Source organism: Mucilaginibacter sp. P2_D11, assembly GCF_056404435.1.
This window is the reverse complement of record NZ_JBFUEA010000011.1, coordinates 173,015-230,685: the sequence shown is the minus strand read 5'-3', so window position 1 is coordinate 230,685 and position 57,671 is coordinate 173,015. Positions and strand designations below refer to the sequence as shown.

Below are 57,671 nucleotides of genomic sequence, written 5' to 3'. Positions count from 1 at the left end.
ATGGAGCGGCCACCCGAAATTCCCAGAAGAAACAATAATTAATACTAAGTTTACCGCGTTTTATCAATGAGATACTTCGGCATATTAGTTTTAGTAATAAGTTGCAATGCGTTTAACGCAGCAGTGGCAAAGCCTACGCCTTTTGCAGACCTGCAAACCCGTTTGGTAGCCGATACAGATACCGTTGCCAAAGCCGTTGCCGATACCAATGTTATCGTACGCAAAAACTCGCTTTCGGCGGGGATAAATTATGGTAGCGATGCGCTATTCTTCGGCCGCACAGGCCCCAAAAAATATCCCTTTTTGGCCGCCGATCTGGTAGTTAACTACAAATCGGGCTTTTTTATATATGGATCGGCACTGAAGGTATTAGGTTACGAAGTGCCTTTGGTTGATGAGATTGACGTTGGCGGCGGGTACTTCTACCGCCTGTCTAAAAACTTTACGGGCACGCTAAGCTATACGCGGTTTATTTTCAATAACAAATCGGCTATCATCAAGTCGGCCTCATCCAACGATATCAACTTCAAAAACTCGTACGATTGGGGCTTCGCGAAAACCAGCCTGGTGGCCGATTACCTTTTCGGTAAATCGTACGATGTGTTTGCCACTGTCAGCAACTCCAAATACTGGGAGAGCAGCTGGAGTATTTTCGACGACCAGGATTACCTCTCCATCAACCCATCGTTCAACTTTATATTGGGTACGCAAAACTTTGTACAGCGATACTCTATCGACCATAAGTACCAGCTTGAGGCCGACAATATCTATATCCGCAACCAGAACGCGACGGGGGCACGCGCCAACGCCAAATTCACCATGCTCAATTACAGCTTCAAGATACCCGTATCGTACAACAGGCCGCATTACACGCTGGAGTTTTCGTACAAATATTCTATCCCGGTAAATGTGGAGGGAGCCCTGCTCAACCGCCGCGAATCTTTTTACAACCTTACATTTTATTACGTTTTTTATTGATGCCCGATGAATGTTTTAATAATAGAGGATGAAAAAGCTCTGGCTTACGAGATGGAGCTGTTCTTATCCAAGAACAACTATATCTGCGAACTATGCTTCAACGGCGCATCGGCATCTGAAAAAATTGCCGTAAACCTCTACGATTTTATACTGATAGACCTTGGCCTGCCTGATTATGAAGGTTTAGACTTGCTTAAAGAGGCCAAAAGGAGTCGCCCGGAAGCAGCCTGCATCATCCTTACCGCCCGCGCCGAAGTTTACGACCGTATTAAAGGCCTTGACCTGGGTGCCGATGATTACCTGGCCAAGCCCTTCTCGCTGTTAGAGCTCCAAAGCCGCATGCAAGCCATAACCCGCCGCAAATTCGGGCTGGTAAACCAGGTAGTAGATCTTGATGGTTTTTTAGTAAACCTTACCGACCGCACCATCACTTACATGAGCAATGCGGTTAGCGCTATTACTAAAAAAGAGTTCGACCTGATTGCTTACCTGATATTGCATAAGAACCGCACCTTAACCCGTGCACAGCTGAGCGAGCACATTTGGGGTAGCGTAGTGAACGACGATTACGACAGCAACTTTATTGATGCCCACATCAAAAATATACGTAAAAAACTGGGTGCCTTTGCCGCTGCCGACTGGCTGGAAACCGTACGCGGGCTGGGCTATCGCATAAAAACAAACGTTTAAGCATTTGAAGCTAAAAACCAAACTAACGCTGTTTAATGCCTTATCAAAACTGGTAATCGTAACCCTTTTTGTGCTTTTGCTGCCCTCCATTATCGAAAGCATCAATCGCAACTATACCGACGACCGCCTCATTAAACAAAAGGATAAGCTGCTGCAGATAGTAAAGGAGAAGGGCATCCAAACCTATATAGAAGATGGGCAAAGCTACGGCAGCTACCTGCCGCTAAAGGAAGAGTATATTAGTTTGGATGAAGCGGAACCCGATTACTACGCCGATACCATACAAAACGAACGCCGCTCGGTTGAGCGCGACACTATCGATTATCGCATCCTGAGCCATACCTTTATAGTTGGCAAAAAGAACTACCTGCTGGAAATTGGCAAAAGCACCGAAACCATAGACGATACCACCGGCCCCCTGCAAAACATCGCTTTCCTGATATTGCTGGGCATGATATTGCTCACCATCCTGGCCGATCAGGTGTATTCTAACTATATCCTCGCGCCCTTAAGCCGCATTATACGTACCAAGCTGGTTGGCGCCAAGTTCCCCAGTTTTACCTCGTATGCGCAGGTGAAAACCACTACCTCCGATTTTCAGCACCTCGACCTCAGCATCCATAAGATGATCGAAACAATTGAGCATGCTTTCCAAAAAGAGCGGGAGTTTATCTCCAACGCCTCGCACGAACTGATGACCCCAATCTCTATCCTGCAATCCAAAATCGAGAATATGTTTCAGCAGGAGGATATAAACGATGAGATGAAGGTGCGCATGCTGGAGATGCAGAAAATACTGAACAGGCTCAAGAGCATTACCAAAACGCTCTTGTTGATATCGCAGATAGAGAACGAGCAGTTTTTGAAGGAAGACGAGATATCGCTAACGGATATGCTACAGGATTTGTATGAAGAGATATCCATACGCCTGCAGGAGAAAAACATAGGCTACGCGCTGGCACTGAGCCAGGATGCCGCACTGGTTAACGTAAACAAATTTTTGCTGTTCAACTTGCTGTTCAACCTGATAAATAACGCCATTAAGTACAATAAGCCCGATGGTTCCATTATTGTAAACGGCGAAAAGGTAAAGAATTATTACGTTATCAGCATAAACGATACCGGCATAGGCATCGCCGAAGATGAATTGCCCTACATTTTCGACAGGTTCAAAAAAATAAAACAATCGCCTAAGCAGGATAGCTTTGGATTGGGGCTGCCAATCGTAAAATCGATAGCGGCTTTCCACGGAATAGAGCTGCAGGTGCGTTCGGAGAAAGGCGTAGGCAGTACCTTTACGCTCATCATCCCGGCAAAGCTTATCAGGCAATAGGCGTTTTTAGCTAATTTTGTCCTAAATTACGGTCAGTCGCTGTAGAGATTATTTGTGGCAACTGCCATTTTTACCTTCTGGCTTTCCCTTGAATTAAAAAACTATAGTTGTGGTATGGTTTTTTAAGCCTGGTGGATAATGCTTGTGATTTGCTGCCAAACGCGGGGTTTGGCATCGGCTTTGCAAGTGTTTAACCAAATACACAACTATATACAACATGAAGACTTTAAAATTAAAGATAGCTACTTTCAGTATTGCAATAGCTTCGTTAGGCGTTATCGGCAGCGGCTGTAACTCATTAACCAAAACACAAAAAGGCGCTGCCATTGGCGCCGGTGCCGGTGGTACCATAGGTGCATTTATTGGTAAAGCAGCTGGTAACACTGCCCTGGGCGCTATAATCGGCGGTGCCGTTGGCGGTACAGCCGGTGCATTTATTGGCCGTAACATGGATAGGCAAGCTGCCGAAATAAAACAAACCGTGCCGGGCGCAACCGTTATCCGCGAAGGCGAAGGTATCCTGGTGAAATTCGATTCGGGTATTTTATTCGATATCAATAAGTCGGACCTTAAGGCCGCTGCCCGTACCAACCTGCAAAACCTTGCAGCATCGTTGGTGAATAATCCGCAAACAAACATCCTGATTGTGGGCCACACCGACAATACCGGTGGCGATGCGCTTAACATGGCTCTTTCAATCCGCAGGGCCGAAGCCGTGAAAGCTTTTATAGCCGCAAGTAACGTTGCAAGCTCAAGGTTAACTACATCTGGTAAAGGCGAATCTGAACCGATTGCCGATAACAGCACCGTTGATGGCCAGGCACAAAATCGCCGTGTAGAAATCGTAATCGTAGCCAACGAGCAAATGAAAAGCCAGGCGCGTACCCAATAAGCTTTTAATAAGACAGATAAATAATAGTTTTAACATAGGCCCTCCCGAGCATTCGGGAGGGCTTTGTTTTTTTAACTGAGTCTGGCTCAAAAAAAATAAAACGTCATGCCGAACTTGTTTCGGTACCCCATCATAAAAGTGGCCAGTATGCAAATCCGCCATGTATGCCGCATACCTGCCGTGTGGGGTGCCGAAACAAGTTCGGCATGACGGCGGGATTTAAAGCCGTTCCCCGGAATCAGTTTAGCTTAACCTTGTTTTTTGTACATTTGCGCCATGGCATCCATCAAACCATCTGTACCCAAGGGCACCCGCGATTTTTCTCCGGCCGAAATGGCCAAACGTAATTTCATCTTCGATACCATTAAAGGCGTGTTCCGCAAGTATGGCTATCAGCAGATTGAAACGCCTACTATGGAGAACCTAAGCACCCTAACCGGCAAATATGGCGATGAGGGGGATAAGCTGATATTTAAGGTATTGAACAGCGGGGACTATTTTTCTAAGTCTCCCGCATTTAAGCAGCTTACCGCGTTAGAGGGTGACTATCTTCAAGCCAAGGTACGTGAAGGAAAAGGACAGCCTGCATATGACGAGGGGATTGTTGACCCGGTTGCTGAGCGTAAACCAGAGTTCGAAGAATTGGCATTAAAATTTGTTGATGAATGTATTGACTATAATAAATTTGCAATAGTTATCTCCGAAAAAGCCCTCCGCTACGACCTCACCGTTCCTTTCGCCCGATACGTAGTGCAGCACCAAAACGAAATCACTTTCCCGTTCAAGCGGTTCCAGGTGCAGCCTGTTTGGCGTGCCGATAGGCCGCAGAAAGGCCGCTACCGCGAGTTTTACCAGTGCGATGTGGATGTGGTCGGCTCTGCCTCGCTGCTGAATGAAGCCGAATTCGTGATGATATACGATGAAGCTTTAAGCCTGCTAGGGCTGAAGGATTTCACCATTAAAATAAACAATAGAAAAATTCTATCAGGGATCGCTCAAGTAATAGATAAATACGATAGTATAATTGACCTCACCGTAGCCATTGATAAGTTGGATAAAATAGGCCTGGATGGCGTGATAAAAGAACTGCTGGAACGCGGCTTTACCGAGGCTGATATTGATAAACTGAAGCCCGTTATTTTGCTGGAAGGTAGTAACGCGGAGAAACTGCAAAAGCTGCGCGAGGCATTGGCCTCGTCTGAGATTGGCCTGCAAGGCTGCGACGAACTGGAAACGGTTTTTAACTACCTGCAATACACACCGCTAAAGCGCGCTACACTGGAACTGGACATTACCCTCGCACGCGGCCTGAACTATTATACCGGCGCTATCTTCGAAGTGAAGACCAACGAAGTGGCCATGGGCAGCATTGGCGGCGGCGGCAGGTACGACGACCTTACCGGCATGTTCGGACTGAAGGGCTTAACCGGTGCAGGTATCTCTTTCGGGGCCGACCGCATTTATGATGTGATGGAGGAACTGAACTTATTCCCGGCATCGGCAGAGCAAAGCACACAGGTGCTCATCATCGGGTTCGATGCTGCGGCTGAAGCTTATGCTTTGCCATTGTTGCAGCAACTGCGTAACAATAGCGTGAGTGCCGAACTTTACCCGGCAGGTGCCAAGCTGAAAAAGCAAATGGAATACGCCAACAACAAGCAGATACCCTACACTGTCCTTATCGGCAGCGACGAGATGCAGAGCGGCTTGCTCAGCTTTAAAAACATGCAAAGCGGCGAACAGGAAAAGTTAAGTGCAGAAGCCATTTTGGCGAGGTTTGGGGCTTAGGTTGAGCTCATTTGTCTGAACTCGAATTAAACGAATTTTATGAATTTCCAGAAAGCCTTAGTGTTGGTGCAGCAATTCTGTAAAATTCGTTAATTCCCCCAAATTCGAGTTCAGAAAAATAAGGTTACCCCAAATAAATTTTAAAAGTAGTCCCTTTACCCAACTCGCTTTCTACCTCTATTTTACCACCAAAGGCTTCCACCTGGTTTTTGGTAATAAACAACCCTATGCCCCTGGCATCGCGGTTGCCGTGGAAGGTTTTATACATGCCGAATAAATCCGCACCATTTTTTTTCAGGTTGATGCCTACGCCATTGTCGGCAATTGTAAAGCCGTATGCGCCATTGGGCTCGGTAAAATAATCAATGACGATTTTTGGAGGCTGAGTTGCCGAGCGGTATTTGATGCCATTGCTTACCAGGTTAAGGATGATACTCTCCAGGTAGGCCGGGCTATAGGTTAAAATGAAGTCTGCCGGAATCCGGTTGTCAATATCTACCTTCCACATCGCAATGTCATTGCTCAGCAATTCGGTGACCTTTTCGAAATAAGTACGCAGGTTAAGCTTACTGGTTTGGATGTCGATATTAGTTTGTATCGATACCACCTCGTTTAAATTGGCGATGGTTTCATTCAACTGTTCCGATACTTTCAGCAGATGCCCTGATAGCTCCTCTTTTTCCTCGGATTCGGTCATCGGGTCGCCCAATACATCCATTATCATTTTAAAATTGCTGGCATGCGTGCGCAAATTGTGCGATACGATGTAGGCAAAATTCAGCAACCTGTTGTTTTGCCCACTCACCAGGTTTAAGGTGTCGCGTAATTGCTGTTCCTTGTTTTTTTGGTCGCTGATGTCGGTATGGGTTCCAATTATACGAAGGGGCTTATTCTCGCCGTCGTATTCCATTACCTTGCCGCGGTCCAGCACCCATTTGTAAGTATTGTCCTTACATAAAACCCGGTGCTGGTTTGTGTAGATATCGGTTTCTCCGCGCAGGTGGGCTTTTAAATCAGCTATGTATTTTGCTTTATCGGCCGGGTGTACACGACTGGTCCACTCACCAAGTTTGGTTCCAAAACCCTCTTTTTCCATGCCTATCATCCGCAAACATTGTTCTGAGTGATAGATAGTACCATTTTTTATGTCCCAATCCCATAGGCCGCCACCGGTACCTTCCGATGCGAATATCCACCTCCGTTCGCTTTCGTGCAGGGCTTCTTCGGCTTCCTTTCGGGCGGTGATATCCTTTATCTGCGATACGAAGTACAAGGGCTCGCCATCCTGCCCTAACACTAAAGATACGTTGAGCACTATCCAAATAACATTTCCGGATTTAGTGTAATAGCGTTTCTCCAGCTGGTAGTTCTTGATTTCTTTGTTCAGCGTTTTTTGCAGCAGGGTAAGGTCGGCTTCCAAATCCTCAGGATGGGTTATCTCCTGGAAGGTTTTGGCCAGCAGCTCTTCGCGCGTATAGCCAAGCAAATCGCAAATACTCTTATTTACCTTCATGAATTTCCCCTCGGTAGAAACCAGCACCATGCCGATGGAAGAATGCTCGAAAGCATTCCGAAAAGTTTCTTCGCTTATCTCCAGGTTTTGCTCTGCTTTTTTGCGTTGGGTAATATCAAAGTGGCAACCCACCATACGAAGGGGCGTATCGCCATCCCACTCAATTACCCGGCCGGTGCTATTTACCCAAACTATGCTGCCGTTTTTGTGCCGGTAGCGCACGTCAACGTTGTAGGGGTTTACGCCATGGCTTTTATAATGCCCGCTAACGCAGTTATCCATCAGTACCTTGTCTTCGGGTAATATAAGGTTGGCCCAGGTGGTGGTGGTGTTGGGCAGTTCATCGTCCTGGTAGCCAAACATCGCTTTAAAAACCGGGCTTAAGATTACCTTATTTTCTTGAATGTAGTAATCCCAATAGCCGGCAAGTGTTTCTTCCAGAATGATTTTATAGATATCCTCCATTAGGCAGGGGTTGGTTACGGCTATTTAATTTTTATGTAAAATACGATAATAGCGTTAATTACGGCAAAGAGGCGCAAATATATTATAAAATAGCAGAGGAGGAGGGTGATTTTCGGTTAGTTGAGAGGGTAAGTGGCCGGGAGGGGCTGGCGATTAGACCCAACACGCTGCTGCTTTGAGACTATTGCCGGGCGGCCTCTCTCACTTGTAAAGGGGGATTGAGAGATAGGTCTAGCACGGGTTTCAACCTCATCGCTGCCTGTGAGTTCAAAATTACCTACACAAAATCCAACCCCACAAAGTTTTTATTAAGCACCTGGCTGTTACTTACGTTCAGCCATTTATCTAAAAGCGTGGCGTACACCGAACGGAAATCCACCTCGTATTTCAGGTCGCCGTTATCCAGTTGGGCCAGGTTTGGGGCATTGTTATATATGCCGGCCTTTTTTAGCTTGCCGCCAAACAGCATGATGTTGTTGGCGGTGCCGTGGTCGGTACCGTTGCTGGCGTTTTGTTCTACGCGGCGGCCAAATTCAGAGAAGGTCATCACCAGCGTATCATCCAGCTTGTTGGCTTGTTTAAGGTCTTTAACGAACGCCGCCACAGCATCTGCATAAATCTTTAGCTGGCGGCCCTGTTGATTCTGCTGGCCGGTGTGGGTATCAAACCCGCTTAGCGATACATAATACACCCGCGTTTGCAGGCCCGAGTTGATGAATTTAGCCACACTTTTAAGCTGATTGGCAAATGGCGTTTGCGGGTATGTGGCCGTGGTATTATAGGTTTTTGAGGTTTGCTGTATATAATCTGCAGATGAATAGGTCTCTATCATGGTTTTATAAAGGTAGCCCAGGTTATCCTCGTTAAGGTGGGCAGCGTCGTGGCCGTGCACCAATTGCTTAAAAAATGGCTGCCGGGTAGCCTGGTATAACTTGCCGGGGTCCTCTACGGCTATGCCTTTCATTTTCGCGCCTTTGAGGGCGAGTGATAGCGTATCATCAACCTCTATGGCGGTATAAGGGTTGTTACAAGTGGCGCAGTTAGAATCCAGGTAGCGGCCTATCCAGCCGGTGGTTAAAAACTGATTGGCATCGCTGCCGGTTTGCCATATATCCATTGAACGGAAGTGCGACCTATCGGGATTTGGGTATCCTACCGAGTTGATGACGCTCATCCAGCCCTGGTCGTAAATTTCTTTTAGGGCAGCGAGGTTGGGGTTGAGGCCCTGCATATCGTTTAGCTTGATTATATCGGCCTGCTGTATGGCAATGGTTTTGCGTTTTTGGTAATAAATGTCGTTACCGAAGGGCACGATAGTGTTGAGCCCATCATTGCCACCAGATAGCTGTATCACCACTAAATTCTTATAGCCGGAGAGCTGCCCCATGGCCATCGCTTCCAATGGTTTCAAAAATGAAGGGATTAAAAATGCTCCCGATGCCAATGCCGAACCTCTTAAAAAATCTCTGCGTTTCATACTGATATGTTTTTAGCATAATTGATATTCCGGTGTCGATACCAGTTCTATCGCCAACGCTTTTATGTCGGTAGTTTTATTAATGATTTCCGTAATGCCGGCGGTCAACGGTGCTGCCAACAGGGTCTGTGCTACGGCAACTTTGCCCGTGCTATGGGGTATGCTGTTCAGCAATCTTCCCCAATCCGCCTGTGCCTGTATTTTTGTGATTACTGCTTCTTTTTGTTTGCGGGTGGTGGCTATAAAGGCTTCGTCCTCCGGGTCTACTTTGCCGCTAAACTCAATTACGCCGCCATTAAGCACGGTTGAGGGTATCTTTAAGCGATACATCAGCGATGAGCTGTCTATCCAGTTTTTACCGCCCGGCCAGCCCGCTACGTTTGGCGGGTTAAACAGCACCTGCCCCAGGGCCCGCTCAAATTGTAACACCACATCGGGGTTTTGATAGGTAATATAAAACTGGCGGTTAAGCCCCACTATAAACTCCACCGGTGCCTTTATCAGGTTGCCAATGTTGGTATCTGCATAAAACCAATCGGCAGTGAATACGTATTGCAACAGCGGCCTTATCTCGTAATTGCCGTTGTAAAAAATGTCAGCCATGGCGTTGATGTGCGCATCGTTGGGTATATCGTTCACCAGGTACCTGTACAGTTTTTTGCAGACGAAGAGGGCCGTCTCTTTTTTGGCGAGTAGCATATCTATGATGTCCTCGCCTGCAAAATTGCCGGTTTTGCCAAGGAAGGTTTTTTGCCCGGTATCGTGCTGGAGGGGGCGGGCCACAAAGCTGCCATCCTTCTTAAAACTCCAGCCGGTAAATGCCCGTGCCGATTCCTTTACGTCCTGCTCAGTATAGTTGCCGCGGCCAATGGTAAAAAGCTCCATCAGTTCGCGGGCGAAGTTTTCGTTGGGGTGGTTCTTTTGGTTTTGCTGATTGTTCAGAAACTGCAGCATCGCCGGCGCTTTCGATACCTCCATCAGCAGGGTTTTAAAATTGCCGAGGGCGTTGCTGCGCTGTATGTTATTCAGTTGTTGGGCATACCAGGCGTTTTGAGTTCGGCAGGCAAAATGGTTGTGCCAAAACAGCGTCATCTTCTCGCGCAACTGCGCATCGGTACTGCTCATTTTGTTCACCCAATCAATATTCAGGGCTTTTTCCTGCTGGCGCTGCTCCTGCAGAAACATCTTCTTGGTGCCCTCATTGGCCAATAAAAAATCTTTGTAGTTGATGTTGCCGGCAATGATAGTGGCAGGCTCGCTGTTTTCTGATGCACGGAACAAAGCTGCTACCGCTTCTTTTACAGATAGCTTCCCAAGGGTATTCAAATCTTCAAACCTAAGGCCAAAGCCCGCCCGTGCATATAAATGCCGGATGCTCTTCATGTTGGCTGTCATACCAGTATGACAGCTGTGGACTAAAAGGGTTTAGTTTTTTTATTTTTAATTAAAAATTATAAGGCGATAGCATATGTGCTCCGTGTACAGTATATTCGCTGTACCAAGCCCTTGTTATGAATTCCAAAACCTTAATTACCCTATTGCTATCGTGCCTGTGTACTTTTGCCAAAGCGCAAACGCAACCCACCACCCAACCCTTCGGAAAAATTGATGTTGCCGACCTGGAGCTAAAATCCTGCGATTTTGAGCAAGGGGCCAACGCCATGGTTTTGTTCGATAAGGGCATAATAGCATACGACGAAAATTTTGACCTGTCGATGGAAAGGCACGTGCGCATCAAGATATTTAATGATAAGGGTAAAGATTTGGCCAATATAAGGGTGGAATTCTTTAGCGGCAACCATTTAGAATACATCAACGGCGTGCAGGCGCAAACCATAAACCTGGTAGATGGCAAACCCGAGATTATCAAACTGGATAAGAAGCTCATCTACACCGAAGTGGTAGATAAAAGCCGGTCGGCTTTAGTATTTAGCATGCCCAATGTTAAGTCGGGCTCTGTAATAGAGTATAAGTATGTGCTCAATACCAATTCGATAGTCAACTTCCCTGATTGGTATTTTCAGGACATGATCCCCTCGCGCTATAATGAACTCACCACTGTAATGCCCGAGCAGCTTTCTTTTAGCATTAAATCGAATCTTAAGCAGCAGTTGGTGAAGTTCAATGAGACAGATGATGCCCGTACCGTATTCGGTACAACCTTTAGGTTGAAAAAGACGCTAAGAGCACTGGCCAATATACCTTCGTTGCCCGATGAACCCTACATGTCGTCATACGCAGATAACCTGCAATCACTCACCTACCATTTGGTTTCGGTAAAACCTGTCGGCGGGGTAGTGAGGACATTTGCCGACTCGTGGCCTAAAGTTGGACGCATACTGGCCGATGAGCCCGATTTTGGCCAACAGCTTAAACGCAAGCTGGAGGGCGAAGAGGCTATTATAGCCAAAGCCGCCACATACAAAACCGCCGACGAGAAGATAGCCTATATTTTTAACACGGTAAGAGATGCCATGAAATGGAATGGCGCCAACAGGTGGTACACCAACGACGGTACCGTGAAAGCATGGGAGAAGAAAACAGGCAACTCGGCAGAGATAAACCTGATTTTGTATCATTTGCTAAAAAAAGCAGGGTTGCCTGTTTACCCGATGGTGGTAAGCACCCGCGACCATGGTAAAGTTACCCGGTACTACCCTTTTTTGTATCAGTTTAACAAAGCTGTTGTTTACGCCGACCTTGGCAGTAAAACCTATGTATTAGATGCAAGCGGCAAATACAATATTTACAGTGAAACACCTGCCTCGCTATTAAACTCTTCGGGTTTGTATATTGATAAAGATAAGAGCGTTTTCGATATCATAGAACTGGAAAAGGAGGAGCCTGTAAGGCAGGTAGTTTTAATAAACGCCGAAATTAAACCGGGCGGCAAAATGGCTGGTACAGCAAGTATAAGCAGCTTTGGCTACAACCGTATCAACAGCCTGGGGCGTTATAAAACTGATGGCGAGAAAAAATACGCAGATTTTTTAACCGATAATAATAACGCACTAAAAATCACTTCGCTTAAATTGGATAATATCGAGATCGATACGCTTGCGCTTAAGCAGGATATTGAGTTTACGCAGGATTTGACAGGCGCAGATGAGAATTACATTTACTTCAACGCAAACTTATTCAGTTCGCTACGCACCAACCCTTTCCTCAGCGAAAGCCGCAGCACCGATGTAGAATTTGGTTATCATAACAACTACCTCATCAGCGGCACCTTTGTTATACCGGCTAATTATAAGGTAGATGCGCTGCCAAAGGGGGCTAGCATGATGATGTCTGATACCAGCGTTGTTTTTAAACGTGTGGTGGCCAGCGATGGCTCAAATATTGTTATACGCTACAGTGTCGATTTTAGAAACGCCGTGTACAGCAAAGCAAATTACCCGGAGTTTTACGCTTTCTGCAAAAAAATGTACGAAATGCTGAACGAACCTATCGTGCTCAAAAAATCCTGATAACCAGCCTTACGAAAAGAAAAAACTGAAGTAATTCGTTTTTTTTATTCGTAATAAATTACGGAATTTCATCGGCAGGTGTTATATTCGTTCGGCCTAATCCTAATTTAGCTATCACATGATTAAAACCCTTACCTTACTACTGGCTTGCCTGCTTGCCATAACCGTTAAAGCGCAAACGCCCCCAACCACTCAACCTTTTGGCAAAATAGACCTTGCCGACCTGCAGCTGAAAGCATGCGATTTTGAAAAGGATGCCAACGCGATGGTACTCTTCGATAAAGCCGACGTGTTTTTCGATACGCAGTACCAGATAATAACCAACATACACAAACGCATCAAAATATTCAACACCAACGGTAAGGGCGAAGGCGATATCCGGATAGAGTATTTTAGCCTGGATCGCTCCCAGTTCATTACCGGGCTGCAGGCCCAAACCATCAATATGGTTGACGGTAAGCCCGTTATCACTAAGGTTGATAAAAAACAGATATTTACCGAAGCCGTTGATAAATATAGTTCAGCGCTGGTTTTCTCTTTCCCCAATGTGCAGGCAGGATCGGTGCTGGAGTTTAAATACACCTTAACGGCTGCCAGCGTTTTCGATTTCCCGGATTGGTATTTTCAAAGCCATTTGCCTACCCGTTACAGCGAACTGAAAACTACCGTACCAGATTTACTGTACTACAAAAACCTGGAAACCCGCACCCAGCCCTGGGCGGTAAACAAAGAAGAAGGCAGCGGTACCAAAACAAGGGCCATTGCCAATATCCCATCCATCCCCGATGAGCCTTACATGACATCGCGCGAGGATAATTGCGAACGACTGCTGTTCCAGCTCCTTAGCATAAACATACCCGGCTACTATGCCCGCAATTTTTCTGACACCTGGGCCAAGGTAGGTTATAATATGATGAAGAGCGAAGACCTCGGCACCCAGTTGGGCAAAAAGCTTACCGGCGAGGACGTTATTATTGACAAGGCAAAAGCCCTTAAAACCACGGACGAAAAAATTGCTTACATTTTTGGCGAAGTTAAAAACGCCATGAAATTTAACGGCTCTTATGAGAAATATACCACTGATGGCGTTAGCAAAGCCTGGGACAAAAAAGCCGGTAACTCTGGCGAGATAAATATGATTTTGTGCCACCTGCTCAAAAAATCGGGCGTAAAGGTGCAGCCTATGCTGGTAAGTACCCGTGGCCATGGCAAGGTAAACCCCGGCTTCCCAAGCTCGTATAAATTCAACAACGTGCTGGCCTATATACCGGTAGATACCTTAACAATGTATGTGCTTGATGCCAGCAGCAAGTACAACCTGTACAATCAGGTACCATCTAACGTGCTGAATACCCTCGGCCTGGCCATGGATAAGGATGCGGAAAACTACGAAATGATTTTTCTGCAGAACAAAAATGCAGTAAAACATTTTGCCATAATAGCTGCCGAGATAAAGCCCGATAGCAAAGTAACAGGCACTGCCGACCTGGTTAGTTACGGCTACCGTAAGGTAGGCGCTGTGGAGCGGTACAAAACCGACGGCGAAAAAAAATACATCGAGTTTTTGAGCGGTGCCGACAACGGCCTCAGGATAACTTCGCTGAAACTGGAAGATATGGACGTAGATAGCCTGCCGCTTAAGCAAGCTATAAATTTTAGCCTCGACCTTACCGGGTCCGACGAAAACTATATCTATTTTAACCCCAACGTACTGGGCGAAGCAAAAACGAGCCCGTTTCTGGCTGCAAACCGATTTACCGACGTAGATTTTGGTTACCTCAAGAGCTTTATGCTGGTAGGGCAGTATAAATTGCCAGCGGGTTACAAAGTAGAATCGTTGCCCAAAAGTGTAAGTATGTTAATGCCCGATGGCAGCATCAGCTTTAAGCGTATAGTTGGCGAGCAGGGTGGGGGCGTATCCGTACGTTTCATGATAGATGTAAAGCAAACCATTTATTTCAAAGAGAGCTACCCCGATTTTCAGGAATTCTACAAAAAAATGTACGAGATGCTGAACGAGCCTATTGTGCTTAAGAAATCGTAAAAAATTGAAAACTCCTAACCTAATTTAACAATTGATATGAACAAGACTTTCATGCTTCTGCTGGCTGGTTTGTTTGTCTGTACGGTTAAGGCACAAACTATCCCCACCACGCAACCCTTTGGCAAAGTAGATAAGGCCGATCTTGAGCTAAAATACTGCGACTTTGAAAAGGATGCCAATGCCATGGTGTTGTTTGACAAGGCAACCGTTTACTTTGACCGTACCGGAAATCTGAAAACAAACAGGCACAAACGGATAAAGATATTCAACGATAATGCTAAAAACGAAGGCGATATCAGGATAGAATTTTTTTCCGTTGGGCATTTGGAAACCATTGGAGACTTGCAGGCGCAAACCATCGATCAAACTAATGGCGCTATTGAAATAACCCCTGTAGACAAGAAACAGATATTTACCGAAGTAGTTGACAATGACCGTATGGCGATAGTTTTCTCTTTCCCTAAGGTGAAAGCAGGGTGTGTACTGGAGTATAAGTACGAGGTTACTACAAACAACGTAGGTAATTTCCCCGATTGGTATTTTCAGGGCAGGCTGCCGAACCGGTACAGCGAACTGGAGACCACCATCCCCGATCAATTGACCTATAAAAATCTCGAAAGCCACTATCAGCCTTACGTGGTAGACAAAAAATCAAACGACGGTACGCAGGTGAGGGCGATTGCCAATATACCTTCTATACCCGACGAGCCATACATGACCTCGCGCCAGGATAATTGCCAGAGAATACTTTTCCAATTCCTTTCCTTTGATGCCCCCGGCTACCTCTCAAGCACCTATTTGGGCACCTGGAATAAGGTTGGCGAGTATGTTTTTGACAGGGGATTAGGGGTACAGTTGGATAAAAAGCTTACCGGCGAAGAAGCAATACTTGAAAAAGCGAAGGCCTTAAAAACCGACGATGAGAAGATCGCCTATATTTTCAACGAAGTAAAAAACATGGTAAAGTGGGATAAAATTTATTTTTTGTACACCTACGAGGGCGTTGGCAAGGCCTGGGACAAAAAGACGGGCAACTCCAGCGAAATGAATATTATGGTTTGCCGCCTGCTGCGGAAGGCCGGTATCGACAGGGCTTTCCTTATGCTGGTGAGCACCAAGGGTAATGGCAAGGTAAACCCGGCGTATCCAAGTCTCTATAAATTCAATACGCTGGTTACCTATGTGGCTATAGACGACGATAAAAACTATGTGCTCGATGCTGCGCAAAAATACAGTGTTTATAACCAGGTGCCCGCTAATATGCTTAATGGTTTTGGGCTCATGCTGGATAAATGGAATAAGGTGTATGACATAAAATTCCTGCAAAACGAAAACCCCGCCAGGCAGACTGTTTTAATAAATGGTGAAATAAAGGCCGGTGGTAAGTTATCCGGTACGGCCAATATAACCGATTATAATTATGAGCGGGTTAATGCGCTGGACAAATACAATGCCGATGGCGAAAAGAAGTACCTCGACTTTTTGCGCGATAACGATAACAACTTAAGTATATCGGCAATTAAGTTCGAGAATATGGCTGTAGATACGCTGCCGCTTGGCGAGGCGATTGATTTTACGCAGGATTTGGCCGGTTCCGATGATAATTATATTTATTTCAACCCCAATATATTCGGCCTGGCAAAAAAGAACCCGTTTTTGGCCACCAGTCGCTTTACCGATGTGGATTTTGGCTACCATAAAAGTAATGCGCTGGTAGGCTCATTCAAAATGCCGGCTGGGTACAAGGTAGAGTCGCTCCCCAAAAGCACCTCCATGGTAATGCCCGATGGTAGCATAACTTTTAAACGTATAGTGGCCGAGCAAGAAGGCACCATCATAGTACGGTACAGCGTGGAGCATAAAAAGTCGATATTCTTCAAGGAAGACTATCCGGAGTTTTTTGAATTTTATAAAAAAATGTACGAGATGCTGAATGAGCAGATCGTGCTAAAAAAATCGTAATATGAGGTATTTTAAATTTTACGGGATACTGTTAATAGCAAGCCTTTACTTAACGGCGAGGGCGTCGGCACAGGATAAATCAATCCTGCCGGAGCTTTATATTGCCGCTACCATCCCCGATTCGCTTAAGCAGGATGCGCATGCGGTTACACGTTACGAGTACCAGGAGTACGTTGTTAAAGGGGCGGGCAAGATTACTTCCAAATACCACAGCATAGTTACCATCCTAAACGAAAAAGGCGACCACAACGCTGAATTTGGCGTGGGCTACGATAAATTCAACAGCGTTAACGGTTTTCAGATGATCATTTACAATGCTGCCGGTTTAAAGCTGAAGAAGTACGGCAAAAGCGATATGTATGACCACTCCGCTACCGACGGGAGTACTATTGTAACCGATGATCGCGTGCTTTCTATCAGGCATACAGTGGCTTCGTACCCTTGCACTATAGAAATTATATTAGAGACCAGTGCAAACAGTTATTTAAATTTAGGGGGATGGACGCCGCAGGCAAACGAGGAAGCTACACAGAATTCTATCTGCTCGGTTACCGTAAGCCCTGAAGCTGGTTTTAGGTATAGTAGTCGCAATACAATCATCAAACCCATCAAAACCACGCAGGATGGCTTGGAGACCTATACCTGGATAGCCAATAACATAAAGGCCGTTAAGCTGGAAGACAACGCTGCGGCATGGCAGGTTTTCCCCAAGGTTATCTTCGTAGATAACACCTTTAGTTATGATGGTAAAGCCGGAGACTTTAGCAGTTGGCAAACTTTTGGCAATTGGATACAAGCCTTGAGAACAGATGTAAGTACGCTGAGCCCAAAACGCGAAGAAGAGATACGGGCAATGACAGCTCACCTGGCAACTGACAAAGAAAAAGCCCGGTTTTTGTATGAGTTTATGCAGAAAAACATGCGCTATGTGAGTATACAACTTGGCATTGGCGGATTGAAGCCCTTCCCCGCAACTTTTGTAGACGACAAAAAATACGGCGATTGCAAGGCCTTATCCAATTACATGTATGCGTTGCTCAAAGCGGTCAATATACCATCGTGCTATGCGGTTATTAATGCCGGTGCAAATGCAGAGCCGGCAAATCCTGCATTTGCCGCCAACACTTTCAATCATGTGATACTTTGTGTACCTTTTAAAGGCGACACCACCTGGCTGGAGTGTACCAGCAATACGCAAACTTTTGGTAAGCTTGGGCCATTTACCGAAAACCGGAACGCGCTGTTGATAACCGAAGATGGCGGCAAACTGGTGAAAACGCCCCGTAGCAACGGTGCTGATAACCAATTCAACAGCAGCGTACACATCGTGTTGGATGCCGATGGCGGCGCAAAAGCAACCGTGAAGCTGATGAGCACGGGCGAATTCCGCGAACTATACCTGGAGATAGCCTCCGAAAAAACCGACGACCAAAAGGAATACCTGATAAAATCGCTCAATATCAAACAGCCATCGGCGTTCGAGTTTAAGCCTTTAACGGACAAAGATGGTACCGATGAGGTAGAACTGACCCTGGAGTACGAGAAATTTTGCGATATAATCACCGGCAACAAACAGTTTTACAAACCGCGTGTGTTTGATCTTTGGCAAACTACCTACCCTGCCTTGGATAATCGTAAATCGGATTTTTTCTTTAAGTACCCCTCGCAGCGGTCATGCGTTACCACCATAGATTTGCCCGCTGGTTTCGAGGTAGAAACTTTGCCGGTAAACCAAACGCTAAAATTCAGCTATGGCAATTACGAAGTGAAATATGTGTATGATGCCGCAAAAAACCAGGTAGTGGGCACCACTAAATTCAATCTCGATAGCCATGTAATCCCTGCGGCAAAATATGCCGAGATGCAGCAATACATGGATAATGTGGCACGGGCGCAAAATAAAAAGCTGGTAATACGCAAGAAGGCATAAATTTGCCGGGATGATATTCCGGCTTGATGAGCGCATCCTTTTCCCCGACCCGGCCTTTGCCGAAGAGGACGGGCTGCTGGCTGTTGGCGGCGACTTAAGCACCGAACGCCTGTTATTGGCTTATGCCAGCGGTATTTTCCCATGGTATAGTGAGGGGGAGCCTATCCTTTGGTTTTCGCCGCATGAGCGTTTTGTGTTATTCCCCAACCAGCTGAACATATCTAAATCCATGCGCAAGGTTTTGCGCAGCGGCTTGTTCACCGTAACCACCAACCAATGCTTCGATGATGTGGTCGCCGCTTGTTCCACCGTGCCGCGCGAAGGGCAGGACGGCACCTGGATAACCGATGACATGAAAGCCGCGTATTCATTGCTGCATCAAAAAGGCTATGCACATTCTATAGAGGTTTGGCAGCAGGGCAACCTGGTGGGTGGCCTGTATGGCGTAAAAGTGGGTAGGGTGTTTTGTGGCGAGAGTATGTTTAGCCGGGCCAGCAATGCATCAAAAATGGCCCTCATCTGGCTTTGCCAAACCGGTGATTATGAGCTGATAGATTGCCAGGTTTACACCGAACACCTCGAAAGCATGGGTGCCCACATGATAAGCCGCGAAGAATATACAGGCATACTGCACAAATCCATCGCCTAAAGCTTAGTTTTGTAGCAGCAGATGGACGAGATAAACAACAAGGAGCGCATCATTTTAGGTATAGACCCTGGTACCGCGGTAATGGGCTACGGCCTGGTGCTGGAGAAGGGGCCTAAAATTGAACTGATAAGCATGGGCGTGGTGAAGATGGAAAAGATAGACCACCATATGCTGAAGCTGCAACGCATCTTCGAAAAAACCGTTGCCCTGATAGATAACTACAAGCCCGATTGCCTGGCTATCGAAGCCCCTTTCTATGGCAAAAACATACAGGTGATGCTGAAACTGGGCCGCGCCCAGGGCATGGCTATAGCCGCGGCGCTTTCACGCAATGTGGTGATAACCGAGTACGCTCCCCGCAAAATAAAGCAATCTATCACCGGTAACGGCAACGCCACCAAAGAGCAAGTTGCTGCAATGCTACAAACCCTGCTTAAATTTAAAGAAACCCCCGACTTTTTGGATGCTACCGATGGGCTGGCAGTAGCCGTTTGCCATTCGTTCCAGCGGGTACCCGTTTCCTCGGGCGGCAAGGCCAGGAAATCTTATTCGGGCTGGGAGACATTTGCGAAAGATAATGCCTCACGAGTAAAAGGAACCACCAAATAATCACCATATTATTTAGAATAATTATAAATAACTTGTAAAGTTGGGTAGCTTCGTGTATTTTCGCCTCATTATTTATAATTAGTCTTAATAAAATGAAGAAACTCCAACCTCATCTTTTCCGATACCTCGCCGCATTCGCGATTATCATTGCCTTAATAAATCCTTTAAATACATTGGCGCAAACGCGCGGTACCATTACCGGTAAGGTAACAACCGCAAAAGGTGAGGTTGCCGATAATGTGTCTATCGGTTTGGCAGGTACCAGCTACGGCAACACCACCAATAACGCAGGCGAATTTTCGTTTAAGGCCCCCGCAGGCAGCTATACCCTCATTATATCGTATGTTGGCGTAAAACCGGTAGAAGTGCCGGTTACCGTTACTGCGGGCCAAACCACAGCGGTACCAACTATTACCATCAACGCAAGCCTTTCGCAATTGAGCGAGGTAAACGTAATAGCCAACCGCGCCAACCGTTTTACCCGTAAAATAAGCGTTGATGCTGCAAAAATACCTTTGGCCAACCTGGAGAACGCACAAAGCTACAGCACCGTTACCGGCGAATTGCTGAAAGAGCAGCAGGTGTTTAATGTAGAGGATGCTTTGCGGAACGCAAGCGGCATACAGAAAATGTGGGATGCTACCAACCGTGCAGGCGATGGCGGAGGCTACTTTACCCTGCGTGGTTTTGTTACACAAACCCGTTTACGTAACGGCATTGCCGGACTGGTTACCAGCGGCATAGACGCCATAAACGTAGAAAAATTGGAAGTAATAAAAGGCCCCTCTGCTACTTTATTCGGTAGCGTGGTAGCTTCTTATGGTGGTTTGATAAACAGGGTAACCAAAAAACCTTACGAAAGCTTTGGTTTAGAAATTGGCCACACCGTAGGCAATTATGATCTTAGCCGTACCACTATCGATTTGAATACGCCGCTTGGCTCAAACGTTTCTTTCCGTTTAAATACCGCTTACAATTACGAAGGCAGTTTCCAAAATTATGGCAAGAGCCGCTCTTTTGCTGCCATGCCAAGTTTGTCAATAAAGGCGAACGACAAATTATCTTTCTTGCTGGAAGCAGAAGTGTATGCCGGCCGCAATTCTGCCAAGCCTTTCTTCTTCTTTTACAATACCCCTAAAGACATGGGCATAACCGATGTTAGCCAGTTGAACATCAATTACAAAAACGCCTACTCTAACGATAACGTCACCTCCTACGCCCGTAGCTCAAACTACTATGCAGAAGCTAAATACAAATTCTCTGATAAGCTTACGTCGCAAACTGTTATCTCAAATACGCACAGCTTCTCTAACGGCCCAAGTCCTTATTATTACCTGATTACAGATGAAACAGCTGTCGCGCTTGATCCATCTAAACCAAATCTGCCGGGTAACAACAACTATATTTTCCGTAACGACCAGTCTACCGCCGACAGTAAATTCGCGGCTACCGAAATACAGGAAAACATCAACGGCGATTTTAACATAGGGGGCATGCGCCATCGTTTTGTGGTTGGGTTAGATTTCCAGCGCCAAAACTCACGCCAGATCTATTATGGCAACAGCTATGGCATCGCCCCGATAAACGACCCCACCTTTGATTATGGCGCGTTCAACAAACAATTGGTTGATGCTACCGTTGCTGCCAACCCGCTTACCAACGCCAATACCTATCCCTACATCTACCGCACAAACACCTACAGCGCTTACGCATCTGACGTTATTAACCTTACCGATAGGCTAATCGCTTCGGTAGGCTTACGTGTAGACAATTACCAAAACAAAGGCAGTTACCTGTTAGATGGTACGCAATCGGCAAAACCATTCAACCAAACCGCATTCTCGCCAAAATTCGGCCTGATATTCCAGCCGGTTAAAGACCAGGTATCACTGTTTGCCAACTACCAGAATGGTTTCTCTAACCCCGGTTTGTTTACCAACGCCAGCAACGAATCTGTAATTGCAAAGTTGCAAAACGCCAACCAGGCTGAAGGCGGCGTCAAGCTTTCTTTATTTGACGGTAAGCTGAGTAGCACACTGAGTTACTATCGCATAAAGGTTACCAATACCTTGCGTTCAGTAGCGGGCTTACCGTACTTTGCCCAGGTGCAGGATGGTACCCAGGTAAGCAAAGGCTTCGAAGCTGAAGTTGTTGCCAACCCGATACCTTCCGTGAACATCGTAGCCGGTTTTGCCTACAACGACTCTAAATACACAGGTGGCGATGCGTCTATCATTGGTTACCGCCCTAATACTGCAGGTTCGCCATACCTGGCTAACTTCTATGCAAGCTACCGTTTGCCGGGCAGCGCCTTAAAAGGCTTAGGCCTTGGCTTCGGCGGCAACTATGTAAGCAAAAACAAGATTATCAACAGCGCTGCCGAGGGTACCTTCTCGTTGCCTGCTTACACCATACTAAACAGCAACCTGTTTTACGATAAAGCCAAATACCGTTTCGGCTTAGCCGTAAACAACCTGGCCAACAAAAAATATTATACAGGCTATACAACCATCAACCCGCAGCGTTTACGCCAGGTTGTGCTGAGCGCCAACTACAAATTCTAAAGCATGACAGATTTCAAGAAAGTAATGCTTTTTTGCCACCGCTGGCTCGGATTCATTTCCGGGCTGGTGGTGTTTATAGTGAGCATCACCGGCTGCATCTTCTGCTTTCAGGATGAGATACAGGATGCCATGTACAGCTATCGTACCGTTGAAAACACAGGTAAACCTTATGTGCAGCCAACGCAGTTGATAGCCGAAGTAAAAAGGGCATTCCCCAAGGCAAGTCCCGATTACATTTATTATTTCGGTACCGAAAGACCTGCCGGGGTATTGGCTAATACAGGGAAAGACGGCTTTGAGTATGTTTTTCTGAACCCGTACACAGGTAAGATCACTTACCATGAAAAACCGCAAACCAACTTTTTCATCATTGTAGAATATATACACCTGTACCTATTGCTGCCACCGGCTATCGGCAAATGGGTGGTAGGCGTAGCGGTTATCATATTCGTAGTGCTGATGATTACGGGTATCATCCTGTGGTGGCCCAAACGCAAAACCGACCGCAAACGCAGCTTTACCATTAAATGGGGCGGCCGTTGGCGCAGGGTGAATTATGACCTGCACAACGTACTGGGCTTTTATGCCACCACCATTGCGTTGATACTAGCTATCACCGGTTTAGCTATCGCATTCGAGCCGGTAAGCAAGACGATATACAATGTAGCCAACCTTGGGAAGGTAGATTATAAAACCGAGGTAACGGAACCAAAGTCGGATTCGTTGAAACGAGCCGGGGTAGCACCGCAGCCCGTTATCGATCTGGCATTTGCCTATGCCCGCAAAACCGTGCCTCAGGCCGAGATGTTCCTGATACATAACGACCCGGTCGCTTCGGGGGCAATCGGCGTTGGGGCGTACGCGAAATCGATGCACTATTCGCACGCTACGGGCTTTGAATTCGATAAGTATAACGGCAAGCTGCTGAAGGCTTATATCTATGAAAAGAAGAGCGCCGGGCTGAAACTTAACGAAATGAACTACGATATCCACGTGGGCCAGATATTCGGGCTGACTACAAAAATCATCGCATTTTTGGCCAGCCTTATTTGCGCCAGTTTGCCTATCACAGGGTTCATTATTTGGTTGGGAAAACGCAAAAAAGCAAAGACCAAAAGCAAGCCGACACGCGCGGTATCGCATCGCAAAACGCATCGGCATTTGCAAGCCGGGCAATAACCAGATTTATTTTGATACCCAAAGAAAAGCACAGAAAAACCTCCGATTTTTAAAGATTTTTAACGGTTTTTTGGGGTAAAACCGAACGCCGGTCCTAAGATTTTTGTTAGGGATATTCGATAACTACGCCGTCCGTGATGGCGTGCCCGGTGCAGGTGAGGATGCGGCCGGCGGCGATATCGGCAGGGGTGAGGACCTCGTTTCTGGCCATCTCCACTTCGCCGCTTTTGCAATTGGCAACACAGGCCGCGCAAATACCGTGGCGGCAACTGTAGGGTAATGGGATATTATTTTGCAGGGCTGCCTGTAGGATAGATTGGTTCTCGCCGGCTACGATATCGTGCCACTCGCCCTTGTAATTAATACGGATGTTGCGGGGCGGGTAAGTTTTGAATGTGCCGGTAACAGGTATGGTTTCCAATACGAAGTTTTCCTTGTGTATTTGGCTGGCATCCAGGCCCATAAATTGCAGGGTAAGGGTAATCATCCGCATATATGCGAACGGCCCGCAGATGTAGAATTCGGCCAGTGCGGCTTCAAATTGCAGTTGCTGCTGCACCAACTGCTCCACTTTATAATTGCTGAGGCGGTTTGCTTCGCTGCTGAGGAGGTAGGTGATGTTCAGCCTGTCGGGATAGTTATGCTCCAGTTCGGCCAGTTCGTTGTGGAATAGTATCGCATGCTTATCCCGGTTGCTGTAGAGCAGGTGCAACTTGCTGTATCCCTTTCTGTTAAGGATGTACTTGATGTGCGATAATACAGGCGTGATGCCGCTGCCAGCCGCAAAATATACCAAATCCTTTGCCGCCTCGTAATTGCCGGGAGTGAATACGCCAGCCGGTTCTATTGCCGTGAGGATATCCCCAACTTTCACCTTGCTCAGCAGGAAGCGGGAGATTTCGCCATTGCTGATGCGTTTAACGGTGATGGCCAACCGGTCATCATCGGGGGAGGAACTAAGCGAGTACGACCGGCGTATCTCCTCGCCATGGTGGCCGAACACGAAAGTGAGGAACTGTCCCGCTTTGTAAGGCACTGGCCGCAGTATCTTCTCCACCAGGTAAAAGGTCGCCGTATCCTGCAGCTCCCATTTGATGCCGTCTACCCTAAACTCTATCACGCTGTTATACAGTTATAACCAGTTTGCCAAACTGCGCCGAATTGCCCATTTTGGCGAACGCCTTAGCGGCATCCTTTAGCGGGAATACCTCATCAATCACGGGAACTATCTGGTGTTCAGCCACAAAAGAAAGCATGGCTTGAAATTCTTCCTGCGTGCCCATAGTGGTGCCCAGTATTTGTAGCTGCTTCCAAAAGACGGGGCGGCCGTTAAGTTCAGGAATATTGCCTGCCGTGCCGCCGAAGAATACGATGCGGCCTCCGGGGTTACACAGATCGGGGATTTTATTAAAATCGGGACCGAGGGCGCTATCTACCACGATATCAAAACCACCTCCCGAAAAATGTTTCAACTCCTCTGCCCAATCTTGTGCTTTGTAATTTACACCTGCGGCTGCGCCTAAAGCTTTTGCACGCTGCAACTTATCGCCGCTGCCCGATGTTACGAACACCTGCGCCCCCGCTGCTACGGCCCATTGCAGCAGGAATGTGCCTGTGCCGGCACCAACGCCAACAATCAGCACCTTATCGCCTTTTTTTAGATGTGCTTTGGTGAATAAGGCGCGATATGCGGTAAGGCCCGCTAAAGGCAAGGCAGCAGCCTGTTCCCAGGTTAAGTGAGCGGGTTTTGGATAAAGGTATTCGGCCTTTACCTTTACGTATTCGGCCAGGGTGCCATCATCGGGAAGCCCCAAAATCTTAAATTCTTTTGATTGGAATTCCGGGTGCGCGCCCCAATTATGCGATGGGTTAACGATGACCGATTTGCCCAGCCACTTTTCGGCCCCCTCGCCGACTTCGGCAACAATGCCCGCGCCGTCGGCACCTAATATGGTGGGGTATTTAAGGCTGGCGTATCTGCCTACGGTGATCCAATAGTCGCGACGGTTGAGGCTGGCGGCTTTTATCTGTACCAGCACTTCGCCCGGCCCGGCGATGGGTTTATCAACTTCTTTATATACGATGGGGTTTTCGGCGGATTCAAGGACGATGGCTTTCATAGGATATAGCATATTTCCCACCATGTCATTGCGAGCGATAGCGCGGCAACCTCATAGGACGGTCGACCTTGCTTATCCGATTGTCCTATGAGGTTGCCACGTCGCTGTCGCTCCTCGCAATGACATTGGGTGAATAATAAAACAAAAGAGCGGCAAATTGTTCCCAACCTGCCGCTCAAATATATTAAGTCTTGCTTTTTAGTGGGGCCGCTTAAGCTATCGCTTTAGCGTAAAGCTCAGCTACGTGTGCCCAATTAACTACGTTCCAAATGGCAGCTAAATAAGCCGGGCGCAGGTTTTGGTACTTTAAGTAGTAAGCGTGCTCCCAAACGTCGATACCCAAAATAGGCGTGCCTTTTACTTCGGCGATATCCATCAGCGGACTATCCTGGTTAGGGGTAGAGGTGATGGCTAATTTTTTATCGGCAGTAACAATAAGCCATGCCCAGCCCGAACCGAAACGGGTTGCACCGGCATCAGATAACTTGGTTTTAAAATCGGCAAATGAGCCGAAAGTGCTGGTGATAGCTGCTGCTAAAGCGCCTGTAGGCTCGCCGCCACCGTTTGGCGAAAGCAATGTCCAGAACAGGCTGTGGTTATAGTGACCGCCACCGTTGTTGCGTACCGGCATTGGGTATTTAGAAATGTTTTTGATGATGTCTTCGATAGGTGCATCAGCCTCTGGTTTGCCTTCCAAAGCTTTGTTTAAGTTAGTAACATAAGCGTTGTGGTGCTTGCCATGGTGTATCTCCATGGTCAATTTATCGATATGTGGTTCCAGTGCATCGGTAGCGTAAGATAACGCCGGTAGTGTAAATGCCATAATATTCAGTTTTTAAGTTTTACGATGTTGTGACGAGCAAATATAAGCGTGTAAATGACTTTTTGTTCTAAATAAATGTCATTTAATAGTTGTCTGAACTCGAATTTCAGGAATTAAGCGAATGTGCGGAATTCTAAAAATTCCATGAATTCGTTTAATTCGAGTTCAGACAAATTCAGACTACCTCTTCCTCTTAAAAAAATCCTTCACCAGCTGCGCGCATTCGTTTTCGAAAATGCCCCCGGTAATTAACGTTTTGGGGTGGGTAATGGTTTGGTTGAGCCTGCCGAAACCGCGTTTGGCATCATATGCCCCAAAAACTATCCGGCCTACCTGGAACCAGTACGACGCACCTGCACACATCACACAGGGCTCTAACGTAACGTATAGGGTGCATTCGGGCAGGTACTTTCCGCCCATATAGTTGGTGGCGGCGGTTAACGCCTGCATCTCTGCATGGGCCGAGACATCGTTCAGCCGCTCGGTAAGGTTATGGCCCCGGCCGATGATTTTGCCCTGGCAAACCACTACGGCACCAATAGGTATCTCGTCTTCCTGCAGAGCCAGCCGCGCCTCTTTAAGGGCTTCGTTCATAAAAAACTCATCGGGCGATATGGCTGGCTCATCGCCAAAAGTGTAATATTTCATAATGGGTTGTTACCGATGTTGTATTGCTTTTGCCTGTGCAAATATTTAAAACATTTTTCAATCCCCGGCTATTATATCTATTCGACGTACTAACACCTGTAAAACATTTAAATCATCTACCATGAACTCATTACTGTATATCATCGCTGTTATCCTCATCATTGGCTGGGCAATTGGCGTGTTTTTTACTGCCGTGGGCAGCCTTATCCACGTATTGCTTGTTATTGCTATCATTGCCATCATATTAGGTATTATACGCAGGCCTACGGCGATATAATAAGCTACGCGCTATCTCGCTTTAAAAAACTATCGTCATGTTGAATTTATTTCAACACCCCATCATAAAAGTGGCGGCTATGCTAATCCGCTTTGCATGCCGTTTAGCATAGTTCAGTACCTGCCGTGTGGGGTACTGAAACAAGTTCAGCATGACGATAGGCGGCTATTGAGTTTTAATAGACGTCATCTTTCACACTCCCCCACAAAAAAGCCGGCAGTATTACGCTGCCGGCCCGGGTTTATAATTAACTAAACTGAGCTTATTTTGCTTTTTTGGTAACAATTAGCACTACGCCATTCTTTCCCTTATCGCCGTAGATAGCCGTTGAGCTATTATCTTTTAGAATGCTGATGCTCTCTATGTCTTTAGGATTCAGTGCATCAATACTGGTTGCCTCCTTACCATCAATTATGTACAATGGATTGATGCTTCCTTTCAACTGTATAAAAGTAGAGCCACCGGCTATCCGGTAACTGGCGGTATCGCTTGCCGCAATCTGAGATGTTTTTTGGCGCAGGGAGGGGTCTACCTTGCCTTGCAGGTTCAGTTGTTTGCCGTCTAATGTAAAGGAGATTGGCAGTGTGTACTGCACGTTTACCGGCCTGCCGTTTTGCATGCCCGGGAACCATTTAGGCATATTTTTGATTACGCGTATTGCTTCCTCATCGGCACCAGCGCCTATGCCCTGCAATACTTTTACATCGGCTATGCTGCCGTCTTTCATTACCACAAAGCTGGTTACTACACGGCCCTGCACCTTGTTCTTACGTGCCTCGGCTGGGTACTTGATGGTTGTTTGAAGGTATTTAACACATGCAGCGTTACCACCCGGGAAGCCCGGCTGCTGCTCTACCTGCGTAAATATGGCATCGGGCAAGCCAGGTATTTTGCTTGCAGGACTTATGTTTAAAGCCGTTTTAGGTGACAGCTTAAATTCTACTGGCACAGTGAATTGCACCCGCACGGCTTTGCCCTTTTGTTTTCCTGGAATCCATTTTGGCGATTGCTTCAGTGCGCGCACTGCCTCTTCGTCGCAACCGCTGCCTACGCCACGCAGCACTTTTACATCGGAAATGGCACCATCTTTTTCTACCACAAAAGTCAGTATTACGCGGCCCTGCACATTGTTTTTACGCGCTGTTTGCGGGTACTTTATTGTTTTGCCCAGGTAAGCCGCAAAAGCTTTATCGTCGCCGGGGAATTGTGGCTGCTGTTCTACGGCCACATAAACCTGCCCTTTTTTAGTGGTATCTAAGGCAAAAACCTTCTCTTTCAGTAATGTTGCTTTCTTTGGGGCGAATTTATCCGTGCTAAGTACATTTACCACCTCGGGGTATAACGCTTTGGCTTCCTCCTCCGGAATGATGGCTGATGCAGGCTGCAAAAACAATTCCTCGGCGTTGTTATTGATGCTTTTTACGGCTTTGCTATCGCTGATCGTAGCCGACGATAATATCAGCATCATGATGAACAAGGGTGCCGACAGCCCGTATTTCAGTAATTTGATGCGCTGCGATTTGTTTTTCTGTAACATCATGATGCGTTGTTTTAGTAGGCTGTGGTTATAAAAGGGGTTAACTAAACGGTGTGTGGGCGCATTAAAGGTTTGGCTCAGCAGCAACATCGCATATTCGGCTTTATCGTTGCCTGCTTTTATGGCCTGCCTGTCGGCAATGTATTCGTGTATATGCTTAATCGCTGATCGGTACAGGTACACTACAGGGTTGAACCAGTTGATGATCATAACCGCTTCAACAATAAGCACATCTGCCGAATGCCATTGTTTGGCATGTACCTCCTCATGCGCCATAATTACCTCCTTATTTTCGGTATCATCGGCAACATGTATCACATTGAAAAACGAGTAGGGCATGGATGGGAGGGCCTGTTTAATCACCCTTTTTAGTTGTATAAATTGCCACATCAGCCGTAACGCAAGCAGTATTACGCCGGCCAGGTATATCATCACGATGATCTCTCCCAGGGTGTAGGCGGTATCCTCAATGGGCGCCAGTGCGGTAATGTTAATTTCGGCGCCGGTGCCATAAACAGCATACTGTACCTTCTGGGTTATGAAAAGGTTTTTTACCCAGTCGGATTGTATCAGCGGGATAAAAAACGACAGCAACGCCGCACCTACCAGGTAGATGCGGTTAAGCTGAAAGAAGGTTTCGCGGCGAAGCAGCAGCGAATAAAAGCCAAAGAACAGGGTGAGGTAAATATTTACCAGTAATAAATAATTCCACCAGGCCATAACTATTTATCTTTTAGTTTTTCAATCAGTTTCATTATCTCGTCGGCTTCTTTCAGGTCTATCTTCTCTTTCTTCACGAAGAACGAAAGCATCCTGTTTACCGAGTTGTCGAAGTAGCCGCTGAGCAGTTTATCGGCGGCAAAATTCTGGTATTGCTCTTTGCTCACTATGGGGTGGTACTCATGGCTTTTACCGTAGGCCGTGTGCCCAACAAAACCCTTGGTTTCCAGTATTCTGATGATGGTTGATACCGTGTTGTATGCAGGTTTTGGCTCGGGCAAAATATCTAAAACATCTTTTACGAAGCCTTTCTTCAACTGCCAAAGCACCTGCATTATCTGTTCTTCGGCGCGGGTTAAATCTTTAATTTCCATACTATGTGAGATAAACTAAAATATTAGTTAAACGAAGTTAAAATATTAAAATGAAAATTACAACTAAATACTTAGTTTTTTATTTATCAAACTTTTATGTGCATGTTTGGTTGTAAAACGCACAACCAATTATACATGGATATTACTTTTCACGGCGCCGCCCGTAACGTAACCGGCAGCAAGCACCTTTTGCGCCTTCAGGATGGCACCGGCATACTTTTAGATTGCGGAATGTTCCAGGGCCTGGGCGAGCAAACAGAAGAGATGAATGAGCATTTCGGGTTCAACCCGGCTAAGGTTGATTACCTTATCCTCTCGCATGCGCACATTGATCATTGCGGATTGATACCGCGCCTGGTGGCCGAAGGTTTCGAGGGGCAGATATTCTGCACCGCCGCCACCATGGACCTATGTAAGATATTGCTTTTAGATTCGGCCAAGATACAGGAACAGGATGTAGAGTACAGCAATAAGCACCGGGCGCGGAAAGGCTTGCCCTTACTGGAGGCTTTGTATACAGAGGATGATGTGATAAAAGCGCTGGGCCTTTTCAAAATAGTAGATTACCAGGAGGCTTATCATATCACGCCCAACATCAAATTTAAATTCACCGATGCAGGGCACGTGCTGGGCAGCGCGGCCGTGCACATAGCAGCACAGGAACACGGCAAAACCACCTATATCACCTTCAGCGGCGATGTGGGGCGCTATGGCGATATGCTGCTCAATAATCCCCAGACCTTCCCGCAGGCGGATTATATCCTGCTGGAATCGACCTATGGCGATAGCCTGCACAAAGACATCGGCCCCATTGAGGATGCGCTGCTGGAAATTATCAAACAAACCTGCGAGGTGAAAAAAGGGAAAGTGATAATCCCGGCCTTCAGCGTGGGCCGTACACAGGAATTGCTTTACGCCTTAAATGCCCTGGAATTGAAAGGTGTGTTGCCGGATGTTCCATATTATGTAGATAGCCCTCTATCCGAGAAAGCAACGCAGGTACTGAAGGATCACCCCGAGGTGTATAATAAAGACGTGAAAGAAGTGATGAAGGTGGATGCCGACCCATTTGGCTTTAAGGGCTTGAAGTTCGTGCAATCTACCCAGGAATCTATCGCGCTGAACAATGATGTGCGGCCTTGCGTTATCATCTCCTCATCGGGCATGGCCGAGGCGGGCAGGGTGAAGCACCATATCAAAAACAACATCAACAACCAAAAGAATACCATATTGATGGTGGGCTACGCCGAGCCGAACTCATTAGGCGGCCGCCTTGCCCGCGGCGAAAAGGAGGTGCGCATCTTTGGGGAAGAGTACGCCGTTGAAGCCGAAGTACAGTCTATAAAAAGCATGAGCGCCCATGGCGATTACGACGACCTGTTGCATTTCCTAAGCTGCCAGGACCCGAAACTGATTAAGAAACTGTTCCTGGTGCATGGCGAATATGAGGTGCAGCAGCACTTTGCCCAAAAGCTTAAAGAGAAAGGCTTTGCCGAGGTAGAGATACCTTACCAGCACCAGAAGGTGGTGCTGGAGTAGGGGGGAATCGCACGCATATTTAACTCACCCCGACGGCCCGCATGCGCGGGCGTCGACCCTCTCTGCTTCGCAAAGAGGGTGAAGAAAGAAAGAGAAGAAAAAAAATTTAACTCACCCCGACGGCCCGCATGCGCGGGCGTCGACCCTCTTTGCGCAGCAGAGAGGGTTAGGAAAGAAGGTGAAAAGTAGATTGTAGCCAAACCCTCTTTGCGAAGCAGAGAGGGTGGCCCAGCGATAGCGTCGGCCGGGTGAGTCAACTCACGACGCGGACATAACCGCCACGCTCAGCCCAACTACATCCCCTTAGTTATCGCACCGTAAACCACATCCTGTATCCTTGGGCGGATGTTGAGGCTGCCCAGTTTGCTGCTTACGTTGGGATGCACGCGGTTCGATAGAAAAACGTAAACCAGGTTGTACTTAGGGTCAACCCATACGCAGGTGCCGGTAAAGCCGGTGTGCCCGTATGCCTGATCCGACGCCAGTTGCGAAGGGTACTTATGGTCGGCAATAGGGTCCCACCGGTCGAAACCCAGGCCGCGGCGACTTACCGCGCTTTGCTTGGCGGTAAACAAATCCACTGTTTCGGGTTTAATGTACTGCACGCCGCCATAGGTGCCGCGGTTCAGCATCATCTGGTACATAATGCCAATATCGTTCGCACTGGCAAACAGGCCCGCATGGCCCGCAACACCACCCATTAAGGCTGCGGTTGGGTCGTGCACGTAGCCATCTATTAAGGTACGGCGGTCTTTTTTATCGTCTTCGGTAGGAGGGATCCTATCCACCGGGAAACGGTACAAAGGCAGGTAGCCTGCTGTTTGCATGCCCAGCGGGTTATAAAACTGCTGCTGCACGTAGTGGTTAATAGGCCTGGCGGTAATGGTTTCTACTATCTGCTGCATAATGCACATGCCCACATCGCTGTACACGTATTGCCCGCGGGTTTTGATGGGCGCGTTCAGCATATCGGGCCACATTACTTCTTCAAAGTAATTCTTGCGCAAGTAGTAGTTATCGTTCACTTTCGTTGGGAAATTGGCCGAGGAATCTACGGTGTAGTCAGTCGGTTTTATTTTGGTGAAAGTTTGTATATCTGGTATCAGGCCGGCCTGGTGCTCCAGCAATTCGCGTACGGTAAGGGTTTTGATATTGCTCTTACGCGCCAGCGCCAGGTAGGTTCCTGCGGTAGAATCTAGCGCCAGCTTGCCCTGATCGTAAAGCTGCATCGCTTCCATGGTAGTGGCGGATATCTTAGTCATACTGGCTACGTCGAAGATATCGGTTATCCGGTCGGGTATGTCGTTCCTATAGGTGTGGTAGCCATAGGCTTTGTTGAAGATAACCTTACCATCTTTTATCACCATTACCACGCAGCCGGGGGTGGCCTGGTTGCTGATGGCTTCTGCGGCAATCTTATCAATTTCTGTCAGGTTTTCGGCCTTGATGCCGGCATCCTCGGGCACGGTATATTGCAGGCGTATTTTGGCAGTGAGCGAACCGGTACCGTTGGCGTATTTTGGCGTATAGGTTTTGCTGAGTTTTTGCGTTACCGCCACCCCGCCAAATATAGCCTGCGCGCTGAACATGGCGGATACCAGCGTAACTTTGGTAGACCATAGCAACGGCCCTGCTACATCATTCAGTTTAGCAATCGACTTATCGCTCCCTAAAAGGGATACCACTACCGTCTTTAGCTTTTGGTTGGTGCTGATAAAATCGAGTATCTGCGGATTGTTCAGGTCTGCCTCTGCCAGTTGTACGATGAGCGTGTTGTAAAATTTGGTATCGAGCGATAAGGCATCGAGGGATTTAACGCCCAGGTAATCGTTGCCGTTAAAGGGCTTTACTTGGGCATACTTATTCAGCAGGCTATCGAAAACGGTAGCGTAAGCGCCCGAGAAATGGATACTGGCTATTTTAGCAGCATCGAGGCTCTGCAGGGGGATGATCTGCTTTTCGTTGTTGAGCAGTACGGTGCTTAGCTCGGCCGTCTTTTGCTCCTGCAGGTAGTTTTTGCCGATTGGCGGGTTTTGCGCGCATGCTGAATTGAAAATTACGAACCCCGATAAAAGCAGCAGGTAGAGATACTGCTTATTTTTGCTCATAAACCTTAACACCATTTATATATGTCTTTACTACTTTCACATTAGGCAGCTCGCTGCCATCCACCTTCATAATATCCTTGTCCAGTATCACAAAATCGGCATATTTGCCCACTTCTATGCTACCCTTTTCCTTCTCCTCGAAGTTGGCTTTGGCGGCCCAAACGGTCATGCCGCGTAAGGCTTCGGTGCGGCTAAGGGCGTTATTCATCTGGAAGCCTGTGGCAGGCGAGCCCTTTAGGTCTTTGCGTACCACCGCAGCATAAAACGTGTACATGGGGTTAATATTTTCCACCGGGAAATCGGTACCCAAGGGTATCCAGCTGTTTTGTTTCATCAGGTCTTTATAGGCGTAGCCGCTTTTCAGCCGCTCGGGGCCCAGGCGGTTGATGGCCCATGCCATATCAGATGTGGCGTGCGTTGGCTGTACCGATGGGATGATGCTGTATTCGCCAAAGTATTTTACATCCTGCGGCGATACGATCTGCGAATGCTCGATGCGCCAGCGTTTGTCGTTCTTGCCTTTCAGTACATCGGCATAAACCTTAAGTATTACCCGGTTTGCCGAATCGCCTATGGCGTGCGTACACATCTGGAAACCGTTGGCGGCTATCTTTTTGGCTACCTCTTCAAAATGTGCCTTGCTGCTCAGCAAAAAGCCGTTCCAGCCGGGCTTATCAGCATAGGGTTTTAAAAGGCAGGCCCCGCGCGAACCGAGGGCACCATCGGCATAAACCTTGAAAGCACGCACGTTCAATGATGGTGTTTTGTAGGCACCCCGTTTAAACAGGTATTCGTAGTTTTCTTCTTTATCGGCCAGCATCAGGTACATGCGCATCTTCAGATCGCCTTTGTGCTGCAACGATGCAATGGTGCTTACCATGGTGTAAGGCAGGCCGCAATCGTCAACGGTAGTGAGGCCCACCGCGAAGCAATTACGCTGCGCATCCAGCAATGCCGATTGTACCACCTGCTCGGTTGGCTCAGGTATTTTGCGGGTTACAATGCCCACGGCGTTATCAACCAGTATGCCGGTAAGTTTACCGTTAATGGTTTCTATCTGCCCGCCAATAATGGTTTGGCCGGGTTTTATTCCGGCTATATTCAGGGCGGCCTGGTTAGCAATGGCGGCGTGGCCGTCTATCCGGCTCAGGATAACCGGGCGTACCGGGAATAATGAATCGAGCTTAGCTTTGTTGGGGAATTGCTTAACGGCCCATATGTTTTGGTCCCAGCCGTTACCTATTATCCAGCCTTCGGTGTTTTTGCGGGCGTAAGAACTCACGGTATCTACCACCGCCTGCCAACTTTTGCTGCCTACCAGTTTTACTTCCTGCAGGCCCAGGCCATATTCAAAAAAGTGGGCGTGGGCATCAATAAAGCCGGGGTAAATGGTTTTGCCGCCGGCATCTATTGTTTCTTTGGCTAAATATTTTTGTTCGAGGGTATCGGCGTTGCCTACGGCTATTATTTTGCCGTTGCTTATCACAAAGGCATTTGCTGTGGAGAAGGTGCTATCTACCGTATAAACGAGGGCATTTTTTACGAGGGTATCTGCATTGTATTCTTTTTGCTTGCAAGCGGCAAGCAGAACAAACAGCAGGGGCCAGAGTTTCTTCATATAAAAAACAGGTGGATGTAAATTAGATAACGTTGATATTATATACAAACGTGTAAAGGTAAAGTTATGCAATCAAATAATTAATTTAGCATCGAAATTGATCCCGAAAAAATCGGGAGGAGGGAAATACGTTTAAATGCCAGATATAATACAGCTTTTACCCGATTCGGTAGCCAACCAGATAGCCGCAGGCGAAGTGGTGCAGCGCCCCGCATCGGCAGTGAAAGAATTGATAGAGAACGCCATAGATGCAGGTGCGGATAAAATACAGCTGATATTGAAAGATGCCGGCAAGGCATTGATACAAGTGATAGATAATGGCTGCGGCATGAGCCTTACCGATGCCCGCATGTGCTTTGAGCGGCACGCCACCTCAAAAATACGCAAGGCGGAGGACCTTTTTGCGATTCGTACCATGGGTTTCCGCGGCGAAGCAATGGCATCTATCGCAGCCATTGCACAGGTAGAACTGAAAACCCGCCGCCACGAGGATGAACTGGGCACCTGTATATGCATTGAAGGCAGCGAGGTGATCAAACAGGAGCCATGCTCGGCCAATACAGGCACTTCTATATCCATCAAGAACCTTTTTTACAATACGCCCGCCCGCCGCAACTTTTTAAAAAGCAACCCGGTGGAGATGCGCCACATTATAGATGAGTTTCAGCGTGTGGCACTGGCCAACCCCGGTGTGTTTTTAACCATGCATCATGATGGGCAGGAGGTTTATCACCTGCCTGCGGCATCGTTAAAGCAACGCATCATACACCTGCTGGGCAATAATTATAACCAAAGGCTGGTACCTGTTGAGGAAGATACCACCATTATACGACTCAACGGCTACGTAGGGAAGCCCGAGTTTGCCCGCAAAACACGGGGCGAGCAGTTCTTCTTCGTAAACAACCGTTTTATAAAAGATGCTTATTTGAACCATGCGGTGCTAACGGCTTTTGAGGAACTGCTGCCCGATGACTCTTACCCGCTGTACGTGCTGTTCATCGATATCGATCCATCCAAAATAGATATCAACGTGCACCCGACGAAGACTGAAATCAAATACCAGGATGAGAAGGCCATCTACGCCATCATCCGCTCGGCGGTGAAGCGTTCGCTGGGTAAATACAATATTACCCCGACGTTGGATTTCGACCAGGAGAACAGCATAGGGCATTTGATTACGCAAAAGCCTTTCGAGGAAATTGTGCAGCCAACCATTGCCTTCAACCCCGATTTTAACCCCTTCGCGGCGGAGAAACGGCCCGAACGCGAACTGCCTTTCCTGCGCGATGGTGGCAGCCCCCGGCAAGCCATCCCCAAAAACTGGGATACCCTTTACGAGATTGCCCGCCGCGACGAAAACCTGCAGCACGAGATGCACGAAGAGAAAAGCACCTCGGTAAACGAACAGGAGATAAGCAAAAGCAGCGAGAAGCAGTTTTTCCAGGTGCACAACCGGTTTATCCTCTCGCAGATAAAATCGGGCTTTATGCTCATACACCAACAATGGGCACACGAGCGTATTTTGTATGAGCGCTACCTGCAGCAATTGCAGAATCATAGCGGCGTGAGTCAGCAAAGCTTATTTCCGCAATCTGTCACACTAAATAGTGCCGATTTTGAGTTATTGAGAGAGCTTTTGCCCGATATACGCGCACTGGGGTTTGATATACGCGAATTTGGCAAAAACACGGTAGTGGTAGAGGGCATCCCTGCGGATATCAACAATGCCAATGAGCACGAACTGCTGGAGCACCTGCTGGAAGGGTTTAAAAATAACCTGGCGATACTGAAGCTGGATAAACGCGATAACCTGGCCCGCTCGCTGGCGCGCAACGCTGCCATAAAAACCGGCGTAAGATTGTCTATGGAAGAGATGAACCAATTGATAGACCAGCTTTTTGCCTGCCAGATGCCAAATTTGGCCCTGAATGGCAAGCCCGTAATTACTACCTTTACATTGAACGAATTAGCCGAACGGTTTGAGAAATAACCGGAAGGCGTTTTAATATTTATACAGAACATGCAATCACCATTTGCCAATTTAACACCGGTTGTTAAGAACCTGCTTATTATCAATATCATTTTTTATATCGCCATGTTTGCGTTGAGGCCGGTTATCGATCTGAACACCTACTTATCTGCATACTACTTCGGCTCACCATTGTTTAAGCCATGGCAAGTCATCACTTACATGTTTATGCATAGTGATAAGGATTTTATGCATATACTGTTTAACATGTTTGCTTTGGTTTCTTTTGGGCCGATATTGGAAAGCACTTTGGGGTCGAAGAAATTCTTCAACTTCTACTTTCTCACTGGCATTGGTGCGTATTTATTAAATATAGGCTGGCATGCGTTCGAAATCCACAATATTGCGGGTACTTTCATAATACCAAACGTGCATTTAGGTTATGTTGATGCCTTTATGCCTTATGCCGGCGGAAATGAAGCGGTAGCGAATCAGCTATATGGGATGTACAATGGTGGTATGGTTGGTGCCTCCGGTGCTATTTTTGGTATTTTAGTAGGCTTTGGTATGCTGTTCCCCAACTTAGAGCTTATGATTCTTTTTATACCCGTACCTGTTAAAGCTAAATATATCATACCGGTTTATATTGTACTTGAATTATTCTTAGGAGTTAAACAAGTCTCGGGCGACAACGTGGCCCACTTTGCCCACTTAGGTGGTGCTTTATTTGGCTTTATTTTGATTAAAATTTGGGGCATTAAGAGGCCAAACAATTACTATTAATTTTCATTTGTTATCATAGCAATTACAGCTAACGTATATGAACACCCTCTGGCGAGATATCCAATATAAATTATCCAAAAGCGATAGCCGGATACCCCTGCTTCTCGGCATAAATGTGGCGCTTTTTTTACTCATACAAATTCCGGCGGTGCGTGCCTACAGTAGCGAGTATCTTTTACTGTCGCCGGTTTTGCCGGTGTTGGCCAGGCACATCTGGACGCCCCTTACGTATATGTTTATGCATGAGGGCTTCCTGCAGATATTATTCAACATGCTATGGCTATATTGGATGGGGCGCGTGTTTGAGGAGTTCTTAAATCATAAGCGCTTGCTGGGGGTGTATCTGCTTGGCGGGTTGGCCGGTGCTATTTTTGCAATAGCCGGTTACAGTTTGCTCAGCCTGGCGCATGTGGGTATCCCCGATACTGCAATTGCCGGCGCAGCGATTAGTGTAGTGGCAGTTATAGTGGCTACAGCCACATTGCTTCCCGAACATGAGATCCGCCTGATTATCATCGGCTCGGTTAAGTTAAAATGGGTGTGCGTGTTCTATGTAACGCTGGCTTTAATCGGCGCAAAGGATAGCCCCCTTACCATGATGGGCTATGTGGGCAGCGGTTTGTTTGCCTTTATCTACATCAATCAGCTGCAGCGCGGTACCGACTGGATCCGCGGCATTAACAAACTGTTTGCCCCCAGGCCCAAAATGAAAGTGGTAAGCTTTAACCATCCGCAAAAAAAAGCTGCCAACATGCCCCGGCAAGATGAAATCGACCGTATTTTAGATAAAATTTCCGCAACGGGCTATGATAGCCTGAGCAAGCAGGAGAAAGAAACACTATCCCGCGCAAGCAACAATAATGAAGGATAAAAGAAGCTTAGGGTTTTTCGGCAAGATTGTGTTGTGGTGCAATTATGCGCTGTGCCTGGCTTTGTTGCTGAGTTACCTGGCCCCCTACCTGGATCCGCGCAAGGCATGGCTTATCGCGTTCTTCGGGCTGGCTTATCCACCCCTGTTATTGTTCAACGTCATTTTGGTGGTGTACTGGCTATTCAGGCGCCGGCTTTATTTCCTGCTATCGGTAATCACTATCCTCATAGGGTATAAGGTGTTGATCAATAATATCGGCTTCCGTACCCAAACCGATACCGCCAGGCCAACGCAGCCCAATTCGCTGCGCATCATGACCTATAACGCGCACGATTTTAAGCGCTATGGTGCTAATAACGATATCTCTACCAAGCACGAAATTTTGGAGCTCATCGCCCAGAACAATCCTGATGTGATAGGCATACAGGAGTTTTACACCCGCAGGCGCGGGCAATACGATATGATCGACTCCATCAAAAAAATACTGAACAGCGAGTTCTATTATTTCGAACCCTTCGATGTGAATTACGACCAGGCATCGGGCATGGCCATCTTCTCGCGTTACCCTATCTTCAATTTCGGGTTGGTGTCGCTATCCGGGAAAATGACGGGTAACCAGTGTCTCTTCGTAGATATACAGAAGGGCGACAAAAAGATAAGGCTGTACAGTATGCACCTGCAATCCATCAAATTTGAGCCGGAGGATTACAAATACCTGGGCGAGGTTTCCAAACAAGGCAAAACCAATATGACGGCCACCAAGCGCCTGGGCACTAAACTCAAGATAGCATTCCTGAAACGTGCCGACCAGGTTTACACTGTAAAGGCCCACGCAAAAGAGTGCCCTTATCCATACATCTACTCCGGCGATTTTAACGATACGCCCGCCTCGTTTGCCGTTAACACGATGGCGCTGGGCATGAAGAACGCTTTCCTCGAGAAAGGCTCGGGCCTGGGGCGCACCTATAACGGCGATTTCCCCAACTACCAGATAGATTATATTATGGTGAGCCCGCAGTTCGACGTATTGAACTATCAGATCATCCAAAAGAAACTGTCGGATCATTACCCGGTGTGGGCCGATGTGCTGTTGAAATAAATTGGATTACCCCGCTATAAATACCCCCTTCATGAATATTTTGGTCACCGGCTCGTCGGGCCAGTTAGGCAGCGCAACCGTTAGGCACCTTAAAGCGCACGGGCACCGGGTTACAGGTATCGATTTGATACCCGCCGACACCACCGATGCACTTATAGATGTAAAAGATAAGGCGACGGTGGCCTCCATAGTAAAGGGCTTTGATGCCATCGTCCATACTGCGGCCCTGCACGGCAAGCATTATGAGCTGGGCTATCCCCGCGAAGCCTTTATACACGCCAATATCCTCGGCACGTTGAATTTACTGGAAGCCTGCGTAAATAATGGCATCAAGAAATTCCTGTACACCAGCACTACATCCATTTATGGCGAGGCATTGGTAGATAAAGATAAAGCCGTTTGGGTGGATGAAACACTGGTTGAGCGCCCGCGCGATATCTACGACATTACCAAGCAAGCCAGCGAACAGCTTTGCCGCGATTTTTTCTACAAGGAAGGCCTGCAGGCTTCCGTTTATCGCGTAGGGCGGTTTTTGCCCGAGGATGATAACCTTAAGCTGAACCATCGCCTCTACCGCGGATTGGATGAGCGCGACGGCGCCGAAGCCCTGCGGCTGGCATTGGAAGCAGATTTCGCCAATTTCGAGATATTCAACATCAGCAGCGGTTCGCCATTTAAAAGGGACGATGTGGTGGAGCTGAAACACAACCCGCTTGCGGCAATCCTGAAGTATTACCCGCAAGCGGAGGCCATCTACGCGGCTAAGGGTTGGCAATTTCCCAGGAGTATCGATAGGGTTTATGATTGTGGGAAAGCTACTCGTTATTTTGGTTATCAGCCTAAGTACACTTTTGGTTTTTTGCTGAATAGTTAAGTTTGGGTAATATTGAATGAGATAGGCCGGGATTTATTATACATGAACCCTAAAAATTGTAAGTTTGCGCTCATGGAACAAAAATTGTTTGTTTACAACAGTTTAACACGTAAAAAAGAAGAATTTATCCCGCTCGATGCTCCCCACGTCGGGATGTATGTTTGCGGACCTACCGTATATAGCGATGTGCATTTGGGCAACTGCCGCACTTTTATCAGCTTCGATTTAATTTTCCGTTACCTGCTGCATTTGGGGTATAAAGTACGCTACGTGCGTAATATTACCGATGCCGGCCACCTGGAGGGAGATGCCGACGAGGGCGAGGACAAAGTATCAAAAAAAGCAAGGCTATCGGCTTTAGAGCCTATGGAGATAGTGCAACGGTACACTGTTGATTTCCACGAGGTGATGAAGATTTTCAACGCCCTGCCGCCAAGCATAGAGCCCACAGCCACCGGCCATATCATAGAACAGATTGAGTTGGTGAAGGCTATACTGGAGAAAGGCTACGCCTACGAGGTGGATGGCTCGATATACTTCGACGTAGAGAAATACAACCAAACTCAGGATTACGGCATACTGAACGGCCGCAAGCTGGAAGATATGCTGAACAATACCCGCGCATTAGGCGGCCAGCACGAGAAACATGGCAAGCTCGATTTTGCACTTTGGATAAAGGCCAAGCCCGAGCACCTGATGAAGTGGCCGTCGCCCTGGGGCGTAGGTTTCCCGGGCTGGCATCTCGAGTGCTCGGCCATGAGCAATAAATACCTGGGGCACCAGTTTGATATACACGGCGGCGGTATGGACCTGATGGCCACACACCACACCAACGAGATTGCGCAAAACGTGGCCAGCTGCGGCAATACGCCCGCGAGCTACTGGCTGCACACCAACATGCTCACCGTGAACGGGCAAAAAATGTCGAAATCGTTAGGGAACAGTTTCCTGCCGCACGAGTTGTTCGAGGGCACGCACGAGTTGCTTAAACGCGGATACAGCCCGATGGTGGTTCGTTTCTTCTTTTTACAGGCAAGCTATCGCAGCACGGTAGATTTTTCTAATGAGGCACTGGATGCAGCCGAGAAATTCTACAAGAGACTTGCTGAGGCCGCTAAAAAGTTAAGTGCATTGCAACAAAATGCGCTGGTTGCTGTTGATGACGAGGCAGAGGGCGAGATTATATCGGCTTGCGAAGATTGCTATAACGGCATGAACGACAATTTTAATTCGCCAAAAACGTTAGAGGCTCTGAACAACATATCCAAGTGGGCAAATTCATTTGCTGATGCAGCCCGCAACTCGGGTGCTGTGTCGGCCGCAACTTTCGAACGGATGAAGAAAACGTACAACGATTTCTTTTATGATGTTTTAGGGTTGAAACAAGAAGATAACGAAGGAGGCGATACAGCCGGTCTGCTTGGTTTAATTGTAAACCTGCGCAACCAGGCAAAAGCCAATAAGGATTATGCCACTTCTGATAAGATAAGGGAGGGCTTGAAGCAAATCGGTTTTCAACTGAACGATAATAAACAAGGCACTACCGATTGGATACGGATTTAACCATTTTTAACGATTATAACACATTGAATTTAAGCGGGGCATGCTTACATTTATAACACGAAAAATAGATATTGCCCAATACACACTATGAAAAAATTATTGATAGCTGCTTTCGTTTTATCTGGCATGGTCCAGCATGCGTCGGCACAAACAAAACCTGTTGAAGTAAGCAGGATAGTAAATGCCGAAATCGACTTTAATAACCTGGTTGAGCGCAAAGGCATCAAAGCAGGCTTTTTGGCCGTTGCCGACCCCGAAGGGATAGTGTTTAAACCAAACGCGGTTAAGATATCTGAGTTTTATTCCACTATCGACAAGCAGCCCGGCAAACTTACCTGGCAGCCAAAAGTTGCCCGTATATCTGCCAACGGCGATCTGGGCTTTACCGCAGGCCCCTACGTATATCAAAACGGCAAAACCGACGATGATAAGGTTTTTGGCCAATACGTTTCGGTATGGAAATTGGATCCAACCGAGAACAGGTATAAACTACTGATTGATTTAGGCATACAGCATCCCGAGCCGGAGGGCGAAGTAGTTACCGATTTTCAGGAGCCCGATCTTACTAAACAAGTAGCTGCAAGTAAAGACCCTTTTAACGGTAAAAGACTGATAATGGATTCTGATAAAATCCTAAACCAACTGCAGGGTATGTCGGCCAGGGCGGCTTACAAGGAGTTTTTAAGCCCCGGTGCGATGTATTATTTCCCGGGTTTCGAACCGATAAAGGGCAAAGAAAAAGTTTCGGATTTCATAGCCAGCGAGGGCATCAGCATTTCGTCGCAAACGGTAAATGGCGGTCGTGCTACTAGTAACGATCTTGCCTACAGCTACGGCACCGCCCGCATCCGCAAGGGCAATATCGTAAACAACTACAACTATGTGCGTATTTGGGAACAGGATGCCGCCCACAAATGGAACGTGTTGCTGGAGATATTTTCTACGGTAGAATAATTCTACGGGAAATTTGACCTATAACAAAAAACGCTAAGCTTATGGGCTTAGCGTTTTTTGTTATATAACGTTTCTTAAAATAATTGTTCTATAATATCGCTTGCGGACAAGCCCTCGGCTTCGGCGTGGTAGCTGCGAACGATGCGGTGGCTCAATATAGGCTTAGCAACTGCTTTTACATCTTCAATGTCCGGGGAATACTTTCCGTTGAGTACAGCGTGGCATTTGGCACCCAGGATAAGGAACTGCGATGCACGGGGGCCTGCACCCCAGTTAAGTAACCGTTTTACCTGCGGGGTAGCAAACTCGCTATCGGGACGGGTTTTGGATACTAGTTTTACGGCGTACTCAAGCACGTTATCGGTAACCGGTATATTGCGCACCAACTGTTGGAAATAGATGATCTGCTCGGCATTCAATTGCTTGCTTACCGTGGCCTGGTGGGTGCTGGTGGTATTCTTCACTACCTGCAACTCCTCTTTAAACGAGGGATAGTTTAAGGCTACGTTGAACATGAACCTATCCAGCTGTGCTTCGGGCAGGGGGTAGGTGCCTTCCTGCTCTATGGGGTTTTGGGTAGCCAATACAAAAAATGGCTTAGCTAATTTGTGGGTAACGCCTGCTGCCGTTACGGCTTTTTCCTGCATGGCCTCCAACAAGGCAGCCTGCGTTTTTGGAGGCGTACGGTTTATCTCATCGGCCAGGATAATGTTTGAGAACACCGGGCCGGGGATGAATTTAAAATTGCGGTCTTCGCCCAGTATTTCAGACCCGATGATGTCTGAGGGCATCAAATCGGGTGTAAACTGGATGCGTTTGAAGTCGAGGTCGAGCACCTGAGCTACGGTTTGCACCAGCAGCGTTTTAGCCAGGCCGGGCACGCCCACCAAGAGGCAATGCCCGTTGCTGAAAATAGAGATCAGAACGAATTTGATTACCTCGTCCTGTCCTATGATTACTTTTCCAATTTCTGCACGTATTTGCTCGTAAGCATGTTTCAGTGCATCGGCGGCCTCTACATCAGAGCGGTGTTGCATATGTTATATTATGGTTTTGCCTGTGCCGAGGTAACCGGCATTATCCATTTCTGTAGTATAGGGTATGCCTGGTATTCCGGGTCTATTTTGATGAAGGTTTCTTTACGGCGTTTTTCGAACCATTGACTTACGGTACGGTCAAGCTTATCGTCCATAGCCATATCTTTCAGCTTGGCAAAATCCTGTTCCAGGTTGGCCTTATGGGCATCCGTAACCGATTTAAGGTATAAAATCTTATAAGTTTTTTTGCCGGTTTGGGCATCGGTAAACAAAATTGGCTGCGATATGCTGCCTACTTTCATGGTATCTATTACCAGGGCCACCTGCGGATCTAAGCGGTTTGTGGGGATATACGTAGAACGGGTTTGCACGTTATCGGCGTTCAGCATCATACCACCATTGTATTTGGTTTCTTTATTATCAGAGAACAAAGCTGCTGCACTCGAGAAATCGATCAGCTTGTTAGATTTCATGATGGTGTACAAACTATCGGCGCTTACCTTGGCCCTGTCTAAACTGGCCGGGGTGGTAATCGGTACAATCAGGATGTGGCGGGTGTGTACCTGCTCGCCCCTGCGCTCTATCACCTGTAAAAAGTGGAAACCGAAGTCACTCTCGAAAACGGGCGAAATTTCGCCTGCTTTCAGTTTAAAGGCCACCGCCGAGAATTCTTTTACGAAACCGTTACGGTCGTTAAAACCCAAGTCGCCACCGTCAGGCGCGGAACCCGGATCTTGCGAGTAAAGCCTCGCCAATGCACCAAAATCTTCGCCTTTCTTGATCCTGTTGCGCAGTTCCTCGGCTTTGTCTTTATAATACTGTTTCTCGTCTTTAGTAAGTTTCGGGTCGAAAACGATTTCACCCACTTCTACCTCTTTATTGAAAGTGGGCAGGCTGTCCTTCGGCATCAGTTCGTAGAAGCGTTTGATATCCTGTGGGGTAACATTTACCTTTTCAGTAATTTTTTGCCTCATTCGCTGCGCAATCATCGATTCTTTGATGTCGGGGCGTATCTCATCTTTGTATTGGATAACCGAACGGCCCAGGAAAGCTTCCAGCTTCTCTTGTCCGCCTGCGCGTTGTATAAAGGCGCGCATGCGGCGCTCTACGTCGGCATCAACGTCTTCATCCTTCACCTGCACACTATCGATTACGGCTTGTTGGGCCAGTAATTTCTGCGTAAGCTGGTTCTGCAATAAAACGGCTTTGAAATTGGCAGGGGGCTGTTGGCCGCTTACCAGGTATTGCGCGTATTGCAACTCGATATCTGATTGTAAGATGATGCTGGAGCCAACTACCGCAGCAATTTTATCAATGGTGCGTACCGGGCCGGTTGGGCCTTTTACAGTGGTATCGGCCTTGATTTGTTTTGTAGTATCTGTTTGTGCCTGGGCTATAGTGGCTACTAAAAAAATATTTACAATGAATATCCCTAATTTTCTCATGAACTTTGTTAAAAAATATGACGGGCGCGCAGGCCGTTAAATCGCAAATTTCGGTAAAATTTATTAATAATAATATATAATTAAGCCGTTGTGCGAATATGCCTATAATGCTTCAACTGCTTTAGGTACTTTTGGTTAAAATATGTTAAATAATGATGAAGGTTGATAACCCCCAGGCTTTCCGTTTTATACTGCAGGACGAGCTTTACCTGCTGCCCGAGGATAAAGTTGCCGGCCCGATTGCTGCACCACCGGTAGCGGTTAAAGCCGTAGAGCCGGATATTCCGGCTGTTATTGCACCTCTTAGCCAGCTCGCAGCCACGCCGGTAATCCCGTCGTCTGCAAGGGAAATTGAGCCTGCAAATACCGCTAGCCCTGTAATTCCTCAGTCAATACAAACGCCCCGCCCTGCATTTAATTATCTGGGCGGTAACAATAAGAATTTTGTGATACTGGTGAATTATGCATCGGACGAGCATATCCCCGCAGCGCATTTAACGGCCATGGAAAGCATCCTTAAACGGAAAGATTTAGTGTTGGATGATGTGGCGATATTCAATATCCATCAGCATCAACCGCTTGCTATTGCCAAAGTTGCCGAATTGCTAAAGCCGCTTAAAATGGTGATAATGGGCAAAGAAGCCTTGCCGCAGGGTATAGGCAATTTGCCCTTCAACAGCCCGGTGCAGGGTAAGAAAACTACTGTGCTGTACAGTTTCGGTTTTGATGAGATGATGAGCAGCAACGAAAACAAGAAGGCCTTTTGGGACCAGATGAAAACATTATAATATGCAGCAATTAGTTTTTGCTACCAATAACCGCCACAAACTACAGGAAGTGGCGGCTAAGATAAAAGGCCAGCTTGCCCTGCTTACGCTGGATGATATAGACTGTACCGAGGAGATAGATGAAACCGGGCTTACCTTTAAAGCCAATGCATCTATCAAAAGCCATTTTGTATGGGATTGCTATGGGCTTGATTGCTTTGGCGACGATAGCGGGCTGGAGATTGATGCCCTTAACGGCGAGCCGGGTATCTACTCGGCGCGGTATGCGGGCACGCACGGCAACCACAAGGGCAATAATGATAAGGTGCTGGCAAACTTAAATGGTGTGGCGAACCGCAAGGCGCAGTTCCGTACCGTTGTCTCATTGATGTGGCAGGGCGAGGAATACTTTTTTGAGGGCGTGGTAGCGGGTTCTATCCGCCAGGAAATAAGTGGTACCGATGGCTTTGGCTATGACCCCATCTTTCAGCCGGATGGCTATGATATCACCTTCGCCGAAATGAGCATGGAGGAGAAGAACGCCATCAGCCACAGAGCCATAGCAGTTGAGAAGTTGATTGCGTTTTTGAATGAGCGTGCTGGCTGATAATAGCCACAATATCTCCCCTTCTTTGCGCAGCAGGAGGGGGCGGGGGGTGAGTCGACTAGCGGCGCGGACGTGCCGCTCGGCGAGTTGACTCACCCCGAATGCGCTTCGCTGTTCGACCCTCTCTGCTCCGCAAAGAAGGTAAGGAAAGAAAAAACTCGACTTAATGTTTGACCAATCTTAACCCCGCCTTAAGGGCGTTTCTTGCCCGTAGTATCCGGCTTTTGCTTTGGCTTGACCGTACTGCTATCGCGTTTGGGTGCTACCACCGGCGCACTGATTGGCTTAAGCCCCGTGCTATCCGGTTTACCCTTTATCACAGGTTTTATGCCAGTTGTATCCTTACCGGTTTTAACAGGCAGCAAGGCCGGTAATTTATTTGCGGTGCTATCGCCAGGCATGGGCTTGCCGCCGGGAGGTTTAGCCAATGGCTGTTTATCTTTCCCGGTTTTCTTAGGCGTAGTGCCGGCTGGTTTTACCGTAGCTGCTTTTTTACCGTACGATGGGATGATGGATTCCTTGGAGAAGGGCCGGTCCTTAGGCTTCCATATGAAACCCTTCAGTATCTTCTCGTCTTCTTTAAACTTGTTTATCGGGCCGTAACGGTGCTCGGGCTTTACCAAAAAGTAAACATCCGTGGCACTATTATCTTTAAACAGCACCCGCATCCGGCTGGTGAGCGAGCGCTGCATCTCTGTTACTTTCTTGGTGCTGTCGCGCGCAAAGTAAAGGCTCTCGGCATTGCCCGATATATACATCCTGTCCAGCTTATCGTTCTTAAAAAAGCCACGCATGCGCTTGCCAGCAATCTGGTTAAAGGTGGTGGAATCGTCTTTCTCAATATTTACGATGAACGCGGAGGGAAACAGCATCAGGTTATCCATCTTTTTGTTACGCATCTGCATCATAATGGTATCGCCCGAAAGCTGCGAACCCTGTGTCCATATAATCGGGTTTACAAAGCAGCGGAGGGTACTGTCGCTGTAACTGTAGAACATCGAATCGGCTTTGGCCTGTAAATCTGATTTAAACAGCTTGGCATGATGAAAGGCTTTGATTATCCTGATCCTCGCAGTATCGCGCAGCGTAACCTTCCGTACCACAAATACCGGGTCGTTTTCTTCGGGGTCGGCATCAAGTTTTTGCTGATCGGTCTTTTTGGGCATTATGCGGCCCTGTGCATCAGGCTTGCCTGCGGGCACAGGGATGGGCTTGCCGTCTTTATCCAGCTTGGGTGGCGCAACTACAATGGGCGGGGGAGGACCGAACTGCATAGGGTGCAGTATCAGGCTATCTTTCGGCAACCATAGCGAGGTAGCCACCAAAAATTTGGATGCTTTTTTATTTGCAGCAGCCTTATCAACCACAGTAGGAGCCTTAACTTTTATAGAGGTATCTCTTATGCCGGCTAGCCGTTGTTTCTCCTGCATAATGTTCAAATCTTTGAACGTTACCATCTGGGTTTCCAGCGAATCTGCAGAAATGTATATCGAGTCGCGCTTTATCTTTTCGGGCTTTTTTACTTTCAGCAGGCTATCCGGCTTTTTACCCGTATCAACCTTGGCTGCCGTAGCTAAGCGGGCTAAGGAATCTGTGGCGGCTTTTAGCTTTTTTAGGCCCGGGTTGGTAATTGGCGTACCCATGGGGGTTTTAACAGGTACCGTTAATGGTGGGGCCTTTACCGGCGAGTTCCTGGTGGGGGCCTTAACCGTACCTAGCGATGGTGCCTTTATAGGCGAACCTTTTTTAACGGCAGCCGGCTTGTTGCTTGCCGCGGTATCGGCCGCAGTAGCCGTGGTGTCTTTTTCTTCGGTTACGATTACTACGTAAGGATCTTTGGTAACCACGGTGCGTTCTTCGTTTTTGTAGTAATTGGCCAAATCGCCCAGCAGGGTAATCTTCTGCTCGCTATCGGTAAATACCACGTGCTTTACCGCGCGGCCAAAGCCGGCTTTTTTATCGTAAAATAAGCTATCGCCCTTGAGCCGTTTGGTGCCCGATTTGTAGAGATTTTTTTTGCCAAAAAAGGCTTGTTCTGTTATGGTATTGTACAGCCCGTCTTCAGTGTACAGCGTATCTTTTTTGTCCTTGGTATCGTAAATATTGGTTGGGCCGTAAAAATAGGAGATACGGGTGCCCGTGTTGTAACGCAACGTATCGGTTTTTATCAGCGCATCTGGTGTTACCAAAATCACATTGTATCTAAAGAAAGCATCCCTGCTACCGGCAAAATAATAGCCGTTCTGGCTGGTGAGCGTGTTGTCTTTATTCACCAGTTTGCCGCCACTGGTATAGGTACCGTAGCGGGTTGCGGTATTATAGGTGAGGTAATTGGTAGTGAGGGTGGCATCTCTATCTACCATCTTCACGTTATCGGTAAGTATGGCAATTTTGGTATTGCCGTTGTAATTTAGTTTGTCTGAGAAGATATTCAGCGTATCGCCCTGCGAAATGTTCACGTTGCCAAAGGCATCAAAGGCATTATCCTGCGCATAAAAGTATGCGCTGTCCGACCTCATGATCGAAAAATCCTGCTGAAAGGTACCCTGATACACTTTGATTACATCCTTGCCGTTTATCTTAATCTGCTCGAGGCTTTTAGAGCGGATAAGCAGCACCACGGATTTTTTCTGCGCCATTAAGGTAACAGATAGCAGTACAAAAAGAAGGCTGAAGGCGTATTTTATCACGAGGGCAAAATTAGTTTTTTGCAGGGGTTATTAAATTAATAATTTTGGGATATGCTTCCTGTTGAACGTTTTATTGATTTTGCTGTGCAAAATAAACTATTTGAGCCCGGCACAAAAGTGCTGGCAGCAGTAAGCGGCGGTATCGATTCGGTTTTAATGGCTCATTTGCTTAAATCTGCAGGTTATCAGTTCGGCATTGCACATTGCAATTTTATGCTGCGCGGCCCCGAAGCCGACGCCGAGCAGGAATTTACCCGCACGCTGGCCTCGCAGCTTGGCGTAAGCTTCCATACCACCAATTTCGATACCAAACATTACGCAGTTGAGCATAAATTATCTACGCAGATGGCTGCACGCGAATTGAGGTACCAATGGTTTGCCCGGCTTTGCCAAACAGCGGGTTACGATGCCGTTGCGCTTGCACACCATCAGAACGATACGATAGAAACAATATTGTTGAACCTTACGCGAGGCACCGGCATAGCTGGCATGCACGGCATCATGCCTAAAAATGGCAATCTGGTGCGCCCCTTATTGTTTATGGGGAGGGAGGAGATACAGGAGATAGTTGCCACCGAAAGGCTTGCCTTTATGGAAGACAGCTCAAACGCCTCGGTAAAATATGCCCGCAATAAAATACGGCACCTGGTAGTGCCGGTGCTTAAGGAATTGAACCCCGCGCTGGAAGATACCTTCGAGCGCAACCTGCGCAACTTCCGCGAGATGGAGCAATTGCTGAACGAAAGGGTGGAGGCCTTGCGTGCAGAGGTAATGACGGAACATGGCGACGAGGTGCGCATCAGCATAGCTGCCGTAAAAAATATCAGTCCGCAACGCCTGTTGCTGTTTAAATTATTGCAGCCTTACGGATTCGTAGAGCAGGTGGTTGATGATTTGATTAGCGCACTGGATAAGCATGCAGGTAGGGTATTCAACAGCAATACCCATACTTTGGTGGTGGATAGGGGGACGCTAATTATCGCTGTTATAAAAGCGGCAGATTATACACCTGTTGTTATTAACGAGGGGGAAACTTCTGTAGATTACCGGGCGTATAAGCTAAGGGTTTTGCATGATGATAGTCCGCTCATTATCAAAGATAACCCACTGGCCACATCGGTAGATGCGGAGCTGCTGGTGTATCCGCTTACCTTGCGCAGTTGGCAGCCCGGCGATTATTTTTACCCGCTGGGGATGAAGACTAAGCAAAAGCTGAGCGATTTCTTCGTTCACCAGAAGGTACCACTGCATCAAAAAAGCGAAGTGCCTGTTTTGGTGAATGCCAATGGCGATATTATTTGGCTTGGCGGCTACCGGCCCGACGAAAGGTACAAAGTGGGCAAAAACACTAAAAAAGTTACTATATTCGAATTGATTAAATTATGACCGACAAAGCCGATTTTACCGAAAAACAATACCTGGGCCGCGAGTGGATACCAATTACTATCCGCCTTATGTTAGCGATGTTTTGCTTTGCCGCGTACTTTTTTACCGACGAACGCGAACGCAACGGCGATTTGCTGGCCGTTGTGGGTTTCGCCATCATCACCATATCTATCATCCTGGGGTTTGTTTTGCATTTTAAAACCGTAGTGGCCAATAAAAGCGTTACGCTTGATGGCCTATGGACCACCCGCCGCGTAAAAATAGACCTGAACAGCATCGTAAAAGTGGAAAAAGGCACCTACAGTCGCTACCTCTTCAATAATCCCGTTTACAACCTGCACTCTAAAGGCACCATCCGTTTCTATACTGCCGGCAACGATGCCATCCACCTTACCGATCGCGATGGCTTGCTTTACATCATCGGCTCGCAGCACGCCAACGAGTTTCTAAGGGCAATAAAAGAGGAAATGAAAGCGAAATAAGCGCGGAGAGGCAAGAATCAAGAGACAAGAAGTAAGAATCAAGAGACAAGACTTATCTTGATTTTAATCACATAAAATGCAAAGGGCACTAAAGTAAAATCTTAGTGCTCTTTGTGTTTTTATCTTTGGGTGCTTTGTGGTTAAAGCCCATACCACGAGTTTTTAATGCGATTTAAAGCTAGCCAGATCGGTATGCAGATCGCGGAACGAGCTGCGGATGCCGAAAGTAAGCATACTGGTTTTATCATTAAATGCGCTGTTCTTTTCGGTGCGGTAAATACCGCCAAGCTCCAGTCTCAGGTTGTATTTAGGGTTCAGCAAAAAGGCTACCTTGCCCTGCAGGTAAACCATGTTGGTGGTTAAGCCCTGGCCAATGTAGTTTCCGTCGGTTTTTGCCGGGTTTTGGTAGTTAAGGAAAGGGTTTTTACCGTAGTTAAGGTTGTTGATATCTAAACCGTAATGGCCAAAATCGCCCTCGCCCGAAAAATCGAAACGTTTGTACGAGTAATTCAACATACCTACATACTCGCGGAAGTTGGCACCAAAGGGATGCGCAAGCGGCTCGCTGTTGGCGCTGTAGTTGAGCACCGATGCGCGCTCTGAGTAAGTGTATGGCCTTGCCGAATTCGTTTCTACAAGATAGTTAAGGTTCTTCACGCCGAACAGGTCAGCGCCTCTTATGCCCAGCTGCCAGCCGAATTTATTACGGTAGTTGCCAGGGTTGTGGAAAAAGTTCTTGGACTCGAACTCATCCAACGAGAACTGCCCGTATAGCGTAAGCCCGTCTACCACCTTCAGTTTACTGGTAAGGCCTATCAGCGCGTTATCCGGCGAGCCGTTAGCAGCTTCTACCGGGCGCAAGAATATAAGCGGGTTGATGTAGTTGAAATCAAAACCGCGGGCGTGGCCGGAGTCATCCTCACTGGCCCATATTACCGAATCGAAGAACCCAAAAGACAGGCGGTTGCTCACGTTCCAGTCCAGGTAATGGAAAACACCAAATTTCTTTCGGTTAATCCCGTGGTCGCTGGTTGCGGCAGGGTCCTCGAACAATGCCCACATCGACATGTATTTTACATTGCCCACATTGGCCGTTACCCTGAAGAAAGGATAAGGCGACGCATTATCTGATAACAGCACCGAACGGTAGCCATCGCCGATAAAAGTTTTATCACGCCCGGCACTGATGTTGATGAACTTTACCGGCGTGTACGATACGTTTGCCGTAATGTACGACCAATTGTACGCATCGGCATCGCTGGTTAAGCGGCGTGCATAAGCCTGCCCCGGAACAATGCCCACCTGGTTGATATAAGTGGAAACGTAATCGGGAAATTTGGCGTTGCTTAGGTAGCCCGCTACGTTGTAATAGAACTTTTTGCCTGCGGTACCACCAATCTGCAAACCCAGGGAATTGTAATGGGTTGTTTTTTTGTCGGTAAAATCGCGGCCGATATTGAAATCGGGCAGCAAATCGGCATAAAAGGTTGATGAAGTGCTTTTATAATCGATTAAATGCTCGTTGAATATTTTGGCATAAGCACCGTTTTTCACTACGCCGTAATTAAGCAGGGCATTCATGCGCGACACCAAAAGCGAGTCGTCGGCAAAGAAAGGCTTCATTGACGAATGTACGCGCGTTTTGGTTGAATAAACATCGGCATCCAGCTTTTGGTAAAACTGGTAATTATAGGGCTGATACACAGATTGTGCTTTGGTAAGCCCGAAAGAAGCCAGCAATACAAAAGTGCTGAGTATGATTTTCTTCATATATATGCCGATGGATCTTCTGTTCTATTCAAAATAATTCAACGTTTTATAGCCGCCTTTGCGCAGGTGTTCATCTTTCTTGGCCAGGTCAAGGTCAGAATGCACCATGTCTTCCACCAATGCTGCAAGGTCGTACTTGGGTACCCAGCCTAATTTCTCCTTGGCTTTTGTAGGGTCGCCTATAAGCAGGTCAACTTCGGTAGGCCTAAAGTATTTAGGGTCTACTTTTACCACTGTTTGCCCGGGGTGCAGGGCGGCATAGTTGAGGCCCAGCTTCTTCACTTTTTCCTGGTTCACGTCTATAATAACGCCTTTTTCGTTTTCGTCTTTGCCGCTGAATTCCACCTCGACGCCAAGCTCCATAAAGGCCATTTTGATAAATTCTCTTACCGTAGTGGTAACGCCGGTAGCAATCACGAAATCCTCGGGCTTATCCTGCTGCAAAATAAGCCACATGGCGGCTATGTAATCTTTAGCATGGCCCCAATCGCGCTGGGCAGACAGGTTGCCTACGAACAGGCAGGTTTGCAGGCCTAAGGCTATTTTGGCAACGGCACGGGTAATTTTACGGGTTACGAAAGTTTCGCCGCGTATAGGGCTTTCGTGATTGAACAATATACCGTTGCAGGCATACATGCCGTAAGCCTCGCGGTAGTTTACCATTATCCAGTAAGCGTACAGTTTGGCAACTGCGTAGGGCGAGCGCGGGTAAAAAGGCGTATCTTCGCTTTGCGGCACAGCCTGTACCAAACCGTAGAGCTCTGATGTTGACGCCTGGTAAATGCGGGTTTTTTGGGTGAGGCCTAAAAGTCTTATAGCTTCCAGTATGCGTAATACGCCTATACCATCGGTGTTGGCTGTATATTCAGGTGTGTCGAAACTTACCTTAACGTGGCTTTGAGCACCAAGGTTATAAATCTCGTCTGGTTGTATCTCTTGTATCAGCCTTATTAAGCCGGTAGAATCGGTTAAGTCGCCGTAATGAAGGTGCAGTCGTACGCCTTTTTCGTGCGGATCGTGGTACAGGTGGTCTATGCGATCGGTATTGAATGAAGACGACCTGCGCTTTACGCCGTGTACTTCATATCCCTTTTTCAATAAAAATTCAGCTAAATATGCGCCGTCCTGACCTGTGATACCTGTGATTAAAGCTTTTTTCATTAACGAATATTGGAGTAAGCAATTATTTATTGCAATATTACCAAAATAATCGAAAACGGCGGTATAAGGTTATATACAAACCTTTTAATATTTTAAATTCCTGCAACGGTATCTTCCAGCTCGCGGTACCATTCTTCGCCGTATTTGCGTATAAGCGGGCCTTTCAAAAACTCGTGTACTTTTACTTTCAGTTGGTCGCCAAAGCTGCAAGCCGGGCTGCAAATGCTCCAACGGTCGTAATTCAAAACTTCGAACTCGGGGTAAGCGGTAATACGTATAGGGTACAGGTGGCATGATATGGGCTTTTGCCAGCTGATTACGCCCTGCTCGTAAGCCTTCTCTATGGCGCATTTGGTAATGCCGTTTTCCCAGGTAACATAAGCGCATTCTTTATTGGTATCTACGCAGGGGGTGGTGTAGTCGCCCTCAAAATCGGTAACGTGGGTGCCTTCCCTTTCAATGGTGGCGATGCCTTTTGCCGTCATGAAGGGTTTTACCTTGGGGTATATCTCTGCTAATACGGCTAGCTCATCGTGGTTAAGGGGCGCACCCGAATCGCCTTCGAGGCAACAGGCACCCTTACACTTAGTCAGGTTGCATACAAAATTCTCTTTTACTACATCCTCGTGCAGCAAAACGCTTCCTACTTCAATCATCATTATTTTTTTACCGGGTTTAATGCATACTTAAGCCCGCTTGCTTGTGTAAGATCCATTACCAGGCTGCCTACTACAAGTTCTACATGCGCCCTTACGGGGATGCGGTTCTTATCATCTGTAATCCACAAATATAGCTTACTATTTTTGCGGAATATGCGCCCGGGGATAATAGTTGGGTTGAATTTTAAGCAGTTGAAGGTACCCAGCCCGCATTTTACCTGCTCTTTGCCCAGATAAGTGATGGTAAGCGTGTGGATGCCATCCTCCAAAAAGTAACGCATATCCAGCTTATCGTTTATCTTAAGGCCCGATACATCCACATTGCGCGCAAAATAATAGGCCGACAGGAAATCGAAAACATTGCCGCTGTACGGGTATTTGCCACTGTTGGCGGTTATCTCGCCCTTCTCATGGTCGAATATCACTTTGTCTGAATGCTTGTAGCCGCCTTCCTTGCGGTCTTCGGAGTAATAATAGGGCAGTAGCGTATGTGGATCTATAAAAGTTTGGTATTGATTGCGCACCTTGAACAGTAAATTGAACGTGCCCGCGGTGTTGGCGGTAGAAAAAATGCGCAGCGCGGGCTTCCCGTTGAATTTCTGCGTGCTGTTCTCCACTTTTATTACCGCTTCGGCAGCGCTAAATATGCCGTATTTCAGTTTATAGGTAATTTGCTCGCCTGCCTGGAAGGCCACCTCGTCGGTTTTTTTGGCTTCCTGGGCACGTGCTGTAGCAAAACCTGCCAGCAGTAAAAACACAAAATAGTATTTCTTCATTTATTTGATATAGAACCCAATAGACCGAATTATGCACCAGGGGTTTAATCGCGCCGCTTATAAATCGGCACGGTTGAACAAGGCTCGCCAAACATAATGCTTTTTGCCACCGGCGTAAGTTTTTTGGTAAGCTCTACGTAGGCAGATACGGGCACAGGTATATCCCCGCAACCTTTTATTACCAGGCGTTGCCCGGCGTATTGCGCTGCATCCATAGCGGCTATCTGTTTGATGAACAAAACAGTCTCCAGCACCTCGGCATCGCCAAAAACAACTTCTTTAGCATAGGGGGCCATACGGTTGGCCAACAACATGTAGGCCCAGGCCGGCACAATGGCGTCAGCGCTGCAGGTTACTGCCACCAGCTTATCCTGGTATTGAGCCCAATCGTGCTCTTTTACAAATTCGCGGAAGTCCTTTTCGCGCAGCATCAACCCATGGAACAAATTATCCTTTATATCGTACACCACGCGCTCGCCTTGCGGGTAAAACTGGGCAGGGTCCAACGTAACCAGGCCGCTTTGCGCAACTTTATTGATGATGTTCTCTTGTATTTCCATTGGCGTATATGTTCCGTTTATAAGCAAAAAAAATCCGGCAACAGTATAACGCTGCTGCCGGATGCAAAATTACTTTAAATTTAGCTTATAAGAACTTAGCGCGGTTATCTTTTACATTCGCCTTATCTTTCAGCGCATCAAGCACCTGCCCATCGGCACGTTGCGTTAATGCCTGACCCAGGGTTTGTTTCTCCCTAACGGCGTTGGTTAAAGCAGCCGGGTTGATAAAGCTATCCAGCGTGAAAACGTAAACGCCCTGAGTACCTGCAATAGGTTTAGACAATACATTCGGTTTAGAACCGAAGATTGCGCCTATAAGCTTATACTCGGGACCAGAGCCAGGTATAACCGGGTTAGCCAATACGATGTTTTGCACAGGCACTACTTTGCTGCCTGCTTTTGCGGCAACCTGGTCTATATTGCTAGCGCCGCTTGCAGCAGCTGTAAGCTTTTCGGCAAGCATCTTGCCTTTTACGATGTTCCTTACGGCAGGCTCTATCTGCTTCTTAACAGCATCGAGGCTTAAGTAGCCAATAGGTTTTATTTCGGTAAGCGAGCCTATTACGTATTGATCGCCAATTGGAAAAACTTCTTCAGAGAAGTCGCCTTTTTCGGCTTTGAACGCCCATTTTATAAAAGCACGTGCGTTATCCAGGCCGGGCAGCGATGCCGATGTACCGGTTATGTCTTCCGCCTTCTTAACGGCTAAGCCGGCTTTTTTAGCTTGTGCTGCAAAGTTGTCTTTGGTTAAGCCGCTCAGGAAAGCTTGCGATTTGTTGTAAACCTCGTTCTGTGTTTTTTGGCTAGGCTCCAGTTGCTTGTCTACGATAGCAACTTTAACCACTTTAGATGAACCTATTTGTTTTTGTATCTCGATAAGGTGAACGCCTGCCTGGCTGGTAACTACCAGT

General features: G+C 47.3%; 47 protein-coding genes (2 of these 47 running past the window's edge). 27 read left to right on the top strand and 20 right to left on the bottom strand.

The genetic code is table 11. The features are described from left to right. The 6 genes from AC1DXC_RS18605 to hisS all read left to right on the top strand — a co-directional run. Positions 1–42: the 3' end of a hypothetical protein gene (locus AC1DXC_RS18605; protein ID WP_477460679.1), read on the top strand. It extends 309 nt beyond the left edge of the window; the window shows 42 of its 351 coding nt (coding positions 310–351); its start codon lies beyond the left edge, outside the window; it ends in the stop codon at positions 40–42. A gap of 24 nt (positions 43–66) precedes the next feature. Then, positions 67–978 carry a hypothetical protein gene (locus AC1DXC_RS18600; RefSeq protein WP_477460678.1) on the top strand — a complete coding sequence of 304 codons (912 nt, stop codon included), beginning with the start codon at positions 67–69 and terminating at the stop codon, positions 976–978. Positions 979–984: 6 nt separating this feature from the next. After that, a complete protein-coding gene (locus AC1DXC_RS18595) occupies positions 985–1,668 on the top strand; it encodes a response regulator transcription factor (protein ID WP_477460677.1) in 684 nt (227 codons plus the stop codon). A 4-nt stretch (positions 1,669–1,672) separates the two neighbouring features. After that, on the top strand, positions 1,673–3,001 hold the full coding sequence (locus AC1DXC_RS18590; protein ID WP_477460676.1) for a sensor histidine kinase: 1,329 nt from the start codon (positions 1,673–1,675) through the stop codon (positions 2,999–3,001). A 217-nt stretch (positions 3,002–3,218) separates the two neighbouring features. Next, positions 3,219–3,893, top strand: coding sequence for a YiaD family glycine zipper/OmpA-like lipoprotein (locus tag AC1DXC_RS18585; protein WP_477460675.1), 675 nt, complete (start codon positions 3,219–3,221; stop codon positions 3,891–3,893). A gap of 276 nt (positions 3,894–4,169) precedes the next feature. Continuing rightward, positions 4,170–5,681, top strand: coding sequence for a histidine--tRNA ligase (hisS, locus tag AC1DXC_RS18580; RefSeq protein ID WP_477460674.1), 1,512 nt, complete (start codon positions 4,170–4,172; stop codon positions 5,679–5,681). Positions 5,682–5,805: 124 nt separating this feature from the next. On the opposite strand, the gene AC1DXC_RS18575 is transcribed toward hisS, so the two are convergent. From AC1DXC_RS18575 to AC1DXC_RS18565, 3 genes are all read right to left on the bottom strand, one after another. Further along, positions 5,806–7,659 carry a PAS domain-containing sensor histidine kinase gene (locus AC1DXC_RS18575; protein ID WP_477460673.1) on the bottom strand — a complete coding sequence of 618 codons (1,854 nt, stop codon included), beginning with the start codon at positions 7,657–7,659 and terminating at the stop codon, positions 5,806–5,808. 277 nt (positions 7,660–7,936) lie between these two features. Further along, positions 7,937–9,136: a DUF1501 domain-containing protein gene (locus AC1DXC_RS18570; RefSeq protein WP_477460672.1), complete on the bottom strand. Its 1,200-nt coding sequence runs from the start codon at positions 9,134–9,136 to the stop codon at positions 7,937–7,939. A gap of 12 nt (positions 9,137–9,148) precedes the next feature. Further along, the gene (locus AC1DXC_RS18565) at positions 9,149–10,519 is read right to left on the bottom strand and encodes a DUF1800 domain-containing protein (protein WP_477460671.1); all 1,371 of its coding nucleotides are present in this window, start codon (positions 10,517–10,519) and stop codon (positions 9,149–9,151) included. 128 nt (positions 10,520–10,647) lie between these two features. Here AC1DXC_RS18565 and AC1DXC_RS18560 point away from each other — a divergent pair, with 128 nt between their 5' ends. The 8 genes from AC1DXC_RS18560 (at position 10,648) to AC1DXC_RS18525 (ending at position 23,543) form a co-directional block, all read left to right on the top strand. Next, on the top strand, positions 10,648–12,606 hold the full coding sequence (locus AC1DXC_RS18560; protein WP_477460670.1) for a DUF3857 domain-containing protein: 1,959 nt from the start codon (positions 10,648–10,650) through the stop codon (positions 12,604–12,606). A 118-nt stretch (positions 12,607–12,724) separates the two neighbouring features. Beyond that, the gene (locus AC1DXC_RS18555) at positions 12,725–14,650 is read left to right on the top strand and encodes a DUF3857 domain-containing protein (protein ID WP_477460669.1); all 1,926 of its coding nucleotides are present in this window, start codon (positions 12,725–12,727) and stop codon (positions 14,648–14,650) included. Positions 14,651–14,686: 36 nt separating this feature from the next. Further along, on the top strand, positions 14,687–16,612 hold the full coding sequence (locus AC1DXC_RS18550; RefSeq protein WP_477460668.1) for a DUF3857 domain-containing protein: 1,926 nt from the start codon (positions 14,687–14,689) through the stop codon (positions 16,610–16,612). A 1-nt stretch (position 16,613) separates the two neighbouring features. Continuing rightward, positions 16,614–18,542: a DUF3857 domain-containing protein gene (locus AC1DXC_RS18545; RefSeq protein WP_477460667.1), complete on the top strand. Its 1,929-nt coding sequence runs from the start codon at positions 16,614–16,616 to the stop codon at positions 18,540–18,542. Positions 18,543–18,552: 10 nt separating this feature from the next. Further along, the gene (aat, locus tag AC1DXC_RS18540) at positions 18,553–19,191 is read left to right on the top strand and encodes a leucyl/phenylalanyl-tRNA--protein transferase (RefSeq protein WP_477460666.1); all 639 of its coding nucleotides are present in this window, start codon (positions 18,553–18,555) and stop codon (positions 19,189–19,191) included. Between the two features lie 21 nt (positions 19,192–19,212). Then, complete coding sequence (gene ruvC, locus AC1DXC_RS18535) at positions 19,213–19,800, top strand: crossover junction endodeoxyribonuclease RuvC (RefSeq protein WP_477460665.1); 588 nt, start codon at positions 19,213–19,215, stop codon at positions 19,798–19,800. Between the two features lie 92 nt (positions 19,801–19,892). After that, complete coding sequence (locus AC1DXC_RS18530) at positions 19,893–22,364, top strand: TonB-dependent siderophore receptor (RefSeq protein ID WP_477460664.1); 2,472 nt, start codon at positions 19,893–19,895, stop codon at positions 22,362–22,364. 3 nt (positions 22,365–22,367) lie between these two features. Beyond that, entirely contained in the window at positions 22,368–23,543 is a 1,176-nt protein-coding gene (locus AC1DXC_RS18525; RefSeq protein ID WP_477460663.1) for a PepSY-associated TM helix domain-containing protein, read from the top strand. Between the two features lie 106 nt (positions 23,544–23,649). Here AC1DXC_RS18525 and AC1DXC_RS18520 read toward each other — a convergent pair whose 3' ends face one another. From AC1DXC_RS18520 to AC1DXC_RS18505, 4 genes are all read right to left on the bottom strand, one after another. Then, positions 23,650–24,663 (bottom strand): 2Fe-2S iron-sulfur cluster-binding protein, encoded by a 1,014-nt coding sequence (locus tag AC1DXC_RS18520; protein ID WP_477460662.1) that lies wholly within the window; start codon positions 24,661–24,663, stop codon positions 23,650–23,652. A gap of 4 nt (positions 24,664–24,667) precedes the next feature. Next, a complete protein-coding gene (locus AC1DXC_RS18515) occupies positions 24,668–25,663 on the bottom strand; it encodes a zinc-binding dehydrogenase (RefSeq protein WP_477460661.1) in 996 nt (331 codons plus the stop codon). Positions 25,664–25,874: 211 nt separating this feature from the next. Beyond that, complete coding sequence (locus tag AC1DXC_RS18510; protein WP_477460660.1) at positions 25,875–26,486, bottom strand: superoxide dismutase; 612 nt, start codon at positions 26,484–26,486, stop codon at positions 25,875–25,877. 180 nt (positions 26,487–26,666) lie between these two features. Beyond that, on the bottom strand, positions 26,667–27,134 hold the full coding sequence (locus AC1DXC_RS18505; RefSeq protein ID WP_477460659.1) for a nucleoside deaminase: 468 nt from the start codon (positions 27,132–27,134) through the stop codon (positions 26,667–26,669). Between the two features lie 121 nt (positions 27,135–27,255). Here AC1DXC_RS18505 and AC1DXC_RS18500 point away from each other — a divergent pair, with 121 nt between their 5' ends. Further along, positions 27,256–27,411 (top strand): lmo0937 family membrane protein, encoded by a 156-nt coding sequence (locus tag AC1DXC_RS18500; RefSeq protein WP_477460658.1) that lies wholly within the window; start codon positions 27,256–27,258, stop codon positions 27,409–27,411. 262 nt (positions 27,412–27,673) lie between these two features. Here the strand turns inward: AC1DXC_RS18500 and AC1DXC_RS18495 are convergent, their stop codons facing one another. Further along, the gene (locus AC1DXC_RS18495) at positions 27,674–29,668 is read right to left on the bottom strand and encodes a TonB family protein (protein WP_477460657.1); all 1,995 of its coding nucleotides are present in this window, start codon (positions 29,666–29,668) and stop codon (positions 27,674–27,676) included. Positions 29,669–29,670: 2 nt separating this feature from the next. Continuing rightward, positions 29,671–30,042 carry a BlaI/MecI/CopY family transcriptional regulator gene (locus AC1DXC_RS18490; RefSeq protein WP_477460656.1) on the bottom strand — a complete coding sequence of 124 codons (372 nt, stop codon included), beginning with the start codon at positions 30,040–30,042 and terminating at the stop codon, positions 29,671–29,673. 135 nt (positions 30,043–30,177) lie between these two features. On the opposite strand from AC1DXC_RS18490, the gene AC1DXC_RS18485 reads away from it, so the two are divergent. Continuing rightward, entirely contained in the window at positions 30,178–31,581 is a 1,404-nt protein-coding gene (locus AC1DXC_RS18485; protein WP_477460655.1) for an MBL fold metallo-hydrolase RNA specificity domain-containing protein, read from the top strand. A 293-nt stretch (positions 31,582–31,874) separates the two neighbouring features. On the opposite strand, the gene AC1DXC_RS18480 is transcribed toward AC1DXC_RS18485, so the two are convergent. Together AC1DXC_RS18480 and AC1DXC_RS18475 are read right to left on the bottom strand one after the other, a co-directional pair. Further along, on the bottom strand, positions 31,875–33,689 hold the full coding sequence (locus AC1DXC_RS18480; RefSeq protein ID WP_477460654.1) for a serine hydrolase domain-containing protein: 1,815 nt from the start codon (positions 33,687–33,689) through the stop codon (positions 31,875–31,877). After that, on the bottom strand, positions 33,676–35,307 hold the full coding sequence (locus tag AC1DXC_RS18475) for an amidohydrolase (protein WP_477460653.1): 1,632 nt from the start codon (positions 35,305–35,307) through the stop codon (positions 33,676–33,678). Before AC1DXC_RS18475 ends, AC1DXC_RS18480 begins: the two co-directional genes overlap by 14 nt. Before the next feature lie 136 nt (positions 35,308–35,443). On the opposite strand from AC1DXC_RS18475, the gene mutL reads away from it, so the two are divergent. The 7 genes from mutL to AC1DXC_RS18440 all read left to right on the top strand — a co-directional run bounded on the left by mutL (position 35,444) and on the right by AC1DXC_RS18440 (position 43,420). Further along, complete coding sequence (mutL, locus tag AC1DXC_RS18470) at positions 35,444–37,297, top strand: DNA mismatch repair endonuclease MutL (RefSeq protein ID WP_477460652.1); 1,854 nt, start codon at positions 35,444–35,446, stop codon at positions 37,295–37,297. A gap of 30 nt (positions 37,298–37,327) precedes the next feature. Next, positions 37,328–38,059, top strand: coding sequence for a rhomboid family intramembrane serine protease (locus AC1DXC_RS18465; protein ID WP_477460651.1), 732 nt, complete (start codon positions 37,328–37,330; stop codon positions 38,057–38,059). Positions 38,060–38,096: 37 nt separating this feature from the next. Beyond that, positions 38,097–38,930 carry a rhomboid family intramembrane serine protease gene (locus tag AC1DXC_RS18460; RefSeq protein WP_477460650.1) on the top strand — a complete coding sequence of 278 codons (834 nt, stop codon included), beginning with the start codon at positions 38,097–38,099 and terminating at the stop codon, positions 38,928–38,930. After that, positions 38,920–40,029, top strand: coding sequence for an endonuclease/exonuclease/phosphatase family protein (locus tag AC1DXC_RS18455; RefSeq protein ID WP_477460649.1), 1,110 nt, complete (start codon positions 38,920–38,922; stop codon positions 40,027–40,029). The genes AC1DXC_RS18460 and AC1DXC_RS18455 overlap by 11 nt, the downstream gene beginning before the upstream one ends. A 31-nt stretch (positions 40,030–40,060) precedes the next feature. Continuing rightward, positions 40,061–40,903, top strand: a complete 843-nt coding sequence (locus AC1DXC_RS18450; RefSeq protein ID WP_477460648.1) for an NAD-dependent epimerase/dehydratase family protein — start codon at positions 40,061–40,063, stop codon at positions 40,901–40,903. A gap of 72 nt (positions 40,904–40,975) precedes the next feature. Beyond that, positions 40,976–42,466: a cysteine--tRNA ligase gene (cysS, locus tag AC1DXC_RS18445; protein ID WP_477460647.1), complete on the top strand. Its 1,491-nt coding sequence runs from the start codon at positions 40,976–40,978 to the stop codon at positions 42,464–42,466. An 87-nt stretch (positions 42,467–42,553) separates the two neighbouring features. Further along, positions 42,554–43,420, top strand: a complete 867-nt coding sequence (locus tag AC1DXC_RS18440; protein ID WP_477460646.1) for a hypothetical protein — start codon at positions 42,554–42,556, stop codon at positions 43,418–43,420. Between the two features lie 74 nt (positions 43,421–43,494). Here AC1DXC_RS18440 and AC1DXC_RS18435 read toward each other — a convergent pair whose 3' ends face one another. Together AC1DXC_RS18435 and AC1DXC_RS18430 are read right to left on the bottom strand one after the other, a co-directional pair. Next, positions 43,495–44,457, bottom strand: a complete 963-nt coding sequence (locus AC1DXC_RS18435; RefSeq protein WP_477460645.1) for an AAA family ATPase — start codon at positions 44,455–44,457, stop codon at positions 43,495–43,497. An 8-nt stretch (positions 44,458–44,465) separates the two neighbouring features. Next, entirely contained in the window at positions 44,466–45,902 is a 1,437-nt protein-coding gene (locus AC1DXC_RS18430) for a peptidylprolyl isomerase (protein ID WP_477460644.1), read from the bottom strand. Between the two features lie 152 nt (positions 45,903–46,054). On the opposite strand from AC1DXC_RS18430, the gene AC1DXC_RS18425 reads away from it, so the two are divergent. Together AC1DXC_RS18425 and rdgB are read left to right on the top strand one after the other, a co-directional pair. After that, positions 46,055–46,690, top strand: coding sequence for a hypothetical protein (locus tag AC1DXC_RS18425; protein ID WP_477460643.1), 636 nt, complete (start codon positions 46,055–46,057; stop codon positions 46,688–46,690). Between the two features lies 1 nt (position 46,691). Next, the gene (gene rdgB, locus AC1DXC_RS18420) at positions 46,692–47,276 is read left to right on the top strand and encodes an RdgB/HAM1 family non-canonical purine NTP pyrophosphatase (protein WP_477460642.1); all 585 of its coding nucleotides are present in this window, start codon (positions 46,692–46,694) and stop codon (positions 47,274–47,276) included. Positions 47,277–47,467: 191 nt separating this feature from the next. Here rdgB and AC1DXC_RS18415 read toward each other — a convergent pair whose 3' ends face one another. Further along, positions 47,468–49,966 (bottom strand): OstA-like protein, encoded by a 2,499-nt coding sequence (locus AC1DXC_RS18415; RefSeq protein WP_477460641.1) that lies wholly within the window; start codon positions 49,964–49,966, stop codon positions 47,468–47,470. 51 nt (positions 49,967–50,017) lie between these two features. Between AC1DXC_RS18415 and tilS the strand changes: the two genes are divergently transcribed. Both tilS and AC1DXC_RS18405 read left to right on the top strand, forming a co-directional pair. Beyond that, positions 50,018–51,352, top strand: coding sequence for a tRNA lysidine(34) synthetase TilS (gene tilS / locus AC1DXC_RS18410; protein ID WP_477460640.1), 1,335 nt, complete (start codon positions 50,018–50,020; stop codon positions 51,350–51,352). Then, positions 51,349–51,834: a hypothetical protein gene (locus AC1DXC_RS18405; RefSeq protein ID WP_477460639.1), complete on the top strand. Its 486-nt coding sequence runs from the start codon at positions 51,349–51,351 to the stop codon at positions 51,832–51,834. Before tilS ends, AC1DXC_RS18405 begins: the two co-directional genes overlap by 4 nt. Before the next feature lie 162 nt (positions 51,835–51,996). Here the strand turns inward: AC1DXC_RS18405 and AC1DXC_RS18400 are convergent, their stop codons facing one another. From AC1DXC_RS18400 to AC1DXC_RS18375, 6 genes are all read right to left on the bottom strand, one after another. Next, a complete protein-coding gene (locus tag AC1DXC_RS18400) occupies positions 51,997–53,604 on the bottom strand; it encodes a gliding motility protein RemB (protein WP_477460638.1) in 1,608 nt (535 codons plus the stop codon). Between the two features lie 24 nt (positions 53,605–53,628). After that, positions 53,629–54,765 carry a GDP-mannose 4,6-dehydratase gene (gmd, locus tag AC1DXC_RS18395; protein ID WP_477460637.1) on the bottom strand — a complete coding sequence of 379 codons (1,137 nt, stop codon included), beginning with the start codon at positions 54,763–54,765 and terminating at the stop codon, positions 53,629–53,631. A 92-nt stretch (positions 54,766–54,857) separates the two neighbouring features. Continuing rightward, positions 54,858–55,421, bottom strand: coding sequence for a DUF3109 family protein (locus AC1DXC_RS18390; RefSeq protein ID WP_477460697.1), 564 nt, complete (start codon positions 55,419–55,421; stop codon positions 54,858–54,860). 2 nt (positions 55,422–55,423) lie between these two features. Next, positions 55,424–56,200 carry a DUF3108 domain-containing protein gene (locus AC1DXC_RS18385; RefSeq protein WP_477460636.1) on the bottom strand — a complete coding sequence of 259 codons (777 nt, stop codon included), beginning with the start codon at positions 56,198–56,200 and terminating at the stop codon, positions 55,424–55,426. A gap of 44 nt (positions 56,201–56,244) precedes the next feature. Next, complete coding sequence (locus AC1DXC_RS18380; RefSeq protein WP_477460635.1) at positions 56,245–56,760, bottom strand: DUF2480 family protein; 516 nt, start codon at positions 56,758–56,760, stop codon at positions 56,245–56,247. 85 nt (positions 56,761–56,845) lie between these two features. Next, positions 56,846–57,671, bottom strand: the end of a protein-coding gene (locus AC1DXC_RS18375) for a peptidylprolyl isomerase (RefSeq protein WP_477460634.1). Its footprint extends 1,274 nt past the window's final position; the window shows 826 of its 2,100 coding nt (coding positions 1,275–2,100); its start codon lies off the right edge, out of view; it ends in the stop codon at positions 56,846–56,848.

Coding starts and splice junctions, on each gene's coding strand:
- AC1DXC_RS18600 (WP_477460678.1), top strand. CDS start 67: ATGAGATACTTCGGCATATTAGTTTTAGTAATAAGTTGCAATGCGTTT.
- AC1DXC_RS18595 (WP_477460677.1), top strand. CDS start 985: ATGAATGTTTTAATAATAGAGGATGAAAAAGCTCTGGCTTACGAGATG.
- AC1DXC_RS18585 (WP_477460675.1), top strand. CDS start 3,219: ATGAAGACTTTAAAATTAAAGATAGCTACTTTCAGTATTGCAATAGCT.
- hisS (WP_477460674.1), top strand. CDS start 4,170: ATGGCATCCATCAAACCATCTGTACCCAAGGGCACCCGCGATTTTTCT.
- AC1DXC_RS18575 (WP_477460673.1), bottom strand. CDS start 7,659: ATGGAGGATATCTATAAAATCATTCTGGAAGAAACACTTGCCGGCTAT.
- AC1DXC_RS18570 (WP_477460672.1), bottom strand. CDS start 9,136: ATGAAACGCAGAGATTTTTTAAGAGGTTCGGCATTGGCATCGGGAGCA.
- AC1DXC_RS18565 (WP_477460671.1), bottom strand. CDS start 10,519: ATGAAGAGCATCCGGCATTTATATGCACGGGCGGGCTTTGGCCTTAGG.
- AC1DXC_RS18560 (WP_477460670.1), top strand. CDS start 10,648: ATGAATTCCAAAACCTTAATTACCCTATTGCTATCGTGCCTGTGTACT.
- AC1DXC_RS18555 (WP_477460669.1), top strand. CDS start 12,725: ATGATTAAAACCCTTACCTTACTACTGGCTTGCCTGCTTGCCATAACC.
- AC1DXC_RS18550 (WP_477460668.1), top strand. CDS start 14,687: ATGAACAAGACTTTCATGCTTCTGCTGGCTGGTTTGTTTGTCTGTACG.
- AC1DXC_RS18545 (WP_477460667.1), top strand. CDS start 16,614: ATGAGGTATTTTAAATTTTACGGGATACTGTTAATAGCAAGCCTTTAC.
- aat (WP_477460666.1), top strand. CDS start 18,553: ATGATATTCCGGCTTGATGAGCGCATCCTTTTCCCCGACCCGGCCTTT.
- ruvC (WP_477460665.1), top strand. CDS start 19,213: ATGGACGAGATAAACAACAAGGAGCGCATCATTTTAGGTATAGACCCT.
- AC1DXC_RS18530 (WP_477460664.1), top strand. CDS start 19,893: ATGAAGAAACTCCAACCTCATCTTTTCCGATACCTCGCCGCATTCGCG.
- AC1DXC_RS18525 (WP_477460663.1), top strand. CDS start 22,368: ATGACAGATTTCAAGAAAGTAATGCTTTTTTGCCACCGCTGGCTCGGA.
- AC1DXC_RS18515 (WP_477460661.1), bottom strand. CDS start 25,663: ATGAAAGCCATCGTCCTTGAATCCGCCGAAAACCCCATCGTATATAAA.
- AC1DXC_RS18510 (WP_477460660.1), bottom strand. CDS start 26,486: ATGGCATTTACACTACCGGCGTTATCTTACGCTACCGATGCACTGGAA.
- AC1DXC_RS18505 (WP_477460659.1), bottom strand. CDS start 27,134: ATGAAATATTACACTTTTGGCGATGAGCCAGCCATATCGCCCGATGAG.
- AC1DXC_RS18500 (WP_477460658.1), top strand. CDS start 27,256: ATGAACTCATTACTGTATATCATCGCTGTTATCCTCATCATTGGCTGG.
- AC1DXC_RS18495 (WP_477460657.1), bottom strand. CDS start 29,668: ATGGCCTGGTGGAATTATTTATTACTGGTAAATATTTACCTCACCCTG.
- AC1DXC_RS18490 (WP_477460656.1), bottom strand. CDS start 30,042: ATGGAAATTAAAGATTTAACCCGCGCCGAAGAACAGATAATGCAGGTG.
- AC1DXC_RS18485 (WP_477460655.1), top strand. CDS start 30,178: ATGGATATTACTTTTCACGGCGCCGCCCGTAACGTAACCGGCAGCAAG.
- AC1DXC_RS18480 (WP_477460654.1), bottom strand. CDS start 33,689: ATGAGCAAAAATAAGCAGTATCTCTACCTGCTGCTTTTATCGGGGTTC.
- AC1DXC_RS18475 (WP_477460653.1), bottom strand. CDS start 35,307: ATGAAGAAACTCTGGCCCCTGCTGTTTGTTCTGCTTGCCGCTTGCAAG.
- mutL (WP_477460652.1), top strand. CDS start 35,444: ATGCCAGATATAATACAGCTTTTACCCGATTCGGTAGCCAACCAGATA.
- AC1DXC_RS18465 (WP_477460651.1), top strand. CDS start 37,328: ATGCAATCACCATTTGCCAATTTAACACCGGTTGTTAAGAACCTGCTT.
- AC1DXC_RS18460 (WP_477460650.1), top strand. CDS start 38,097: ATGAACACCCTCTGGCGAGATATCCAATATAAATTATCCAAAAGCGAT.
- AC1DXC_RS18455 (WP_477460649.1), top strand. CDS start 38,920: ATGAAGGATAAAAGAAGCTTAGGGTTTTTCGGCAAGATTGTGTTGTGG.
- AC1DXC_RS18450 (WP_477460648.1), top strand. CDS start 40,061: ATGAATATTTTGGTCACCGGCTCGTCGGGCCAGTTAGGCAGCGCAACC.
- cysS (WP_477460647.1), top strand. CDS start 40,976: ATGGAACAAAAATTGTTTGTTTACAACAGTTTAACACGTAAAAAAGAA.
- AC1DXC_RS18440 (WP_477460646.1), top strand. CDS start 42,554: ATGAAAAAATTATTGATAGCTGCTTTCGTTTTATCTGGCATGGTCCAG.
- AC1DXC_RS18435 (WP_477460645.1), bottom strand. CDS start 44,457: ATGCAACACCGCTCTGATGTAGAGGCCGCCGATGCACTGAAACATGCT.
- AC1DXC_RS18430 (WP_477460644.1), bottom strand. CDS start 45,902: ATGAGAAAATTAGGGATATTCATTGTAAATATTTTTTTAGTAGCCACT.
- AC1DXC_RS18425 (WP_477460643.1), top strand. CDS start 46,055: ATGATGAAGGTTGATAACCCCCAGGCTTTCCGTTTTATACTGCAGGAC.
- rdgB (WP_477460642.1), top strand. CDS start 46,692: ATGCAGCAATTAGTTTTTGCTACCAATAACCGCCACAAACTACAGGAA.
- tilS (WP_477460640.1), top strand. CDS start 50,018: ATGCTTCCTGTTGAACGTTTTATTGATTTTGCTGTGCAAAATAAACTA.
- AC1DXC_RS18405 (WP_477460639.1), top strand. CDS start 51,349: ATGACCGACAAAGCCGATTTTACCGAAAAACAATACCTGGGCCGCGAG.
- AC1DXC_RS18400 (WP_477460638.1), bottom strand. CDS start 53,604: ATGAAGAAAATCATACTCAGCACTTTTGTATTGCTGGCTTCTTTCGGG.
- gmd (WP_477460637.1), bottom strand. CDS start 54,765: ATGAAAAAAGCTTTAATCACAGGTATCACAGGTCAGGACGGCGCATAT.
- AC1DXC_RS18390 (WP_477460697.1), bottom strand. CDS start 55,421: ATGATTGAAGTAGGAAGCGTTTTGCTGCACGAGGATGTAGTAAAAGAG.
- AC1DXC_RS18385 (WP_477460636.1), bottom strand. CDS start 56,200: ATGAAGAAATACTATTTTGTGTTTTTACTGCTGGCAGGTTTTGCTACA.
- AC1DXC_RS18380 (WP_477460635.1), bottom strand. CDS start 56,760: ATGGAAATACAAGAGAACATCATCAATAAAGTTGCGCAAAGCGGCCTG.